Source organism: Streptomyces zagrosensis, assembly GCF_014203645.1.
GTDB lineage: Bacteria > Actinomycetota > Actinomycetes > Streptomycetales > Streptomycetaceae > Streptomyces > Streptomyces zagrosensis.
In genome coordinates this window covers 1-51,883 of the sequence record NZ_JACHJL010000033.1, presented here as the reverse complement: position 1 = coordinate 51,883, position 51,883 = coordinate 1, and the positions used below count along the sequence as shown (strand labels likewise).

General features: G+C 69.2%; 39 protein-coding genes. 26 read left to right on the top strand and 13 right to left on the bottom strand.

Annotated elements, in window-relative coordinates; genetic code table 11:
- Nucleotides 1-33 precede the first annotated feature (33 nt).
- Nucleotides 34-4,893, top strand: coding sequence for a non-ribosomal peptide synthetase (locus FHS42_RS34325; protein ID WP_184579959.1), 4,860 nt, complete (start codon nucleotides 34-36; stop codon nucleotides 4,891-4,893).
- A complete protein-coding gene (locus tag FHS42_RS34320) occupies nucleotides 4,890-7,754 on the top strand; it encodes a non-ribosomal peptide synthetase (protein WP_184579956.1) in 2,865 nt (954 codons plus the stop codon). Before FHS42_RS34325 ends, FHS42_RS34320 begins: the two co-directional genes overlap by 4 nt.
- A gap of 83 nt (nucleotides 7,755-7,837) precedes the next feature.
- On the opposite strand, the gene FHS42_RS34315 is transcribed toward FHS42_RS34320, so the two are convergent.
- The gene (locus tag FHS42_RS34315; protein ID WP_184579954.1) at nucleotides 7,838-9,772 is read right to left on the bottom strand and encodes an AfsR/SARP family transcriptional regulator; all 1,935 of its coding nucleotides are present in this window, start codon (nucleotides 9,770-9,772) and stop codon (nucleotides 7,838-7,840) included.
- A gap of 439 nt (nucleotides 9,773-10,211) precedes the next feature.
- On the opposite strand from FHS42_RS34315, the gene FHS42_RS34310 reads away from it, so the two are divergent.
- Both FHS42_RS34310 and FHS42_RS34305 read left to right on the top strand, forming a co-directional pair.
- Nucleotides 10,212-12,053: an AfsR/SARP family transcriptional regulator gene (locus FHS42_RS34310; protein ID WP_184579952.1), complete on the top strand. Its 1,842-nt coding sequence runs from the start codon at nucleotides 10,212-10,214 to the stop codon at nucleotides 12,051-12,053.
- A gap of 13 nt (nucleotides 12,054-12,066) precedes the next feature.
- The gene (locus FHS42_RS34305) at nucleotides 12,067-12,786 is read left to right on the top strand and encodes a DUF4097 family beta strand repeat-containing protein (protein WP_184579950.1); all 720 of its coding nucleotides are present in this window, start codon (nucleotides 12,067-12,069) and stop codon (nucleotides 12,784-12,786) included.
- A 994-nt stretch (nucleotides 12,787-13,780) separates the two neighbouring features.
- On the opposite strand, the gene FHS42_RS34300 is transcribed toward FHS42_RS34305, so the two are convergent.
- The 3 genes from FHS42_RS34300 to FHS42_RS34290 all read right to left on the bottom strand — a co-directional run bounded on the left by FHS42_RS34300 (nucleotide 13,781) and on the right by FHS42_RS34290 (nucleotide 15,369).
- Nucleotides 13,781-14,203, bottom strand: a complete 423-nt coding sequence (locus FHS42_RS34300) for a hypothetical protein (protein WP_184579948.1) — start codon at nucleotides 14,201-14,203, stop codon at nucleotides 13,781-13,783.
- A 146-nt stretch (nucleotides 14,204-14,349) separates the two neighbouring features.
- A complete protein-coding gene (locus tag FHS42_RS34295) occupies nucleotides 14,350-14,775 on the bottom strand; it encodes a hypothetical protein (protein ID WP_184579946.1) in 426 nt (141 codons plus the stop codon).
- Between the two features lie 147 nt (nucleotides 14,776-14,922).
- Nucleotides 14,923-15,369, bottom strand: a complete 447-nt coding sequence (locus FHS42_RS34290; RefSeq protein ID WP_184579944.1) for a helix-turn-helix domain-containing protein — start codon at nucleotides 15,367-15,369, stop codon at nucleotides 14,923-14,925.
- A gap of 264 nt (nucleotides 15,370-15,633) precedes the next feature.
- Between FHS42_RS34290 and FHS42_RS34285 the strand changes: the two genes are divergently transcribed.
- The 15 genes from FHS42_RS34285 (at nucleotide 15,634) to FHS42_RS34215 (ending at nucleotide 26,371) form a co-directional block, all read left to right on the top strand.
- Entirely contained in the window at nucleotides 15,634-16,371 is a 738-nt protein-coding gene (locus tag FHS42_RS34285; RefSeq protein ID WP_184579942.1) for a hypothetical protein, read from the top strand.
- The gene (locus tag FHS42_RS34280; protein WP_184579939.1) at nucleotides 16,371-16,592 is read left to right on the top strand and encodes a MerR family transcriptional regulator; all 222 of its coding nucleotides are present in this window, start codon (nucleotides 16,371-16,373) and stop codon (nucleotides 16,590-16,592) included. Before FHS42_RS34285 ends, FHS42_RS34280 begins: the two co-directional genes overlap by 1 nt.
- Nucleotides 16,593-16,932: 340 nt before the next feature.
- On the top strand, nucleotides 16,933-17,340 hold the full coding sequence (locus FHS42_RS34275; RefSeq protein WP_184579937.1) for a phage tail termination protein: 408 nt from the start codon (nucleotides 16,933-16,935) through the stop codon (nucleotides 17,338-17,340).
- Nucleotides 17,341-17,428: 88 nt separating this feature from the next.
- Nucleotides 17,429-18,004 (top strand): phage tail tube protein, encoded by a 576-nt coding sequence (locus tag FHS42_RS34270; protein ID WP_184579935.1) that lies wholly within the window; start codon nucleotides 17,429-17,431, stop codon nucleotides 18,002-18,004.
- 96 nt (nucleotides 18,005-18,100) lie between these two features.
- Complete coding sequence (locus tag FHS42_RS34265; protein ID WP_184579933.1) at nucleotides 18,101-18,391, top strand: hypothetical protein; 291 nt, start codon at nucleotides 18,101-18,103, stop codon at nucleotides 18,389-18,391.
- 65 nt (nucleotides 18,392-18,456) lie between these two features.
- The gene (locus FHS42_RS34260) at nucleotides 18,457-18,807 is read left to right on the top strand and encodes a hypothetical protein (RefSeq protein WP_184579931.1); all 351 of its coding nucleotides are present in this window, start codon (nucleotides 18,457-18,459) and stop codon (nucleotides 18,805-18,807) included.
- 327 nt (nucleotides 18,808-19,134) lie between these two features.
- Complete coding sequence (locus FHS42_RS34255) at nucleotides 19,135-19,767, top strand: hypothetical protein (protein WP_184579929.1); 633 nt, start codon at nucleotides 19,135-19,137, stop codon at nucleotides 19,765-19,767.
- 7 nt (nucleotides 19,768-19,774) lie between these two features.
- Nucleotides 19,775-20,893, top strand: coding sequence for a hypothetical protein (locus tag FHS42_RS34250; protein WP_184579928.1), 1,119 nt, complete (start codon nucleotides 19,775-19,777; stop codon nucleotides 20,891-20,893).
- Nucleotides 20,894-20,897: 4 nt separating this feature from the next.
- A complete protein-coding gene (locus FHS42_RS34245; RefSeq protein ID WP_184579926.1) occupies nucleotides 20,898-21,749 on the top strand; it encodes a hypothetical protein in 852 nt (283 codons plus the stop codon).
- Complete coding sequence (locus FHS42_RS34240; RefSeq protein WP_184579924.1) at nucleotides 21,736-24,144, top strand: hypothetical protein; 2,409 nt, start codon at nucleotides 21,736-21,738, stop codon at nucleotides 24,142-24,144. Before FHS42_RS34245 ends, FHS42_RS34240 begins: the two co-directional genes overlap by 14 nt.
- Nucleotides 24,144-24,761, top strand: a complete 618-nt coding sequence (locus tag FHS42_RS34235) for a hypothetical protein (RefSeq protein ID WP_184579922.1) — start codon at nucleotides 24,144-24,146, stop codon at nucleotides 24,759-24,761. The genes FHS42_RS34240 and FHS42_RS34235 overlap by 1 nt, the downstream gene beginning before the upstream one ends.
- 15 nt (nucleotides 24,762-24,776) lie before the next feature.
- Nucleotides 24,777-25,001, top strand: coding sequence for a hypothetical protein (locus tag FHS42_RS34230; protein ID WP_184579920.1), 225 nt, complete (start codon nucleotides 24,777-24,779; stop codon nucleotides 24,999-25,001).
- Between the two features lie 10 nt (nucleotides 25,002-25,011).
- Nucleotides 25,012-25,854: a peptidoglycan-binding protein gene (locus FHS42_RS34225; protein WP_184579918.1), complete on the top strand. Its 843-nt coding sequence runs from the start codon at nucleotides 25,012-25,014 to the stop codon at nucleotides 25,852-25,854.
- A 38-nt stretch (nucleotides 25,855-25,892) separates the two neighbouring features.
- Nucleotides 25,893-26,114: a hypothetical protein gene (locus FHS42_RS34220; RefSeq protein WP_184579916.1), complete on the top strand. Its 222-nt coding sequence runs from the start codon at nucleotides 25,893-25,895 to the stop codon at nucleotides 26,112-26,114.
- Entirely contained in the window at nucleotides 26,111-26,371 is a 261-nt protein-coding gene (locus FHS42_RS34215) for a hypothetical protein (RefSeq protein WP_184579914.1), read from the top strand. Before FHS42_RS34220 ends, FHS42_RS34215 begins: the two co-directional genes overlap by 4 nt.
- 195 nt (nucleotides 26,372-26,566) lie before the next feature.
- Here the strand turns inward: FHS42_RS34215 and FHS42_RS34210 are convergent, their stop codons facing one another.
- The 6 genes from FHS42_RS34210 to FHS42_RS34185 all read right to left on the bottom strand — a co-directional run bounded on the left by FHS42_RS34210 (nucleotide 26,567) and on the right by FHS42_RS34185 (nucleotide 34,427).
- A complete protein-coding gene (locus tag FHS42_RS34210; protein WP_184579963.1) occupies nucleotides 26,567-27,838 on the bottom strand; it encodes an MFS transporter in 1,272 nt (423 codons plus the stop codon).
- A 5-nt stretch (nucleotides 27,839-27,843) separates the two neighbouring features.
- Nucleotides 27,844-28,422, bottom strand: a complete 579-nt coding sequence (locus FHS42_RS34205; RefSeq protein WP_184579913.1) for a GNAT family N-acetyltransferase — start codon at nucleotides 28,420-28,422, stop codon at nucleotides 27,844-27,846.
- Complete coding sequence (locus tag FHS42_RS34200; protein WP_184579911.1) at nucleotides 28,422-29,711, bottom strand: type III PLP-dependent enzyme; 1,290 nt, start codon at nucleotides 29,709-29,711, stop codon at nucleotides 28,422-28,424. The genes FHS42_RS34205 and FHS42_RS34200 overlap by 1 nt, the downstream gene beginning before the upstream one ends.
- Nucleotides 29,712-29,731: 20 nt before the next feature.
- Entirely contained in the window at nucleotides 29,732-31,042 is a 1,311-nt protein-coding gene (locus FHS42_RS34195; RefSeq protein WP_184579909.1) for a DUF6271 family protein, read from the bottom strand.
- A gap of 14 nt (nucleotides 31,043-31,056) precedes the next feature.
- Nucleotides 31,057-32,088, bottom strand: coding sequence for a phytanoyl-CoA dioxygenase family protein (locus FHS42_RS34190; protein WP_184579907.1), 1,032 nt, complete (start codon nucleotides 32,086-32,088; stop codon nucleotides 31,057-31,059).
- 824 nt (nucleotides 32,089-32,912) lie between these two features.
- Nucleotides 32,913-34,427, bottom strand: a complete 1,515-nt coding sequence (locus FHS42_RS34185) for a glycoside hydrolase family 3 protein (RefSeq protein WP_184579905.1) — start codon at nucleotides 34,425-34,427, stop codon at nucleotides 32,913-32,915.
- Between the two features lie 540 nt (nucleotides 34,428-34,967).
- On the opposite strand from FHS42_RS34185, the gene FHS42_RS34180 reads away from it, so the two are divergent.
- From FHS42_RS34180 to FHS42_RS34165, 4 genes are all read left to right on the top strand, one after another.
- Nucleotides 34,968-37,184, top strand: a complete 2,217-nt coding sequence (locus FHS42_RS34180; protein ID WP_184579904.1) for an MMPL family transporter — start codon at nucleotides 34,968-34,970, stop codon at nucleotides 37,182-37,184.
- Nucleotides 37,185-37,188: 4 nt separating this feature from the next.
- Nucleotides 37,189-38,445, top strand: coding sequence for a sensor histidine kinase (locus tag FHS42_RS34175; RefSeq protein WP_184579902.1), 1,257 nt, complete (start codon nucleotides 37,189-37,191; stop codon nucleotides 38,443-38,445).
- A 122-nt stretch (nucleotides 38,446-38,567) separates the two neighbouring features.
- Nucleotides 38,568-39,230, top strand: coding sequence for a response regulator (locus tag FHS42_RS34170; RefSeq protein WP_184579900.1), 663 nt, complete (start codon nucleotides 38,568-38,570; stop codon nucleotides 39,228-39,230).
- A 270-nt stretch (nucleotides 39,231-39,500) separates the two neighbouring features.
- Nucleotides 39,501-42,677 carry a helix-turn-helix transcriptional regulator gene (locus FHS42_RS34165; protein WP_312867159.1) on the top strand — a complete coding sequence of 1,059 codons (3,177 nt, stop codon included), beginning with the start codon at nucleotides 39,501-39,503 and terminating at the stop codon, nucleotides 42,675-42,677.
- Between the two features lie 96 nt (nucleotides 42,678-42,773).
- On the opposite strand, the gene FHS42_RS34150 is transcribed toward FHS42_RS34165, so the two are convergent.
- Complete coding sequence (locus tag FHS42_RS34150; protein WP_184579896.1) at nucleotides 42,774-44,645, bottom strand: serine/threonine-protein kinase; 1,872 nt, start codon at nucleotides 44,643-44,645, stop codon at nucleotides 42,774-42,776.
- A gap of 405 nt (nucleotides 44,646-45,050) precedes the next feature.
- Here FHS42_RS34150 and FHS42_RS34145 point away from each other — a divergent pair, with 405 nt between their 5' ends.
- Complete coding sequence (locus FHS42_RS34145; protein ID WP_184579894.1) at nucleotides 45,051-46,841, top strand: pentapeptide repeat-containing protein; 1,791 nt, start codon at nucleotides 45,051-45,053, stop codon at nucleotides 46,839-46,841.
- Between the two features lie 342 nt (nucleotides 46,842-47,183).
- Nucleotides 47,184-48,590 carry a PP2C family protein-serine/threonine phosphatase gene (locus FHS42_RS38885; RefSeq protein ID WP_184579892.1) on the top strand — a complete coding sequence of 469 codons (1,407 nt, stop codon included), beginning with the start codon at nucleotides 47,184-47,186 and terminating at the stop codon, nucleotides 48,588-48,590.
- 40 nt (nucleotides 48,591-48,630) lie between these two features.
- Here FHS42_RS38885 and FHS42_RS34135 read toward each other — a convergent pair whose 3' ends face one another.
- Nucleotides 48,631-49,038: a winged helix-turn-helix transcriptional regulator gene (locus FHS42_RS34135; RefSeq protein ID WP_184579890.1), complete on the bottom strand. Its 408-nt coding sequence runs from the start codon at nucleotides 49,036-49,038 to the stop codon at nucleotides 48,631-48,633.
- Between the two features lie 66 nt (nucleotides 49,039-49,104).
- Between FHS42_RS34135 and FHS42_RS34130 the strand changes: the two genes are divergently transcribed.
- A complete protein-coding gene (locus FHS42_RS34130) occupies nucleotides 49,105-50,046 on the top strand; it encodes an NADP-dependent oxidoreductase (protein WP_184579888.1) in 942 nt (313 codons plus the stop codon).
- Between the two features lie 486 nt (nucleotides 50,047-50,532).
- On the opposite strand, the gene FHS42_RS34125 is transcribed toward FHS42_RS34130, so the two are convergent.
- Nucleotides 50,533-50,778 carry a hypothetical protein gene (locus FHS42_RS34125; protein ID WP_312867158.1) on the bottom strand — a complete coding sequence of 82 codons (246 nt, stop codon included), beginning with the start codon at nucleotides 50,776-50,778 and terminating at the stop codon, nucleotides 50,533-50,535.
- Between the last annotated feature and the right edge of the window lie 1,105 nt (nucleotides 50,779-51,883).

The window sequence follows — 51,883 nt, the reverse complement described above, 5'->3', positions numbered from 1 at the left end:
AGTGCCTCGTTGCCGCAGTACATGGTGCCGTCGGTGTTTATTGAGGTGGACTCGATTCCGTTGACGGCCAACGGCAAGATCGACCGCCGCGCCCTACCGGACCCGGACGGGTTTGCTGCGGATACCTATGTCGCGCCCCGCACGGTAACCGAGGAGCGTATCGCCGCGGTGTGGGGTCGGGTGCTGGGTGTGGAGCGGGTCGGTGTTGAGGACAACTTCTTCGACCTCGGCGGTCACTCCATCAAGGCCATCGCCCTGGTCGGTGCCCTGCGCGCCGAGGGCTTCGAGGCTGGTGTCCGCGATGTGTTCCAGCACCGCACCATCGCTGGACTCGCCGCCGAACTCGGCGGCGGTGAACCCCTCGCCGAGACCGCCGTCGTCGAACCGTTCGCGCTGCTGGCAGCGGGGGACCTGGCCAAGCTTCCCGAGGGCCTCGTCGATGCCTTCCCGCTGGCGCAGGTGCAGCTCGGAATGCTGGTCGAGATGCTCGCCGACGACGGCCTGAACAAGTACCACAACACCACTGCCTTCCGGATCAAGGACGGCCGTCCGTTCGACGCCGACGCTCTCCGTCGCGCCGGACAGGCCGTGGTGGAACGTCACGAGATGCTGCGCGCCTCCTTTGACCTCGAAGGCTTTGAGGTGCCGCTGCAGCTCATCCACGCTGCCGCCGAGATCCCGGTGACCGTGCACGATCTGCGGGGCCAGGACGATGAGCAGCAGGCCGCGGCGCGTCGGGCGCACATCGTCAGCGAGCGCGCCGAGACCTTCGACCTCTCCCGCGCCCCACTGCTCCGTATCTCCGCACTCGTCGAGTCCGACGAGGCCTGGTGGCTGTCGGTCAGCGTCTGCCACCCCATCACCGAGGGCTGGAGCCACCGCTCGCTGCTCAGCGAGATCGTCGAGGGCTACCTCCGGGTGCGCGACGGCGGTTCACTGCCCGCGGTGGAGATGCCCGAGGTGCGCTACGCGGACTTCGTGGCAGCCGAGCTGGCTTCCGTGGCGTCCGACGAGGACCGGGACTACTGGCGGGATGTCCTGAGCAGCCATGCGAAGTTCGAGCTCCCCGCCGGCTGGGGCGACGGCGCGCCGGGACCGGCGAACGTCGTGCACGTACCGCTCGCCGACCTGACCCCGGCGCTGCGCGCCGCGGCGAGCGGCACCGGCACCTCGCTGAAGGCCGTGCTGCACGCAGCGCACCTGAAGGTGATGAGCCAGCTCACCGCCGAGGATTCCTTCTACACCGGCCTGGTCTCCAGCGGTCGCCCCGAAGTCGTGGGCGCCGAGCGGGTGTACGGCATGTACCTCAACACGGTGCCGTTCGCCCACCAGCGCGGTGCGCGCACCTGGCGCGAGCTAATCCGCCAGGTCTTCGACCAGGAGGGCACGCTCTGGCCGCACCGCCGCTTCCCGATGCCGGTGATGCAGCGGGAGCTGAGCGACGGAACCCGACTGCTCGACGTCCGCTTCAGCTACCTCGACCTGGCGGACGCCCAAGCGGAGACCGACCTCGTCGACACCGAGTCCGGTGACGGTGAGGGCGCCACGGAGTTCGGCCTCGCGGTGGCCGCACGCGGCAGCGGTTTGCTGCTCACGGTGAATCCGTTGGTTCTGGGCCGGGTTGGGGTGGATCGTCTTGCGGCGATGTATCGCTTGGTGTTGGAGTCGATGTCTGGTGATGTGGATGGTGATGCGCGGGTGGTGTTTTTGCCTGGTGGTGAGCGTGAGTGTGTGTTGAGTGGTTGGAATGATACGGCGGTGGTGGTGCCGGAGGTTTCGGTGTCGGATTTGGTGGCTCGTCGGGTTGTTGTGAGTCCGGGTGCGGTGGCTGTTGAGTGTGGTGGTGTGCGGTTGTCGTTTGCGGAGTTGGATGTGCGGGCGAATCGTTTGGCGCATCGGTTGCGTGAGGTGGGTGTGGGTGTGGGTGTGGGTGTGGAGTCGGTGGTTGGGGTGTTGTTGGATCGTTCTGTTGATTTGGTGGTGTCGTTGCTTGCGGTGTGGCGTGCGGGTGGGGGGTTTGTGCCGTTGGATTCGGTGTTGCCGGTGGGGCGTGTGGCGGGGATGGTGGTTGATGCTGGGGTGTCGGTTGTGGTGACGTCGGGTGTGTATGCGGATCGTTTTTCGGGTGTTGAGTTGGTTTTGGTGGGTGAGGATTTGTCGTCGTATCCGGTGTCGGTGCCGGTGGGTTGTGTGGATTTGGATGCTGTGGCGTACACGGTGTTTACGTCGGGTTCGACGGGTCGGCCGAAGGGTGTGCAGGTTTCGCATCGGAGTTTGGTGAATCATGTGGTGTGGGCGGTAGGGGAGTTGGTGTCGTGGGGTTCGGGTGGTGCGCCGGTGTTTTCGTCGGTGGCGTTTGATTTGGTGGTGCCGAATGTGTGGGCTCCGTTGGTTGCGGGTGAGCGGGTGTGGTTGTGGGATGGGGAGTTGGCGGGGTTGGGGGCGGGTTTGGTGGCTGCGGGTCCGTTTTCGTTTATGAAGTTGACTCCGGGTCATTTGGAGGTGTTGTCGGGTCAGTTGTCGGATGAGGAGGTTCGGGGGTTGGCGTCGCGGGTGGTGGTGGCGGGTGAGGCGTTGCCGGGTGGTTTGGTGGAGCGTTGGCGTGTGTTGTTGGGTGGTGGTCGGGTGGTGAATGAGTATGGGCCGACTGAGGCGACGGTGGGTACGTGTGTGTTTGTGTTGGAGGGGGCGGTTGAGGGTGTGGTGCCGATTGGGCGTCCGTTGCCGAATGTGGTGATGCGGGTTCTTGATGGTGGGTTGCGGGTTGTGCCGGTGGGTGTGGTGGGTGAGTTGTTTGTTGGTGGTGTGGGTGTGGCGCGTGGGTATGCGTTTCGTGGGGGTGTGACGGCGGAGAGGTTTGTGCCTGATCCGTATGGTGTGGCTGGTAGTCGGTTGTATCGCACGGGTGATGTGGTGCGGTGGCGTGGTGATGGTGTGGTGGAGTTTTTGGGTCGTGTTGATGATCAGGTCAAGGTTCGTGGTTATCGGGTGGAGTTGGGTGAGATTCGGGCTGCGCTTATTGCTCATGAACGGGTGGTTGACGCGGCGGTGGTGGTGTCGGGGGATCAGCGGTTGTTGGCGTATGTGGTGGGTGGCGTGGAGGGTTTGGCGGATTGGTTGGGTGTCTCGTTGCCGCAGTACATGGTCCCCTCGATGTTCATTGAATTGGACTCGATTCCGCTGACGGCCAACGGCAAGATCGACCGCCGCGCCCTACCGGACCCGGATGGGTTTGCTGTGGATACCTATGTCGCGCCCCGCACGGTGACCGAGGAGCGTATCGCCGCGGTGTGGGGTCGGGTGTTGGGTGTGGAGCGGGTCGGTGTTGAGGACAACTTCTTCGACCTCGGTGGTCACTCCATCAAGGCCATCGCCCTGGTCGGTGCCCTACGCGCCGAGGGCTTCGAGGCTGGCGTCCGCGATGTGTTCCAGCACCGCACCATCGCCGGACTCGCCGCCGAACTCGGGGGTACGGAACCTGGCTCAAGCTTTACCCCCGCCGCACCGTTCTCGCTCATCGCCGCGCCGGTGCGGGAGACCCTCCCCGCCGGGCTGGTCGATGCGTACCCGCTCTCCAGTGTGCAGCTCGGCATGCTCGTGGAAATGCTCGCCGACGACGGCCTGAACAAGTACCACAACACCTCGACGTTCCGGATCAAGGACGGCCGTCCGTTCGACACCGACGCTCTCCGTCGCGCCGGGCAGGCCGTGGTGGAACGCCATGAGATGCTCCGTACGTCCATCGCGCTTGAGGACTTCGACCTACCACTCCAACTGGTCCACGAGAGCGCCGAGATCCCGGTGACCGTGCATGATCTGCGGGGCCAGGACGATGAGCAGCAGGCCGCGGCGCGTCGGGCGCACATCGTCAGCGAGCGCGCCGAGCTGTTCGATCTCTTGCGGGCGCCGTTGCTCCGTATCTCCGCGCTGATCGAGTCCGACGAGGCCTGGCACCTGGGCTTCACCCACTGCCACGCCATCACGGAAGGCTGGAGCCAGCAGTCGCTGCTCCTTGAGGTGCTGAGCCTCTACCGCTCGTACGTGAACGGGGAGGAGCCGGAGCAGCAGGAGCGGCCGGCCGTCCGCTATGCCGACTTCATCGCGGCGGAGCTGGAGGCACTGGAGTCGGATGACGACCGCGGCTACTGGCAGCGGATCGTCGACCACCACGCCATGACCGTGCTCCCACCCGACTGGGGAGACGGCGCCGGCGCACCGCGCGAGGACTTCAAGGTGTCCATCGAGTTCCGCGACATCGAGCCGGAGCTGCGGGCACTGGCCAAGTCCACAGCCACCTCCTTCAAGGCCGTACTCCTGGCCACGCATCTGAAGGTGCTCAGCACGGTCACCAACGAACCGGCCTTCCACACCGGGGTGCTGTACAGCGCACGGCCGGAGGAGCCGGGCGCCGAGCGGGTGTACGGCATGTACCTCAACACCCTGCCGTTCGCGCACGACCGCAGCGCCCGTACCTGGCGCGAGCTGATCCAGCAGGTCTTCGACCGCGAGGCCGAGGTCTACAGCCACCGCCGCTACCCGCTTCCGGCGGTGCAGCGACTGGCCGGCGGGCGAAGGCTGTTCGACATCATGTACCGCTACCAGGACTTCAACCAGGCACTGGATGACGGGCCGGTGGACTGGGAGTCCGGGGCCGGTGACAGCTCCAACGAGTTCACCCTGTCGATCGCCAACGTGCCGGGGCGGCTGGTTCTGCGGGCCGTGAGTACCGGCCTGAACCGGGCGAACGCCGAGCGGCTCGCTGGAATGTACCGGGCGGTGCTGGAGGCCATGGCCGGTGATCCGGACGGCGACGTGAATTCGGCGCTGCTGTCCGCGACGGAGCTTACTCAGGTCCTTGAGGACTGGAACGACACCGAAGTGGAGTGGGGATGAGCAGGTATGTGCACGAGGTGATCGAGGCGACGACCACCTCGACACCCGACGCCATCGCCGTACAGACGGGGGAGGCGACCCTCACCTACCGCGAGCTCGACACCCGGGCCAACCGCATCGCGCACCATCTGCGGGCGGCCGGAGTGGGGCCGGAGTCGGTGGTCGGTGTGCTGCTGAGCCGCGGCCCGGACACCCTGCCCTGCCTGCTCGGCATCTGGAAGGCGGGCGGTTCGCATCTGCCGCTGGACGCCGGACTGCCGGCGGACCGGCTGAACTACATGCTGGAGACGTCCGGCGCCCGCCTGATCGTGACCGAGGGCACGCTGGCCGAGCGGGTGGGCGAGGGGTACGAGGGGGAGTTCATCCATCTCGACCGCGCACGTACGGAGATCGCCGGGCTTCCCGGTACCGCTCCGGACGCTTCGGCCGTACGTGATCCGGCGGATGTGAAGGACGAGGGCCGTAAGCACCGACTCGCGTACACCCTCTTCACCTCCGGCTCGACCGGCCGCCCCAAGGGTGTGCAGATCGGCCAGTACGCCCTGCTGAACCTGCTCTTCTCGATGCGGCAGCACTACGGATGCAAGCCGGAGCACGTCTGGCTCGCCGCCACGCCGCTGTCTTTCGACATCTCGACCGCCGAGATGTATCTGCCGCTGATTTCCGGCGGCCGGGTGGTCCTCGCCGATGACGAGGTGTCGAACGACCCCGCCGATCAGTTGAAGCTGATCGACAACGCCGGGGTGACCCATGTACAGGCCACCCCGGCCGGCTGGAAGCTGCTGCTGGCCGCCGGCCTCGGCCGCCGCCCGCTGGTCGGGGTTACCAGTGGCGAGGAATGCTCGCTGCCGCTGGCCCGGGATCTGCGCAGCCGGCTGGACACGTTGTTCAACCAGTACGGGCCGACCGAGACCACGGTCTGGTCGCACGTCTGGGACGTGGTTCCCGACCCTGAGTCGATAGTGCTCGGGCGTCCGCTGCCCAATTACCGGACGTACGTGCTCGATGCCGCTCAGCAGCCCGTTCCGGTGGGCGTGGCCGGTGAGGTGTACATCGCCGGTGCCGGTACAGCGCGCGGTTATGTGGGCCGGCCCGGGCTGACCGCTGAGCGGTTTGTCCCCGAGCCGTTCGGCGGGCCGCCCGGCTCGCGGATGTACCGCTCCGGTGATCTGGGCCGTTTCCGTTCCGATGGAGATCTGGAGTTTCTGGGCCGGATCGACTTCCAGGTGAAGATCCGCGGCTACCGGATCGAGCTGGGCGAGATCGAGGAACTGCTGCTGACGCACCCCGGGGTGCGTGACGCGGTGGTGGTCGCCCGGGAGGATGCCAACGGTGAGAAGTGGCTCGCCGCCTACGTGGTCTCGGACCGGCCGGACGGCGAAGCGGAGCTCGACCAGGCCGAGTTGCGTGACCACCTGGCCGCCTCGTTGCCGTCGTACATGGTGCCCGCGGCCTTCATGATGCTGGCCGCCATGCCGCTGAGCCCGACAGGCAAACTCGACCGGACGGCGCTGCCCGCACCTGGCCGTACGGCATTGGTCACAGACCGGGAGTACGTCGCGCCGCGGAACAGGACCGAGCAGCTGCTGGTCGACACCTGTGTCGAGGTACTGGGCGTGGCCGAAGTGGGCGTACGAGACCGGCTGACGGACCTGGGCGCCGACTCCATGCGCATCGTCCATGTGATGACGGCCGCCCGGCGGGCCGGACTTGAGCTGACGCTGCGGATGCTGTTGGACAGCGAGACCATCGAGGACCTCGCGGTCGCACTCGATGGCGGAACGCCGAATGAAGGCGACGAGAGCGATGAGGGAGCGACGCCGGTGAAGTTCACCACGGCCTCACGTTCCGCGCTGAGCGCGCCCGAGGTGGCCGAGGCGATGGTGACCCATGGGGTGCCCGGCGCGGTGGTTGCCCTGCTCAGGGACGGCCAGCTAGTCGGTGTGCAGGCCTATGGGACACGGAACGCCGAGACCGGCGCCCCGGTGACCCTGCGGACCCGGTTCCAGGCCGGATCGATCAGCAAGCATGTGACCGCCTTCGCGGTGCTGCGGCTCGTCGACCAAGGTGTGCTCGACCTGGATGCGGACATCGACGGCTATCTGTCTGACCGCAAGGCACCCCGGGCCATCGGCGGGAGCCTGCTGACTTTGCGCCACCTGCTGTCCAACACCGCGGGCCTTTCGCAGACCTCAAGTGCGTGGTGGCGGCCGGACGAGACCATGCCGGAGCTGTCCGCCGTACTGGACGACGTCTGGGCGGAGCACGAACCCGGGGCGTTCTTCCGCAAGGCGGGCAGCCAGTGGGCCATGGTCGAGCAGTTGCTGCTCGATGTGACCGGCCACGAGTTCCAGGAGCTGGCAGCCGAGCTGGTGTTCCGCCCGCTGGGCATGCGGGACAGTACGTTCCTGCCGCCGCCGGTCATGGACCGTTCCGTCCCCCAGGACCTGGCTGTAGGCCATGACCAGCAAGCCCGTGGACTGCTCGGCGGCTACCGGCTGCGGCCGGTGCATGCGGGCAGCGGACTGTGGTCCACTCCCGCCGACCTGGCGCAGCTCGCCGTCGAGATTCGGCAGGCTCACCTCGGCCTGTCGGGGCTGCTCTCCGCGACGTCGGTGGGCGCCATGCTCACGGAGGCCTTCCCGGGCAGCTTCTACGGCCTGGGCACGGTGGTCGACGGCTCGTCGGCGGACCCCGATGTCGGCCATGGCGGACAGACCGCGGGCTATCGCGCGCTGACCTCGATGCAACTGGGCTCGGGCAACGGCTGTGTGGTGATGACCAACTCGGACAACGGAAAGCAGGTCCACAAGGCGGTCGCCGCGCTGCTGGGCCGGGAACTCGAAGTGGCCGCGGACTGACCACAACGGATGAAGGGCCGGCCGGGGCTGCCCCGCCCTGATCAGGACAGGGCAGCCCCGGCCACGGTCCGACGCGGTGTTCTTCAGCCCGGTGTTCCACCCGCGTGGCAGGTCAGTGACGGCCCTGCCACGCCGCGTCCGCGGACCTCGGCCAGCCGCTGCTGGTAGCGCTCCAGCACGGCCCGGCGTTCCTCCGCGCTCTCCTCGGCCTCCGCGCGTTCCCGGGCGAAAATCCGCATCAGATCCTGGAACCGGTAGCGCATGGTGTGAGGGTCCGACCCCGGCCCGACCTCGACCAGGCGGGCATCGACGAGTCTCTCCATGAGGCTCTCGGCATCCACCTGGTCTGTGTCGAGTACGGCGGCGCTGGCCCACGACTCGAAGTCGGACGTGCTCAGCAGACCGAGCCGCCTAAAGAGCCGGCGGCCGGCGGCCGGCAGAGCCCGGTAACTGAGCCCGAACCCGGCCCGTACTCCACCCTGACCTGGGCTTAGTTCGTTCATGCGCCGGGCCGGGTCCACAAGCCGGTTGGTCAGATGCTGTACGGACCAGTGAGGCTTGGAGACGAGCCGGGCACCGGCTATCTGCAGGGCCAGCGGAAGCCGGTCGCAGAGTTCGCCCAGCCGCAGGGCAGCAGCCGGATCGGAACCGATCCGCCCTTCGCCGGCGAGCTTGGCGAGTAACAGCGGTGCTTCCGCGGGAGCCATCGCGTTGAGCCCGATTTGCAGGACGGTGTAGTGGGTGATCAGATCCTCGATGCGCTCACGGTCGGTGATCACCACACAGCAGCGGCCGTTGCCGGGCATCAGCGGACGGATCTGGTGGAACGACCGGACGTTGTCCAGCACGATCAGTACCCGCTTCCCGTCGAGCACACTGCGGAAGAGCGCCGACCGACCGACCAGGTCGGCGGGTATCCGGGACGCGGGCACGCCGAGAGCACGGAGAAACCGGTCGAGTGTGGCGAAGGGCGAGATGAGTGCGTTGCGTTCGTCGAATCCATGCAGGTCGGCGAAGAGTTGCCCGTCCGGAAAGCGCTCGGCGACCCGCTCCGCCCAGTGGATGGCCAGCGCCGTCTTCCCGATCCCGGCGACGCCGCTGATCGCGGCCACGGCCAGCGGGACCCGGCCGGCCCGCTCGTCCAGCATCCGGTTGAGCGCCGCGAGTTCCGCGACCCGGCCGGTGAATGAGGCAGGCGCCGCCGGGAGTTCGGCCGGCACTTGGCCGGGCGGAGTGGCATGGGGATCGGCGGTCGGCCCGCCCAGCTCCGGCGCGTCCTGCAGTACGAGATCGTGCAGTCCCCGTAGCGCGGGCCCCGGTTCGATCCCCAGCTGCCGCACCATCAGGTCGCGGCCCTCGCGGAAGACCTCAAGAGCCTCGGCCCTGCGTCCGGCCCGGTAGTGGGCCAGGATCAGATGGGCTCTGGCCCGTTCCCGCAAGGGGTGTTCCGTCACCAGAGTGGTGAGTTCCGCGATCAGTGGCTGCGGGCCGTACAGCTGGAGCCGCAGTCCCGCGTGCTCCTCGCACACGTCGAGGTGCGTTTCCTCCAGCCGGGTGACCTCCTCTTCGATGCGCTGCCCGGTGACTCCGTCCAGGGCCCGGCCGCGCCACAGCGCTAGTGCCTCGGCGAAGAGGTCGCAGGCCTCAGCGGTCTGCCCCTTGCGGAGGGCCTCCCGCGCCCGGCTCACCAGATTCTCGTAGCCCGTGATGTCGAGGAGGTGTTCGAGGGTATTGATGACGTAGCCGGGGTGTGAGGTGGTGATCAACTCACCTTCCCCTGCCGCGTCCTTGAACAGTTTTCGCAGGCCGGCCACGCAGATGGCGATCTGGTTACGCGCCGTGGCGGGAGCACCGCTCGGCCATACGGCCTCGGTGAGTGCGTCCACCGAGACTGTCTGACCTGGGGTCAGCAGCAGCATGGAAAGAATGGTGCGATGGCGTGGCCCCCCGAGCTTGACCGGCTCCCCGTCGATCCGAACGTCCAGTGGTCCAAGAAGTCTGAAGACAGCCTGTTTCATCGTGCCTAGTCCTTCCCCCGTTGACCAACACATCCCCCGAGTGTTATCGAGGGAGCCTCATTGTGAACCCCTACCGACCGGTAGATCCAGCGTCGAACGTATTGAGGGGAGATGACCATCCAATGCGATTGCCATGCGAATTGCATTGGGGTCGTGGAAGATCTCGGCGGCATGGGTGAACGGGGCTTTTGTGGTTGCTCGATACGGGTTCCATTTCGCCTTGATAATCGAGTGTGACGTGTATCACACGGCGTGGGGCGGCCGTAAGTGCTGCTGGGACTACTGAAGTTGACGTATGGACGCCCCACGTGCCGATCTCCGCCCCCCTTCCCACCAGGGAGCGCGGGCGGGACCGAAATCGAAGTGATAGCCGCACGAAAGGCGGCTCTCCTACCTTCAGGAGCAGCACACATGGTGTGACCACTGAACGGGGCGATGTATGGAATTGCGAATCCTGGGACCAGTCGAGGCGTGGCACGGTGATGACCGGGTCGCGTTGTCCGGTTCGAAAGTGCATACAGTCCTGGCCGCTCTGCTCCTCGCCCGGGGGCGGGTCGTCTCGGACGCGCGGCTCAGCGCGCTGCTTTGGGGCTGGGACCCGCCCGCCACGGCCAACGCGCAGATCTACACCTACATATCCCGGCTGCGTAAGCATCTCGGGGACGAGGTGGAGATCGTCCGGCAGCAGCCGGGCTACCGCTTCGTCGCGAACAGTAGCCGTACCGACCTCCACCGGTTCGAGGAGCTGGCGCAGCAGGGCCGGGACTGCCTACAGCGAAAGGATTTCGAGCGGGCGGGTGAACTGCTGCGCGCGGCCCTGGACCTGTGGCAGGGGCCCGCGCTGGCCAATGCCACCGAGCACCTGCAGGACGTGGAGCGGCAACCGCTCGAAGAGGCACGCACCCGCACCCTGGAGAACCGCATCGACGCGGACCTCGCGCTCGGCAGGCACGAGCAGGTCACCGGCGAACTCACCGCACTGGTCGCCCAGCTACCCACCCACGAACGGCTGCGCGCCCAGCTGATGACCGCGCTCTACCGGTGCGGCCGGCAGGCCGACGCGCTGCTCACCTACCACGAGGGCCGCAAGGTGCTCGCCGAGCAGCTCGGCGTGGACCCGGGCGCCGCCCTCGTCCTCACCTACCAGGCCGTACTCGGCGGCGAACTGGGCCTGGAGTCGCCCGCTCCGATCACCTCGGGACGGTACCCGGAAGTACCGGCGATGCTGCCGCCCGACATCGACGACTTCATCGGCCGCCGCGCCGAACTGGCCGTGCTCACCTCGATGATCGCGCCGACCGGCGACACCAACTCTTGGCGATCGCGGCGGTTTCTCCTCACCGGGATGGCGGGCATCGGCAAGACGGCCCTAGCCGTGCATGCCGCGCACGCCAGTGCCGGATGCTATCCGGACGGCCAGCTGTACGTGGACCTGCGCGGCACCGACGGGGCGCCGAGAGACGCGTGCGATGTCCTCGTCGTGCTGCTGAGGGCACTGGGTGAGCCCGCTCTCGACGGGAGCCGGACGGCCCCGGACGACCTGGAGGAACTGGTCCGCCTCTACCGCACCCGTACGTCGGGCAAGCGTCTGCTGATCGTTCTGGACAATGCTGTCAGCGAGCTTCAGCTGGACCCGCTGTTGCCGGGCAGCGCCGAGGCCGCGGTCCTGGTGACCTGCCACACCCAACTGGCCCGGGTGGCAGGGGCATGCACCATCGCCCTCCCCCCGCTCGACGACGACGATGCGATGGACCTGCTCGCCTCGGCGGCGGACCGGCCCCGTATCGCCGCCGACCGGGATGCCGCCGCCGACCTGGTCGCCTACTGCGCCGGACTGCCCCTCGCGCTGCGAATCGTCGGGGCCCGGCTGGCATCGAGACCCCACTGGCCCGCCGCCTGGCTCGCGCGCCGGCTGGCCGACCCGTGGGACCGGCTGGCCGAACTGAGCTTCGGCGACCTGAGCGTGAGCGAAGTCCTGCTGCGCTCAATGCGGTTGCTCGACCGCGGCGCCCGTTCCATGCTGGCCACTCTCGGCGGGGTCGGCACCGGCCCCTTCTCCGTACTCTGGGCGGCGACTCGGTGCGGTACCTCGGAGGCCGAGGCCGAGGTCGGGCTGGAGAGCCTGGTCGACGCGGCGCTGCTGGAGATCAGCGGCGTCGACCGGGAAGGCCGGCTGCAGTATCACTGCCATGAGCTGGTGCGGCTCTACGCGGCAACCCAAGGCCACCCCAACAACACCACGCCCTCCGTCCCTCGCCTTTGCGCGCACGCGGCGAAGTAACTCAGGAGATCAGTTGAACCCCTTACCCCTGACCCGATCCTGCTTCGCGACCGTGGCGGCGGCCGTCCTGAGCGGCGCGCTACTGACCGGCTGCGAGGGCGGAGCGGCGAGCAACCAGGAGACCGACACCCGCTCGTTCACCGTCTCCGACAAGGTGACCGCGCTCTCCATCGAGGCTTCCGGCGGTGACATGGAGGTGACCGGCGACTCGGGCACCACCGTGCGCGTCACCGAGACGATCACGTATACGGGGGACAGGCCGAAGACCGGCCGTCAGGTATCCGACGGGAGGCTGTCGCTCTCCGCGGGCCCCGACTGCGGCCCCATCGACGATTCCGACTGCGATATGACCTACCAGGTGAAGGTGCCCAGCACGCTGTTGTCGGTGCGGCTGGTGGAACGCGGAGGGAGCATCAAGCTGAAGAACCTGGCCGGTGCCGTCGAGGCGCACACCACGGGCGGTTCCCTGCGGGCCGACAAACTCGCGGGGAAGAGCCTGGTGGCCAAGGTCTCCGGTGGTGAGATGACAGGGAACTTCACCAAGGCACCCGGCAAGGTCGACGTGGACACCAACGGCGGCAATGTGTCGGTCATCGTGCCCTCCACAGCCTCCTACGCCGTGGACGCGAAGTCGGCGGGAGGCAAGAGCAAGGTGTCGGTGACCACCGACCCCGGCTCTGCCCGCACCATCAAGCTGCGCGCGGTGGGTGGCAACGTGTCGCTCACGTCGTGACGCGAGCGGGGCCAGGCGCTCGCCCGCGGGCCCGGCCCCGCTCGCCCCGGCCCCGCTCGCCCCGGCCCCGCTCGCCCCGGCCCCGCTTGCCCCGGCCCCGCTTGCCCCGGCCCCGCTTGCCCCGGCCCCGCTTGCCCCGGGCCCGTCGCTCCGCTGGCGGGCCCGGTGCGCAGGGTGGCGAAGGAGGCGAGGGTGAAGGTGGGTCGGCGTTCCACTCGCCGCCGTCCTCGGTCTCGTGGGCCAAGTCGAGCAGCGGGTGCCCTTTCCTGGTCCGGCAGGTCAAGGTGTCCTCCGCGCAGTACGGTTCGGGGCCGAGGGCGGGCAGCAGCGTGGTGTGCAGGTGCAACATCAGGCGCCGTGAGCCCTAGTTGGCGAAGTGCAAGTGGGCGTCGTAGATGAGTACGCCGATCCCCAGTGCCGCGGCAGCGGTGTGCACAGGTGGGGCTGGTGTCCGCGAGTGCATTTCCTCCGAGCCTGGGGAGTGGGAGGAGGCGGGGAACCAAGCGGAGAAGACTGGTGGGGGCCCGGGATATGGGGCGGGGACCGCAGGCATCACCCCGAGTGGCCAACTACCTGTGCGTCAGAGAGCCGGCCGACCAAAGGGAGGGTTTAGGTGCGCGTCCGCAACGGATCGCCCGATTACGGAGCTTGGCTGAAATGGTGCTCCGAGCCGGAGCCCTGCCGTGTTATGTCGTCGTTCGACATCCCCGCCCAGAGGAAGGCCACGTGCTGGACAACGACCGGAACCGGCTGCCCGTGTCGCCGTCGGGCGCTCTTTCGACCTGTCGCCGTGGAGTCGGCCATCGACGGTAGTTGGGCTACACCCCTCGAGCCCGTGCCGTACGGGCCGTCCCCCAACGGCCGGCACCTTCGTTGACCTACGTGGCTAGCGCAGCGTGCCGCGGCACCGCCTTCTGTGCGCTGCCGAATGGGTGGGCGGTAGGCCCTTGTCAGCTGGGTGGACGGCCTACTGCCGGCCCGGCGAGACTATTCGTCAGGCGGTGTACGGATGGCCGCGGCGTTGCCGGGAGTGGAGGAAGCGGATGACCTTGGCGCCCGACGCCGCCTCCTCGGATTTTTCCGCGTAGTCATGCGTGACGGGCGTGAACTGGTCGTGCAGCCCGTGAAAGGGCGGAAGCCGGCTCTCCTCGCGTTCCCGGGCCGAGGATTCCGCACGGTGCGCGACGCTGTCCCGCCAGCCCTGGGCGTAAGCGCGGGCCTGGATGGCCTCGATCTCTGACCGCGAAGCCATCAGCAGGCCCTCCGGGATGGAAGCCCGCACGAGCTCGTCGACCTCGCGCCGGACGTTCGCCTTCCGCAGAGGCTGCGGGGCTGCCGTACCGTCCGACGAGGCGGGCTGGCCCTGGCCTTCGTTTCTCTGTTCCGGAGTGTGTGCCGCCTCACTGCGTACTGTCATGCCGTCCCCCACCCCCCGCACCTTTCGCATCGGATCTCTGGTATCGATGACCATAGGGGGTGCCACTGACATGGGTACGCGTAGCGTCTTCCGGCGGTCGTGGCCCTGCCACTGGCCGACAGGCGCCGACGGCATACGCCGCGCGTTCAGCGCGAGTCTTCGGCGGGTAGTCCGGCAGGCGGTCCGGCGCCGGACTGCTGAGGGGGCCGCGGTGTCGGAACTTCCCGCTCCGCACGGGCCGAGCGCCTGAGCCGATGGGGCATCAGCAGGCCCTGCCTCGCGGTGTCGGCGGCGGCCACCAGGGGTAATGGCTGGGGAAACGAGAAGACGGCGGCGTCCGGGGGCTTCGCCTTCTCCACGGCGGACGGGGGCTGCGCCGGTGGTTCGGCCGGAGACTCTCGCCGCATGCCGTCCTGCCAACCGTGCGCGTAGGCGCGTAATTTCATCGCCTCGATCTCTGACTGGGTGACTACCATCAGATCATCCGGAAGCGTCGCCTGCACGAGGCTCATGACGAGGTTCTGGACCTGCTGCGCCGGCAGGGCCTGGAGAGCGGAGCCGCCATCGGACATGCCGGGGTCGAGCCCCGGCGGGCGCGGGGACCGGCAATCCGGCGAGCTCCCATCATTTTCACCTCGCCGGGTACCTCCCTCGTGGTCGTCCTTCGGGCTGTCGTCACTTGCCAAGGCCCCTGCCCTCCAAGCCACGGCACCGGTAGCTCAGCCCGTGGCGCGTATGTCTAACCCCTTGTCCTCCGGCTGTCGCGGCGTGAACTGTTCCGCCACCCGGACGAACACCTCCCGCATTTCTGCCGGGACCCCCATGGCATCGGCCGCCTGCTCGGCGGACATCCGATGTCCGGTGGAAGCACCCTCAGCAGCGTACCCAGGCAGACTCGGTAGATCGTCTTCGGTGAGTCTCCCTGACCGGATCAGGACCTCCCTCACCGGTACCCGCAGCGCCTTGGACAGGCCGCGCATGGTGTCGAGGTCGGGCATGCTCTGCCGTTGGAGCAGCCTGGTGACGGCCGCCCTGTGGACGCCGGCGTCCACGGCGAGCCTGGACTTCCCGCCTCCCCGCGGGCTGTCGATGTCGTAACCCTGCTCGCGCATGAGTCCCTCGACCCAGGCAGCGAAGGTCTCGATGTGTTCTGCGTCGCTGTGCATAAGCGGATTCCCTCCATTCGCGAGCACAAGATACCGCGCGCTCGCGCACGAAATGAGCACTCACGCGCGCGCAATCGTGGAGGGTCTCGTATGGGCGTCAGTTGACCGTTGGTGAAGTGACTCGGGAAGCCTGAGTGACTAGTGATACACCCAAAGTGGTTGCGCGCGAGTGCGCAACAAAGCACGATGTGCGAGCGCGCACCGTCAGAGCGTGCGGCAAAAGACCTGCTTCCTCATCGCGCGGCCCCGGATCGGAAGGTGCTCATGACCACAGACCTCGCCACCCAGCACGCAGCCCGCGCCACCTTGTGGATCGACGTCCTCCGGCGCCAGTTCCCGGAATTGCTGGAGGAGCTCGTCCCCGGCCGTCCCTCCACGGCCACCAGGCCCAGCGCGCCCAGGAGCCCTGCCGCCCGCCAGGCACGCGCCGACCGTGACCGCGCGGACCGCGCCGACATCCTGTGGAACGAACAGCACGGCCTATCGCCCATCGGTGGTGGCGCGGCCCCGATCAACCTGCGCGTCTCCGACGCCATCCGGGACATCACCGACGGCGTCGTCGAACTCGAAGAAGCCGTACGGGACAAGCTGCGTCTCGGCCGCCCGCCCCGAGCCGCGGTCCCGGACCGGCTGCGCCGCCTCACCCGGCTCCTCGACCAGGTCGCCCAACACCCCGCCCTGGCTCAGCACGTACTCGACGAGTCCCGCCGCATGGCGCGGCGCTGTGGAGCCGCCCTGGGCGATGCGGAAGCGCTGGTACGGGTTACCGGCCGCTGCCCCTGGTGCGACTCGGTCTCACTGCGGGCGTTCCCGGCCTGGCGGGCGGTGCTCTGCGTCAACCCCGGCTGCCGCTGCACCGAGCAGGACTGCCCCTGCGCCACGAACCCCGGACACCGTCACTCGTGGGCGGAGACCGCCTGGGCGCGACTCGCCGCCGTGTCCGGCGCCGACGCGGCTTCGATAGCCGCCCTCGTCAACGACGCCGAAGCGGGTGACGCCTGATGTCGCTCCCGATGGCTCTCCCGGCATGCCCGGCCCTGGTGACCGGCGTGATCGCCGCCAACGAAGCGGGTGTGGTGCCCGCGACCATCCGCAAGTGGGTCCAACTTGGCCGCCTCACCGCGGCGGGCCGTCTGGGCACGAAACACCTGTTCCGCCTGGAGGACGTCTTCGCCGCCGAACGTGCGGCATTCCGCGGCGATCGATCCCCGGTGAACACCTGACCTCTACGCCGGTCTCTCCCACGTTGGCCCGTGCACCTTCGGTGCACGGGCCAACGTGCATGTTCCGCCGCAGTGGGACGCCGGGATCACCACGCCCAGCGCGAGGGCCTTCTGGCTCGCACCAGAGAACAGGTTGCGCTCGCGGTCGCAACCTGTCACAGTTGGTGCAGCGGCGGAGCTGTGCCCCACACCAGGGGAACGGCCTCGCCGTTTCCTGTGGGGCGGCCCCCGCCGCCGACCGTGCGCACGGCCAACACCTCCATTCGCACGGAGGCCGTGCGCACGGTACGGCGGAGCCGCTTCTCCGCTACTGCTCGCTTCTGCGTGAACGGAGCCCGCCTTGGCCGACCCGCCGATCACCTTCCCCGATGTCGAACGACTCGTCGTCAACTTCCTCGACGCCCGGCCCGAACTGGACGCCGCCACCGTCGATAACGTCCCGCCGGCCGGTTTCACCGGCACGCAGCCCGTCATCCTGGTCTCCCGAGCCGGTGGCGCCTGGGTCGACGACCTACGCCTCGACCAGCCCCTGGTCGATCTGGAGGTCTACGGTCCGACCAAGACCGCCGCCCACGGCCTGGCACTCGCGGCCCGGTCCGCCCTCGTCGCGCTGCGCGGCACCACCTACGGCACGGCTTACGTCTCCGACGTGGTCGAGGCAGACGGCCCGCGCTGGCTGCCCGACTGGAACCGGTCGGCCGCCAACCGCTACCTCTCCACGGTGCGGCTGCACATCCGCCCCATCTGAGCCGCCTTCCACGCGCGCTCGCCCTTGCTCAGGCCCTGCCGCCCGGCGGGGCCTTCGTCATGTCCACGCACACATCACAGGAGTTCACATGGCAGGCACCAATGCTTCCGAGATCCGCGTCGCCGGGACCGGCCGAATCCTCGTCGCCCCGGTCGGCACCGTCGCGCCGGCCGACACCTCCGCCGCCTGGGCGGCTGGTTGGAAGGATCTCGGCTTCACCTCGCAGGACGGCATCAAGCTCTCCAAGAAGGACAAGCTGGACCCGGTCGAGACCTGGCAGTCGGTCAGCCCGGCCCGGTTCATCTACTCCGACCGCGACCTGACCGTGAAGTTCCAGCTGCTCCAGCTGAACGAGGACACGCTCCCCTTCTTCATGGGTGGCGACACCCTCGCGGAGACGGCGACCAGCTCGGGCATCTACAAGTACGAACTGGCCGCCGACCCCAAGTTCAACGAGAAGGCGCTGGGCATCGAGTTCAGCGACGGCAAGGACATCACCTACCGCTTCGTCATCTCGCGCGGCCAGGTCACCGAGACCGAGGAGCTGTCGCTCACCCGTACCGCCTCGATCAAGCTCGGTGTCACCTTCACCGCGCTGGCGGTGGACAACACCAAGCCGCTGGCGACCTTCCTGATGAAGGACCCGTCGTACAGCGCCGTCTGATCACCCCGGGGCCGGGAGCGCCCAGCTGCCGGCCCCGGGCCTTTCCCGCACCCCGCACCCCACGCTGCACCGCACACCTCAGGAGATGGAATCGCCATGGCTAGTTTCGACGTCGGCGCCGCCCGCGCCCAGCGCCTGGAGGCGCTCGGCCGTTCCTGGACCTTCACCCTCGACAAAGATGTTTTCGAACTCCCCACCGAGCTCACCCGCGCCGCCGCCCGTAACCTGCGCGACCTGGACGACAACGACGTCGACGGCCTGCTGCGGCTGCTGCTCGGCAAGCGGCAGTTCGACCGCTTCGACCGCCACGAGGTGACGATGCAGGACATCGCGGCGATCTTGGAGGCTTACGGCAAGGAGACCGGGCTCGCCTTGGGGGAAGGCTGAGCCTCGGCGCGTTCATCGACGAACACGCCGAGGCCCTTGAGGCGGACCTGCTCCGCCACTACGGCGTGGATCTGCTCGACTGGCACCGCGGCCGGCTCACCTCCCGCCGGCTCGCGGTGCTGGTCAAGCACCTGCCACGCGACAGCGCGACCCTGCATGAGATCCACGGCGACGCGGCGGGCTGGTCCGTGACGGACTACCTTCTTGCCGCCGCGGTCGACCACCTGGCCGAGTCCAACTGGATGTTCGCCACCGTCAACCGTGACGAGGACTCCGAACCGCTGGACTACCCCCAGCCCACTCCCCGCCCCGGCGACGAATCCGCTGCGGCCGAAGCGCCTCCTGCCGAAACGCCGGTTGCCGAAACGGCCTCGCAGAACCCCAGCACCGTCCAACTCACCCGCTTTTTCTCCTGAGGAGGCGAAAGCCGCGACGTGAGCCGCATCGTGTCGGTGATGCATGGCCGATTTCCTCGCACACCGTGAGGAATGCGAAGGGAGCGTGGTACGGAATGTCGCTGGGGTAGTAGGAGCGACAAATTTATGCGGCTTTATGTCAGTTACGCGAAGGTGGTGTTCCAACGCCAGCGGACAGATTCCGAACCATGCGAGTAATGGTGTGGAAATAATCGGCACGACTGTACCCACCCACCTGAGATCCGTCATGGGGATGGCTTGGGCTAATCCATTAACCCAAGCAGTGTCAGAAGCGCAAGTAGCAGATTGAGAAAGGGGCGAAAAGTCGTGGCTGCGAAGGATGATGACGTTCTATATCTATGGAAAGGTGAGCAGTATGACGCACACAAGAAAAAACTGAACGGGATTTCCACCACCGTTGAGGGCCTGAAAATCGGGCTGGCGATTGTGAGTACTGGCCTCACTGTTCTCAAGGCAGATCTAGCAATAGTCAAGGTCGACGAGAAGGGCGTGACGTTTCTCGGTAAGCAATGGTGGACGTGGCCTCACGCACGGAATACCGGAGAGAAGGAGGCTGCTGCGGAAAAGGAATTCCTTAAGCGTGTAAAAAAGGTTCAAGATACCGCCAATGAAGCGACTCGAAGCGTCAAAATCGTGAAGCGCCGACAGGAACAGCTCGCCAGTTCCGCACGTCATTCCGGCAGCCTGTATTCCGAACATAATCTCGCAACCGCCAAGGCGCAGGCGGAGCGTGACCTCCGGTCGGCGTCGAAGGCCCGGGAGAAAGCTCAGAGAAACTATGACAAAATCCTCTCGTTGAAGTTCAATGCCGACCGAGATGCGAAAGCTGTGGAAAAGGCGCACAGCGAGAGCAAGGAATCGTTCGTGGATCTTAGCCTCAAATTGGATGCTCTCAACGGTGAAGCGCGGGAGCTGGCCATGACGATTGGACTGGGGTGACCAACCCATGAGTTTGAAACAGGCTCTCAGCAATGCCACCGCAAGCCTGAAACCTTTCCGTCTCGCGATAGGCCAGACAGCGACCGCTGTAGGGCGGTTGCGTAAGTCGTCCGGGGACGCGTCCGGCGCGGTAGGGAAGGTCAAAACGTCCGCCGGGCAGGTTGCTCCGGCGCTGAAGAAGATGAAGGGCGACGCGGACAAGCTGCACGCCTCGCTCGGGAAGTTGAAGACCTCTGCCACGCAGAGCGGCGGCGGCCTGGACAAGGTGAAGACGGCAGCACGGAACGCCGATGGGGGGATCGGGAAGGCACGCGGCGGGGCGGACAGGCTGACGAAGTCGCTGGACAAGCTGAAGGGCGCGGCGCACCGGGCCAAGGGCGAGCTCCAGAACGTCAAGCGGCAGGCCGACGCCGTCGAGAGGTCGGTCGGCAAGGCCGGCAAGGGGGCCGACCGTACCGGGAAGTCCATGGGTGGCCTCGGCAAGGGTCTGAAGGGGGCCAACCTGGCGCAAAAGGCACTCAACCTGACGATGGCGGCCAGCCCGTTCGGGCTCGTCATGGCGCTCTTGGCGCCGCTCATCGCGCAGTTCATCAACATGGACAAGGTCGTCGCGGTGGCCAAAAGGGGCTTCTCGGCCGCGATGAAGGCTATCTCCAGCGCCACCTCAAGCATGATCAACTTCATCAAGCCGCTCCTCAAGATGGCGGTGAACCTCTACACCACGCCCATCAGAGGCATGATCATCGCCCTCAATGGCGCCATCGGCGGTCTCAACGGGATCAAGGTCAGCATCCCGGACTGGGTTCCGAAGTATGGCGGCAGGAGCTTCGGGCTCGACATCCCCAAGTTGCCCAACATCCCCGCCCTCGCCCAGGGCGGCCTCGTCGAGGCACGCACCGGCGGCACGTTGGCGCTCATCGGCGAGGCCGGCGAGGCCGAGGCCGTCCTGCCGCTGAGCAAGTTGGAGCGGATGTTCGGCCAGGGCGGTCCCGCCTCCGGCGCCGCCCTCCACCGCCTCGTCCAGGCCGTGGAACGACTCGCGGAGCGCCCCGTACACGTCCAGGTCGATTCCCAGACCATCGCCCGCGCCGTCCTCGTCGGACAGCGCCAGCTCGCACGGAGGTGAGCGCGTGACCAGAAACCTGTGGATCGGAACCCCCGGAAGCGGCCTGCGTGAGATCACGCAGGCCGCTCGTTCGTGGGACCGCACCGCCGACCTCGGGATGAGTGAATTCCGGTCCCTCGACGGGACCGTCACTCTGTCCCGCACCCGCTACACCCCTCGCCGGGCCAAGCTCTCCTGGGAGTGGCTGACCCTCGAAGACGCCCGCCACCTCGATGGGCTGGCCCGCCGCATCACCAGTTACGGGCCCTGGAGCCCGGACGCCGACTCCCCCGGGCCGATCGCCTTCATCGACCCCGCCGCCGGCAATCTGCTCGGCGCTTTGCAGTCCACCGGCCGCTGTGGTCCCAGGGACGCCGAGCAGGGGTGGTTCACGGTGTCCGGAACGGCGGCGTACGAGCGCCACCACGACAGCGTCGGCGCCACCGCCAGTACCGCCGAGACCGTTCTCGGCTGGCGGCACGGCACCTGGCCGGGTTGGCCCGTCAAGTCCGGGATGAATGTGTCCTGGCTGCTGCCGTCGTACTGGGAGCACCTCGGCACCGCGGTCGCCCAACTGGACTGGAAGGACGCGTCCGGTGAATACCTTTCCAGCAGCACCAGCGCCGGCCCGACCGTCACCGGCACCGCGCCGGGCGGGGCGGTATTCGTCACTCCCGCCGGTAAGCCCGGAGTCGCGAAGACGCTGGTGGACTTCATCGGCGCGTGCCTGACGATCGGCGAGCCCGCCCGCCGGGACATGCCAGGTGACGGATGCCCCGCCATGGCGGTCACCTCCTACACCGACACACCGGCGCCCCGCCTGCCGTACCGGAACATGTCGGTCGATCTGGTGGAGGTGAACGGTGCAGTCCGGTAACGACGACCTCGCCAGGACACTGGCTGGGGGCGACCGCACCCCCAGCCACACCACCCGCCTCGGCGGCATGACCATCGGCGACGAGTTCTTCACCGAGGCCACCGTGGGAAGCCGCCTCCAGTCGTGGACCCTGGAGCGCTCCTACAACACGGATCTGCCCAACGCCATGCGGGCCTTCGCGGGTAGTGCCTCGGCCCAGTTGGAGCTGGAGATCTCCGGCACGGACGCCCTGAGCGCACCGCAGCTCTACTCCCCCTGGGCCAACCGCTGGCCCGGCGACGCCCTGCGCCCGGGGCAGACGGTGGTCCACACCGCAGGTGTGAACGGCATCGACCTGCCTGCCTTCCGCGGCACGCTGCGGTCCCGGTCCGCGCTCTCCGGTAGCGACACCGTCAAGGTAAGCGCACTGGACGGGGCCGAGCGGCTGCGTGGCCCCGCCGCGCTGAACAACCCGTACAGCGGGTCCGTGGGAAACCAGCAGATCGCCTCCGCCACCTGGTGTGTGGACGAGCTTTTGCGTCAGGGCGGGGTGCACAGCTGTCCACCGCCCCGCGCCCCCAACGCGGATGAGATCGACAAGATCACCGGCCGCGGGGACTACGACCCGTTCACCATCTTCTACGCCTCACTGCATGGCGGGCTGAATTCCACGTACGGCCACCCGCACCTTGTACCGGCTACGGACCAGTACACCTATGTGCGCGAGGGCGCTCCCCACGCCATGGCGCTGGTGCCGAAAGAGCGCGGGTTGACCGCCTCGTGGATGCCACGCAGCCGGGTGATCGTCCCCAGCGACGACCGGCTGCTCGTCGAGGCCCACGTCAACAGCGGCCTCGGCCCGGGGGACACGGTCGACCTCACCCTGGTCCTGGATGAAATGGGCGAGGGGTCGAGCTTTATCACACTCTACGTCGACTTCGCGGCAGGAGTGGTCTTCATCGGCTCCGGCGACAGCGACGATAACAGGTGGTTCGCCTGGAAGTGGCCGCTGCTCGCCGCGCTCAAGGGCGCCTGGCACATCGGCATGCTGATCGATGTCTCGGGGACCGGTTACCAGATTCTGCCGAAGGTCAAACCGTTCCTTGTGGCCCCGGACGGCACTCGACTCGCCGGCGCCGTGGCCGAGTACACCGACCTGGTCGCGAGCCTGTGGAACAGTGAGTTGCTTCAGCTCGATCTGAAGACCAGCGTCGCCGTCGAGGCCCTCCAGGTCACCACCCGGGTGTCGCCTGGGATGACGAAGGAGGACTTCGACCGGACCGGTACCTGGGTCAAGTCCGTGGAGCTGGACGATCCTGTCCTGCCGCTCTACGCCATCCCCAAGGTGTCCGGTTCCCAGTGGGACGCGATCAGCTCCATCGCCAAGGCCAGCATGTCCACCGCGGAGTTCGATGAGCGGGGCGTGTTCCGGTGGCGCAATGCGAACCGCTTCCAGACCCAGCCGACCACGCCCGACCTGACCGTCTCATCGCGCCGGGAGATCGCCGCCCTCACCGTATCGGAGGAGATCGACGCCTGCCGCAACTACTGCGAGCAGCCCTACCAGGACTGGGCCGGCCGGGGCTTCGACTTCAGCGAGGAGGCCAAGGACACCGCCGTCCGGCGGATCGATCCGGGACGCAGCCTGGAAGTCGGCTACACCGTGGCGGAGGACGAGTTCGACGTCGGGCCGCCGGTGATCTACGACTTCGGAGATATCCCCGGCGGTAGCCGCGTCCGCTTCGGCGACGGCTACGTGGAGGGCGTCAGCGGCGGCGCATCCGTGAAGGGCACGGTCGTGGTCACCGCCCGCCGCGAGGGCGGGATGTACATCCTGCGCTTCACCAACCAGGGCAAAAAGACCGTCTGGACCACCACCAAGGACGGCAAGCCGTCGGTGGTGATCGCACCGGTCAGGCCCAAAGGCGAGCCGGTGCAGCGCCACAAGGCCAGCTGGAACGCCGACAGTCGGCGGTACTACGGACTCCAGCAGTACGACGCCGAAGCCAGCGAATGGGTGCAGTCCGCGACCGTCGCCCAGGCACTCGCCGACACGATGCTCGCCGCGGGGCGCAATCCGGTGCCGGTGCTCAGCGATGTTGAGGTGCTCTACGACCCGCGCATCCAACTCGGGGACGTGGTGCGCGTCATCGACCAGGCCGGCGCCAGCTTCGAAGCCCTCGCCTGGGTGATCGGCATCCGTACCAGCTGCGCGGCCGGGGGCTCGGTGCAGCAGACCCTCACCCTGCGCGGCACCGAACACAACGGCTCGCCAATGGGCTACTGGCTGGACACCGACCCGCCGACCGACCCGGAGTACTGGCGCCTGCGCACCTACGCGGAGGTGGCCGCCGCCCACACCACGCTCGCCGCCCTCGCCACGATCACCTACGCCACCTTGAAGGACCACAGCTGATGCTCACCACACCCCTGGGTGCGCTGCCCTACCCGCAACCCACCGACACCGCCGATATCCCAGCCCATCTACGGTCCCTGGCCCAGGCCGTGGACGGCCGCACCGTGCTGCGCTTCGACGACGACGCCGACCGCACGGCCAAGGTGACCTCACCACAGGCCGGCATGGTCGCCTGGCTGGCCAAGCCCGGTCTGCTCACCCTCCACAACGGGTCCGGGTGGGTCAGCGTCCACTCACCGACCGACACCGGCTGGCTGCCCCTCACCCCGGCGTCCGGGTACGTGACCGGGATCACCGGGTCGGCCGCCCACCCCCCGGCGCAGTACCGGAAGATCGACAACCGGGTCCATCTGCGCGGCTGGATCTCCCACGGCACGGCCGCCACGGTCATCCCCCGCAACACCACGCTGCTGACCCTCCCGGCCGGGTGCCGCCCCGCCTCGGCGGCCAGCTTCGCCGCGGTCTGCCAGGAGGCCACGACCGCCAACTACAACGAGCACGGCACCACCCGACTGGAGATCACCACCGGCGGGCTGGTGAAGAACCTCGGGCAGCACACCGTGGCCGGCTACACCCACATCGGCCTGCCCGACAACGCCTTCTTCTTCCTCGACTGATCCAAAGGACCCGTGATGAGCGAGACCACTTCCGAGCCGCTACCGACACCCGTCGTCCTCACCCCGGAGCAGCTGACGCAGCTCGCGGACACCTTGGCCCGGCACCTGGCCACACACCTGGCGCGCCGCGACCCCGAGCCGGTGGGCGTCGCCGGCCCGATCAGCTCGAGCGGGGACCGCAACAGCAGTTCCATCCCCCTGTTGGTCCCGGCTGCGGCTGCGTACGGCCCCGACCGGTGAGGAGTTTCCGATGACTGCTCCCACGAGTGCGCAGAGATTTCTCGACGCACTGCTTGGCGAAGGGGTCCGCGTCGTCGAACACAACGGCTGGCGCACCCACAACCGCAACCACAAAGGCCCGTGGGGCCCGGTCGATGGTGTGCTGCTGCATCACACCGCCGGGTCCGCCAGCGTCGGCTTCTGCCGCGCCGGCACCGCCGATCTCCCTGGCCCGCTGTGTATCGGCGTCATCGCCAAAGATGGCACCGTCCACCTGGTCGGCTACGGCCGCACCAACCATGCCGGAAACGGCTCCCGCGCCGTTTACGACGCCGTGCGCGGCGGCACCGCGCTGCCCGCCCGGCCCGGCCCGGACGCGGTCGACGGCAACGCCCGTTTCTACGGCTTCGAGATCGAAAACCTCGGCAACGGCCGCGACCCTTACCCCGACGCGCAGCTCGCGGCGGTCGAGCGGCTGGCCGCCGCCCTGTGCCGAACGCACGGCTGGGGTGCCGGCCATGTCATCGGCCACAAGGAGTGGACCACGCGGAAGATCGACCCGAGTTTCTCGATGCCGGGCATGCGCGCCCGGATCGCCACTCGGCTCGGCGCTGCCAGGCCCATCTCGTACGAGCCGTTCCCTGGCGCCGCGTACTTCACCGCCGGCCGACGCAGCGCGGTCATCACCGCCATGGGCAAGCGGCTCGTCGCTCAGGGCTGTGGTCGGTACGAGGCAGGCCCCGGGCCGGCCTGGACCACCGCAGACCAACGCTCGTACGCCGCCTGGCAACGCAAGCTCGGCTTCACCGACACGGAAGCCGACGGCATCCCCGGCCGCACCAGCTGGGACAAGCTCCGTGTGCCCCGCGCCTGACCGGAGGGCACGCGCTCGGACCGCGAGGAGACACCAAGATGACCGACGCCAACCGCCGTACGATCCGCACTCTCGTCCAGACCGGCCTCGCGCTGGCCGCTGCCCTACCGCTGCTCGTTGAGGCGGCGGTGCCCGGAGCTGCCGCCGCACTCGCGGTGGCCACCCTCTTCACCAAGGTGATGTCGCTGGGCGCCGTGGACGCGCTGCTACCTGCCTGGCTCCGCCGCTCGGCGGCTGGCGAGGAGGAGGCCGCCGGGTGACGACCGACTCCCAAGGCGGGCTGGGCGTGGCTCTCGAACTGGAGCGCCTGCGCCGCTCGGTCGACGTGGGCTTCGCCACCACCCGCGGCGACCTCGCGCTGCTCCTGCAACGCGCCGACCAGACCGACAAGATCCTGAGCGAACACGAGAACCGCATCGATGCCTTGGAACGCTTCCGCTGGCCGCTGCCTTCGGTTGCCGCTCTGACGGGGCTGCTGGCCCTGGCGATCGCTGTCTACGGCACGTTGGGCGGCTGATGCCTCGAGGAAGAGGCCCGAGCCGTTTTTGACGACATGTTGTTGGTTTATTTTGAGCCCGTGCATGGCGGCGGCTCCCAAGACCTGATGGTGGTCTTGGGAGCCGCTGTTGTCGTTGGGGGACGATCGCCCGGGCTCAGCAGGCGTAGACCCTGGCCAGGCGAGAGGGCCGTGACGGCTCACCGTCAGCTCAGCTCAGACCTCCTCTGCGCTGCGCTCCTTCGAGGTAGCCGCCTCCCCCTCCCCATGCCCCTCCTCCAAGCTGGGCCAGCGAATTTGGGTGGCGCAGACGGCGACCAGGGCTGCTGAGGCTGCTACCGCGCCCATGCCCCAGGTCAGGCTGCTGCCGCCGGCGATGAAGCCGATGACGGGTGGGCCGGCCAGCAGGCCCGTGGTGCCGGTGGCGGCGACCAGGGCCAGGGCTTGGGGGCCTTGGCGGGCCGCGGCTACGTAGATGCAGGGGGTGACCGCCGCTATGCCCAGGCCCACGCAGGCGAAGCCGATCAGGGCGGGGACGACGCCGCCGGTGAGCAGGGCGATGGCCAGGCCCGTGCCGGCCAGGATGCTTCCGGTGCGTACGACGCGGGCGTCGCCCCAGCGGGCGCGCCAGCCGTCGGCGAAGAGGCGGGCCAGCACCATCATGACCGAGACCACGGCGATGCCAAGCGGTGCGATCTGCGAGGAAGCGTGGGTTACGTCCTTGAGGTAGAGCGCCGACCAGTCGTTCATGGCGCCCTCGGTCACTGTGCCGAACGCCATGGCGCACCCCATCCACAGCGTCAGCCGGGATGGCAGGGACATGCCGCGGGGCTTTTTCTGGGTTTCTTGTTGTGGGTGATCCGCGTCTTGGGGGGTGTGGTGGTCCTCGACCACGAGCGATGTGTCCTGGTCCGCGGGGTGTTCCTCCGGTAGGAGGCCCGGTTGGGCTGCGGCGACCAGCAGGATGATGAGGGCGGTGCCCGCGGCGAAGTGTGCTGTGACGGATGAGGTCAGCGCGTTCATGCCGGAGGCCAGGAGCGCGGCGCCCAGGGAGCCGGCGCTGAAGACGGCGTGCAGCTTGGCCATGGCGGTGCGTTGGTAGCGCGATTCCAGGGCCGCGCCTTGTGCGTTCATGGCGACGTTCAGGCAGCCGACCGCCAGGCCGTCGCAGCACATGACGGCAAGGGCGATGGGGTAGTTGGGAGCGGCGGCCAGGCCAAGGAGGACCAGGGCCAAGAACAGGGCCGAGAAGATCGCTAGGCGCTTGGAGCCCAGGCGCCGGGTCAGGACGGCGACCAGCGGGAAGGACGCCGCCGCGCCGACGCCCGCGGCCATCAGGAGCAGGCCCAGTTGGGCCTCGGTCAGGTCGAGGTCCGCCTTGATTGCGGGGAGCCGCGAGGCCCAGGTGGCGTACTGGAAGCCCAGCACGCAAAACAGCGCTGCGATCGCCAGCAGGGTTCTACGGAAGTCGTCGCGGGCACCCACCATGCTCATCAGTTCACGTCGTCTTTCAGGGGTGGCCCGGCGAGCGGGGTAGGGGGCGGCTTGTCGGTCTCGGAGCGCCCTGCCGGCACCGGAGCGGTCATGTAGACGGCGTCCGTTCCGTAGCCGTGGGGGACTGCTATCTCCGGGTGTGGGCGGTAGCCGTGGGCGGTCCAGAACGCCTGGCTGCCCGCGACGGAGACGAGCGAGAACTGTTCGTAGCCCGTCGCTCGTGCCGTCGCGGTGAGGTGGCGCAGCAGTCGCCGGGCCAGGCCACGGCCGCGCAGGGCCGGGGCGATGACCAGGTCGTGTAGGTGCAGGTTGGGGGATGGGGCGGCGGTCTTTGGTGCGTGCTCCGGGTGGCTCAAGTCCGGGGCGCTGAACGGCGGGTAGGGCAGGGCCAGGCAGTAGCCGACGACGTGGCCGCCCTGGTCGAGGACCGTGCAGGTGCTGGGGGAGACCTGCGCCCGCGAGCGCAGGGTGGCCTCGTCCTCGGACAGCCCGATGGCGGCGTAGGCGGCGGCTTCCAGTGCGATGATGCCGCTCCAGTCGCCTTCGGCGAGGTGTCGGATGCGTACGTCAGCGTGCATTACGCCAGGCCCCCCGCTATGGCCGCGGCATCGAGTTGCTGCGCCGGTGGCTGTGCTGGTGCCGGTGCCGGTGCCGGTGGCTGTGCTGCTGGCTGCGCCGTGAGTGGTGCGCCGCCGCGGCCGGTGCGGTCGCCGTCTATCCAGGTGTACGGAAGGGGGCTGAAGCCGTTGAAGCCCTGGGTGGTGTAGCTGGTGGCGTAGGCGCCGCAGGACATGATCCACACCGGGTCTCCCGATGCGGCGGCCTCCGGCACGAGGACCAGGCCGGGGCCGTAGGCGTCGTCGCTGTCGCAGGTGGGGCCCGCGATGACGGCCGGTATGTAGTGCGCGCCGCTGTGTGTGGGGAAGACCAGCGGGTATTGCAGCCCGTCCATTTCGTACAGACCGTTGAACTTGCCGCAACTGAGGTAGAGCCAGTGCGCGCGTTCGCCGCCCAGTTGCTCACGGGCGGAGAGTCGGGCGACGTGGGCGCGGATCGCGCCGTGGTCGGCGACCAGATGGCGCCCGGGCTCCATGAGGAAGTCCAGCGGCGTGCCCGCGATGGCCCGCAACTGCTGCATGCCCTCGCGGATGACGGCGAAGATCTTGTCCAGCGGCGGGTTGAGGCGCCGGCCGTACCGGTCTAGGCAGCCGAGCGCGGGCAGCCCGCCGCCGAGGTTGATGTGGTCGAGCCGGATGCCCCGCCGGCCCAGCGCGGTCAGCACGCCAGCGAGGCGGTCGATGGCGCTGCGCCAGGCTTCGGCCGTCATCTGCTGGGAGCCGACGTGGAAGGACAGGCCCGCTGGGGTGAGGCCGGCCGCCCGTGCCGCCGCCATGATGCGTACGGCGTCCGATGGGGTGCAGCCGAACTTGCGGCTCAGGCCCCACAGGGCGCCTTCGCCATCGGTGGCAAGGCGGCAGAACACCCGGGCGCCGGGGGCGTGGCGGGCGATGGCCCGTACGTCCTCCATGCTGTCGGTGGCGAAGTCCCGTACGCCGAGGCGGTACGCGTCGGCGATGTGCTGGTCGGACTTGATGGTGTTGCCGAAGTGGATGGTGTCGATGGGCGCGCCGGCGCTGATGGCCTGCGCGATTTCGGCGGGGCTCGCGGCGTCGAAGCCGGCGCCCTGTTGGGCGAGGGTGCAGAGCACCTCGTCCACGGGGCAGGCCTTCATGGCGAACCGTACGGATAAGCCGGGCAGTTCGCGCAGCAGCGTGGCGTGCCGCTCCGCTATGCCTGCGAGGTCGAAGACGATCTGGTCTTCGGTCGCTGCGGCCAAAGCTGTGCGCAGTGCGGTGGTGACGTACATGGTGGATGCCCCGGGTCCGGCTACCGGTGTAGCGGTTGGATGCGCATGGACTGGCTCGCTTGCATCAGCGGCCCCCATGCTTCGATGAGCCGCCCGAAGTCCTCCATGTCCTGCCGGGCTTCGTCCAGCAACTGGTGCCGGCGCGGTGCGAGAGTGTCGGCGAATGCCGCGTACCGGCCGCCGAGCCGCCGGTATGAGCGCTCCACAATGTCCAGCCGTTCTACGTTTTCGGCCGGGTCAAGGCGGGCGCTTTCCCATACGAGGTCGCTGACGCGTGCGGCACGCACCTGGTGTGCGTCGTTGAGTAGCGCTGGGCCGGCCTTGGCCATGGCGTCGTAGACGGCGTTGAAGTACAGCATCGACAGGAAGAACTTGATGAACCGCAGTTGGTAGGCCATGAAGCCGGCGTCGGTTCTTCTTTCCTGCGTGTAGAAGTTCACGATGTTGCGGTTGTGCAGCACGCCGGGCAGGGCGGCGTCGTACACCAGGTGCATCAGGAAGTAGTCGCTGCCAATGGTGTTGGTCGCGGGTGGCAGCGGTATGTGCTCGTGGACCTGGTGGAAGCTGATGTTGCACATGTCCAGGCGCATGGGGTCCACGAGGGTCAGCAGCGCGTGGTCGCCGGTGAACGGTTCGGTGCCGGCGCCCGTGAAGGACTCGTCCACCAGCTCCCGCTTCTGCTGCTGCGAGAAGGTGGTGGGCGCCCACAGGCTGACGATGTCGTAATAGACCTCGGGGTCGAGCTGCCGTATCTCGCTGATGTCCACGGACAGTTCGCCGACGAAGGAGCTGCCCACCAGGACGACCGGCTTGTCGCCGTGTACGGGATCGAGTGTGACCTCGGTGACGTGGGCGGCGGCATCGGCCGCGCGCTCGCCGAGCGAGGTGAGCTCGTGGTGGATGGGGTAGACGGGCTCGCCGTCCCATGTCTGGTAGCTGCTGTCGGAGTCGCGGCGGTGGACGGAGGTGCAGCCCAGTGCGCGGCCGATGAGGAAGGCCCGATTGGTGCAGGCGCCGTACGAGACGTCGGCGGGGAGCATCAGCTCAAGCAGCAACTCGGGCTTGGCGAGGCCGGCGCGGTGGATGATCTCCTTGAGGTGAGTGCGCTGCGCGTCCTCGCCCAGGTGGTGCACGCGGACCTGCGGCGTTGCGGGTTGCGCGCGCAGGGCTCGGGCGTGCTCGGCGAAGGCGTCGGGGGCGGCGGAGTCCAGGATCAGTACGTGCACCTCGACGTCGAAGTGGTGGGCCGCGTAGGCCGCCTCTTGGCAGATGGCCGCGACCATGGGCGCGGAGGCCCTGTTGGTGGGCAGGGTCAGACAGATGCTGCGCATTGCGGTTCTCCGGTTCACCGAGGGGCTGCTGTCCCGTGCCAGGACGTGTGGCCGAGGAGGCGTTCGCCCAGGTCGTTGAGCGTGGCCGTCTCGTAACGGAGAGATTCGTGCCGCGTGGCGTCACCGACCAGCGTCGCGTTCCAGTCCGGCGTGCTCAGGTGGCGCCAGGAATCGACGCGGGAGGTGCGTAGCTCGTGGTGCTCTTCGAGCGCGGGCATCATCGACAGGTACTGGACCGAGCGGACGCCGTCCTTCGACGAGTTGGGCGCGACGCCGTGCGCCAGCATGCCGTTCCACAACAGCAAGTCACCGGCCGACAGTTCGGGCCTGACCACGGGGAACTCGGCTCGGTCGGCCGTGGGCCGGATCGGGTCCCGGTCCGCGGGCTGGGTGACCTTCCACTGGTCGAACTGGCGGAACAGCTCGGGCGAGCATTGGAAGCCGCCCAGTTCCGGCTGGGTGTCGTGGAGGGCGATGATGCCTTGGACCCGCTGCGGCAGCACGCTGAGCGTGGAGTCCACGTCCCAATGGAGTTCGATGTCGAACCCCTCTTCGGTGGGGGCGATCAGGGCGCGGTCGCGGTTGCGTACGTTCGGCGGGTTGAGGTTGAGCCGGTCCAACGTCACCCACAGCTCTTGGCAGTCCCACACGTCCACGAAGGCGTCATAGACCCGCTGGGTCTGCCGGCTGTCCCAGATCAACTGGTGGTGGTACGCCTCCACGAAACCGTAGATGTACAGGTCGCGTTCCAGGTCCGTGGGAAAGGTGCGCTCGGTGTACCAGGTGTCCGGGCGGCCCGGGTCGAGCCCTTGGAAATCCCAGGCGAAGTCCAGCAGGCGCTGCGCGGCGGCGGCGGGGATCGCCTCTTTGACCACGACGTATCCGTACGTCTGCCAAAAGGCGAGGTCGTCCTTGGACAGCACGCGCAGTGGCTGTGTCTTGTCGATGTCCCTCAGCGGTGTCTGCGCCAGATACGTATCGCCGTCCGCACTGAAGTAGGGCCTTTCCGAAGCGGCTCGGTAGAGATATCCGTCGGGCGTGGGCATGCAATGTCTCCAGAGCGTGGGTGTGCTGGGAGGGTCGGCTGAGCCCTCGCGGTACAGGCACGTCGGTGCCGTGCGCGGAGGTGGCGTGAGGGGGCGCCGGCGGTTTCGTCGCCGGCTGTGAACGTCGCTGTTCAGCGGCCAGGCGTGGGGCCGGTGTGACACTCGCTAGGGGATGTGTTCAGCCAGGTGAGCGCGGGCTCGTCGGGGGTGCGCCGGGCTGTGATCCGATCCGGAGCGGGGAGCTACGGACGGGGGGTGCTGGTCGTACCGCGACGGTGCGCTGTGAGGGGAACGCCCAGGGAGAGACCGGGGGGCAGGCTGCGGAGCCGCGCGCGAGTTCGTACGGGCAATGGAGGTGTCATTGCCTGCGGGTTGTGGCGACGGATCGCGGTGCGTGGGTCATGAACCGTGATCCTTGCGTCGTGGAATCCGCGGCGGAACGTCGCGAGAAGTGGGGGACTCGGCAGGCGGCCAGGGTGCAAGTACGGTGCCGCGCATGATGGTCGTGGAGGTCGTTGTTCGCCGTGACGTCAGGGCCGAGTCTCCTTACCTCTCACTTCGTCGCACTCGGCGCCCGCCCCAGGTGAGCGAGAACCCGCGGTGGGCGTGGCGTGCCGGCCAGTTGGCGCGCTGTTCCGGCGCGGAGCCATGCCGGCTTGTCCACTGTGCCGAATGCGCTGTCCCCTTAAGATGGACTAGACCAACTTTGGGTGTCAACCCCCGTCTTGCGGCGGGCACATGCCGTACCGCGGACCGGATTGCGGCCCGCGGTACGGCGCTGGGGCGTGGGCGAATGGCGGCCCGTAGCCGGCCGCCCCGGCCGCTCAGGCCACTCCGGTGAGCACCTCGGCGACGGCGATCCCGGAGACGCGGGTGGCGCCGTAGGTGGTCAAGTGGACCGCCCCGATGTGGTCGCCCGCAGGGACGCCCATCTCGACCACCAGCGCGTCCGGGCGGCGGCGCACCAGGCCGGCCAGCGCCTGCGACATCCAGCCGTGCCGGGCCGCGTCGCGCACGACGATGACCAACTCCTTGCCGGCCGCCGGCGCGAGCGCCGCCCGGTCAAGGAGATCGCTCGCGGCAGCGAGTTCGGACTCGGTGATACGAACCGAGGTGGTCTTCGGGCGAAGCGCGCGCAGCGGGTCGGCCACGCCCCAGGGCGTCGTGCCGTCTATCGCCAGGCTCATCGTCGGGGACAGCTCGACGACGTGCGGGGCGCCCACCAGCGGAAGTTCGGCGGCGGCGCCCGGCTGCCTGCGTACCCGTACCGCGCGGCGGGCCGCGATCAACCCGATGTCGGGCGCGTCCGTCTCGGTGCCGGCCTGCCGTGCCAACTCACTCGACCAGGCGGCGAACGCCTGGACCCGCGAGGCGGCGTCGGCCAACCGCTCCTCGGGCAGGGTGCCATCGAGCACCGCGTTCACCAGGGCGGATGCGAGGTCATCGGTGGTGGACTCCTTGGCGCTCTCACCGCCGACGCACACCGCGTCGGCGCCCGCGGCGACCGCTCTCACGGTGGCGCCGGTGATGCCGTACAGGTCGGATACGGCGCCCATCTCGATGCCGTCCGTGACCACCAGGCCGGTGAAGCCGAGCGTGTCGCGGAGCACGTCCTGAATGATCCGCGGGCTGAGCGTCGCGGGTAGTTCGCTGTCGTAGGCCGGGATGAGCATGTGGGCGGTCATGACCGTACGCACGCCTGCCTCGATGGCGGCGGTGAACGGCGGCAGGGACACCCGCGCGATCGTTTCTGCATCGGCGGTGACCTGGGGCAGGCCGTGGTGTGAGTCGATATTGGTGTCGCCATGGCCGGGGAAGTGCTTGGCGCACGCGGCGACGCCGGCGGACTGGAGGCCGCGTACCCAGGCGGCGGTGTGACGGGAAACGAGGTCGGTGTGCGCGCCGAAGGAGCGCACGCCGATGACGGGGTTCATCGGGTTGGAGTTCACATCGGCGCTGGGCGCGTAGTCCAGCGAGACGCCGATGTCGCGCAGCGCGCGGCCGATGTCGCGCGCCACCTGTTCGGTGAGGTCGGTGTCATCGATGGTGCCGAGCGCGAGGTTGCCGGGCCAGGAGGCTCCGCTGCGCACATCGATGCGGGTGACATCGCCGGCCTCCTCGTCGATGGCGACGATCAGCTCGGGGTTCTCGGCGCGCAGCGAAGCGGTGAGGGTGGCGACCTGCTCGGGGTGGTCGATGTTGCGGCCGAACAGCACGACGGAGGCGAGCCCATCGGCGATCCGGCGGCGCACCCAGTCCGGCGCGGTGGTACCGACGAACCCCGGCTGAAGCACGGAGTTGGCCAGCGCGGTGAGTTTCGGATGGCTGCTGCTTGCCATGAAGAGACCTCCGAGGGGCGGGTGCGGGCCGACGGTTTCGGACGGCCGTGGCGACGTAGAGCAGACGAGACGGATATTGGCCTGTACCAATCAGGGGTGTCAAGGAACGGGTGTGCGGGGGTTTGCTGGGAAATGGGAGGTCAGGGTGGGGGCTTGGGGCGGGGGAGCGCACGCGGTGAGGCGGGGGCGGATGCCAGGGTGATGGGGGTGGTGGGGGTGGCGGGCGTGGTGCCCGGGGGTGATGCGGGTGGGGTGGGGCAGCCATGCGTCGCCGTCCGACCGGACCGGTGGGGTGAGGGGCCGCCGTGTGCTGCCCCGCCGGGCCCTCTGGGTGGGGTCGCCGCGCGCCACCGTTCGGCCGGGCCGTCGAGTGAGGGGCCGCCGTGCGTCGCCGTCCGACCGGACCGGTGGGGGTGAGGGGCCGCCGTGCGTCACCGCCCCGCAGGACCGTCGCGCGGGCGGGGTCCACCAAGTGGTGGACCCCAGGTTCAACTGATCGAGGCTGTTGGCGCTGGTGGCCCTGCGACCAGCATGGATGCCATGAAGAATCTTCCCGTACGGATGGCTCGTTGGAGCGCCGGGCACCCTTGGCGCGCGATGGTTGGTTGGTTCGTTTTTGTGGCGCTGTGCCTCGGCGCCGGGATAGGCATCGGCGGAAATCCGGCCGTCGCGGAGGATTTCCATATCGGGGAGGCGGGCCGGGGCGAGAAGATAGCCGCCGATGGTGGACTCCAACAGCGGCCTTTGGAGCGGGTGCTGATCACCGCCAAGCCCGGGGCGGGCCGCCTTGACCCAGCCGCTGCCGATGCCGCCGCCCGCGATGCGGCGACGCGGATGCGGAAGCTGCCCGAGGTGCGCTCGGTTGCCGACCCGGTACGCGCCGGCGACGGCACGGCCGTCCGGGTGGACGTCACCATGAACGGGCCCGAACTCGACGGCAAGAAGCACGTTGATCCGCTCCTCGCCGTGACCGCCGCGGTGCAGCAGGCACACCCCGAGCTGAGGGTCGAGGAGACCGGTTCTCCGTCCATCAGCAAGGGCGTTGACAAGCTACGGGGCGATGATCTGGCCCGTACCGAGGTGATCGCCCTGCCGGTCACCCTGATCACCCTGCTGCTGGTGTTCAGCTCGGTGGCGATGGCCTTGGTGCCGCTGCTGCTCGCCCTGTCGTCCATCGCGGCGTCCATCGGCTTGTCGATGCTGGCCTCCCACGCCTTCCCGGACGCGGGCGTCGGCACCAGTGTGATTCTGTTGATCGGGCTGGCCGTTGGCGTGGACTACACGCTCTTCTACCTCAAGCGCGAGCGTGAGGAGCGGGCCAAGTCCGGCGGTGCGCTCTCCTCGCAGGCCCTGGTGGAAGTGGCCGCCGCCACCTCGGGGCGAGCCGTCGTGCTCTCCGGCCTTGCCGTCGCCGTCTCCAGTGCGACGCTCTTCCTCGTAGACGACGTCATCTTCTCCTCGATCGCCACCGGGGCCATCGTCGTCACCTTGGTCGCCGTGGCCAGCTCGCTGACCGTACTGCCCGCACTGCTGGCCAAGCTCGGCCAGCGCGCGGAACGTCGAACCGAGCGCAAGGCGGCCCGTGCGCTGCGCCTTGGCAAGCCCGCACGGCCCGCGAAGCTACCGAAGGCCGACACCGGTCGGATCACCGCGGCCGTGCTGCGGCCTGTCAGCAAGCGGCCTGCCGCTGTGCTGGCCGTCACCGTTTTGGCCATGCTCGCCCTGGCCGCCCCGGCACTGAACCTGAAGCTGACCGATATGGGTCGCGAGACGCACTCGCGCTCGGTTGGCGCGATGCAGACGTGGGACCGCCTCAACACCTCGTTCCCCGAGCTCATGGCCATGCACCAGGTAGTTGTACGGGCCGAAGCCGACCGCTCAGCCGAGGTGGCCGGCGCGCTGCGCGAGCTGGCCAAGGAGGTGCAGGGCGACCCGCGGCTGTCCGGCGACGGAGTGCTGTCCACCTCGCAGGACAAGCGGATCAGCATGCTCCAACTCCAGGTCCCGCACTATGTCAGCAGCGAAGCGGCCCAGTCGTCCCTGCGGTCGATCCGTAACGAGCAGGTGCCCGACACCATCGGCAAGATCGCTGAGACCGAGGTCGCGGTGACGGGCGATGTGGCCCGCTACGCGGACTACCCCGAGCACCAGAAGCAGAAGCTGCCGCTGATCATCGTGGCGCTGCTCGTGGTCACCTTCGCCATGACGGTGTGGGCATTCCGCTCGGTGGTCCTCGGCCTGGTGGGCATCGCGCTGAACCTGCTGTCCGTCGGTGCCTCGCTCGGCATCCTCGTGCTGACCTTCCAAAACACCTGGGCTGAGGGCGTACTCGACTTCACCTCCACCGATTCCATCGGCTCCCGGGTTCCGCTGTTCCTGCTCGTCATCCTCTTCGGCCTGTCGATGGACTACCAGGTGTTCGTGATCAGCCGGATCAGGGAAGCGGCGCTGAACGGCGTGCCCACCCGGCAGGCCGTGCTCGACGGCATCGGCCGCTCGGCCGGCGTGGTCACCAGCGCGGCCGTCGTCATGGTGACGGTGTTCGCCAGCTTCGCCGCCCTGCACCTGATCGAGATGAAGCAGATCGGCTTCGTCCTCGCGGTCGCCGTACTGCTCGACGCCTTCATCATCCGCATGCTGATCCTGCCGGCCCTCATGTTGCTGCTCGGGCAGGCCAACTGGTGGCCTTCGCGTGGCATGCGCCGAGCTCAGGCGCCTGCGATCGCTGCTGCGCCGGCACCCGAAAAAGTAAGCTGACCCCATGGTCCCGCCGCTGCCACAGCCCTACGATCGGTTCACCGCAGCCAGGCTCCACCTCTGGTACGGCCTTGCCTGGGCCGTGGTCGGGGTGGCGCCGACCGGACTGGCCGTGCGGGAGGAGCCCCCGGCAACGGCGTACACCATGGCAGGACTGCTGGCGCTGCTGACCATCGGTTACGGGTTGGTGTCCTTCCTGCCGCGCAACCCGGCGCTCCGCCCCCAGATCTATTTGGTCGTGCTCGGCCTTGGGCTGGGGGCGGTGTCGTACCTGCTGGCAGGGGCCGCCGCGTTGTACGTGGTCTCGCTCCCGCAGTTCTGGGTCTTCGCCGACACCACGCGATCCGCGCTCAGGCTGAGCGGTTTCGCCGCGGCGACCACGGCGCTCGGCGGTCTGCTGCCGCAGGGCTGGAGCCCACATCTGCTCACCGGCAACACCATCGCCACCCTCATCGCCTACGCGGCGAGCGTGGCGGTCGGGCTGTGGGCCTACCGTTTCATCGGGTTGAACCAGGCAAGGGCCGACGCGCTCGCCGCCGAACTGGCCGAAGCGCAAAAGGAGTTGGTGCAGGCGCACCAGCGCCAGGGCGCGGCGGACGAGCGCGAGCGGCTGGCCCGCGAGATCCACGACACCCTCGCCCAGGGCTTCGCCTCCATCATCGTGCTGGCGGAGGCGGCCCGCTCCGGCGTGCACAGCGACCCCGCCAAGAGTGCCCAGCAGTTGCTGTCGATCGAGCAGACGGCCCGCGAGAACCTCACCGAGGCGCGCGTCCTCGTCGGCTCAGCGCCGCAGAGCGGCGTCGCGCCGGGCTCGGTCGCCCAGGCGCTGCGCCGGACGCTGGATCGGTTCGTCCAGGACACCGGGCTGATCGTGGAAGCGGAGCTGGGGGACGTCGTGTGCGACCAGCGGACTCGCATCGCGCTGTTGCGCTGCACTCAGGAGTCGCTCGCCAACGTACGCAAACACGCCGCCGCCTCCACGGTGGGCGTCGTACTCGCCCGGCTTCCCTACGGAGTCGAGTTGGAAATAACCGACGACGGCCGCGGGTTCGTAGTCGATGACTCTTACGGGTTCGGCCTCGACGGCATGCGCAAGCGGCTGGCCGAGCTCGACGGGGAACTGTCGGTCACCAGCTCGCTCGGAGACGGCACCCGCATCCTCGCCACCATCCCGCTGGCCGATGACGAGCGGCCAGGGACCGCAGCCGATCACGAACAGCCGATGACAACTAGCCGATCACGAGCAGGCGATGACAACTAGCCGATCGCGAACAGGCGATGACAACTAGCCGATCGCGAACAGGCGATGACAACTAGCCGATCACGACCAGCCGACCATGAGCAGTCAGGTCCCTTGGCCGATCACGAGCAGTCAGGAATGACATGACGCACAACACCATTCGCGTGATCGTGGCGGACGATCACACGGTGATGCGCGCGGGAGTCCTCGCCCTCATGGCCCCGGAGACCAGCGTGGTCATCGTCGGCGAGGCGGGCAACGGCAAGGAGGCCGTCGAGCTCGTACAGGCGCTCACCCCGGACGTGGCCCTCCTTGACCTGCGGATGCCGGTCATGGACGGGGTCGAGGCCACCGCGCAGATCGTCGCCAGTGGGGCGCCCACCCGGGTGCTGATCCTCACCACGTACGACACGGACGTCGAGATCGAGCGCGCGGTCGAGGCCGGGGCCGTGGGCTACCTGCTCAAGGACACCTCGCGCGAACAACTCGTGGAGGCGATCCGCTCCGCGTCCCGTGGCGAAACCGTGTTGGCACCCAAGGTCGCCCAACGCCTGGTGGCCCGGATGCGCAGGCCGACCCCCGTCGCCCTGACCGCGCGGGAGCTCGATGTGCTGAACGCGGTGGCCGATGGTCTGTCCAACGCCGACATCGGCAGGCGGCTGATCATCGGTGAGGCCACGGTCAAGACCCATCTGCTACGCGTCTTCGCCAAGCTCGATGTGAGCGACCGCACCCATGCGGTGGTCGTGGCCCTCGATCGGGGGCTGCTGGTGCGGCCCGACCGCGACGCACCCACCGCAATCTGACGGGCTCACCCCGGTCGGTTGGCCATGAGCGTGCGGTAGAACGGGAGGGGGCCAACACCCGAAGCGCCGCCGTCGCGCCGGCACGCCGTCATCGGGCCGTCATCGGGCTACCACCGGACCGTCATCGGACTGCCATCGGACCGTCTCGGTCTGACATCGGACTGCCAACGGACCGACACTGGACTGCCAACGGATTGCCGACGGACCGCGATGATGACCAGGCGGCGGCTCGTTCGGCCGTGCGGGTGGGTGAGGGTTGAGGGGGCTGAGGTGGCTGAGCCGGACGAGAGCTGGCCGGGGCGCGTGGACCGGTTGCCGTTCGTGGGCAGGGCGGCCGAGCTGGATCGGCTCGACGCGGCCTTGGACCATCTGGAGCGCCGAGGCGACGGCGGGCCCGCCGTCGTCGATGTCACCGGCGATGCCGGCATCGGCAAGAGCCGGCTCTTGACGGAGTTCGCCGCGCGGGCGCGCGGCCGGGGGATGACCGTGCTGCGCGGCCTGGCCGCCGAGCGCGAAGGGTACGGCCCGTTCCAGCCGTTCGCCGATGCCTTCGCCGACCTCGACCAGCGGGCGCTGCGCGCCTTTCCGGCACTGGCCGAGTTGCCCACTGCCGTACGCGGCGGAGCCGATGGAGCGGGCGCACCGGTGCCGCGGGACCGGCGCGCTGTGGTGCGGGCCACCGCCGCGGTGCTGCGCGGGGTGGTCGAGGCGGGGGCGGACCGCGGATGTGGTGATGCGTACGCCCGCGCCGCTGGGCGCGTGCCCGCTCCCGGGCTGGTCGTGCTCCTCGATGACCTGCACTGGGCGGACGCGGCGTCGCTGGAGCTGCTCGACCATCTGGTGCGGCACCCCGTACCGGCCCCGTTCCTGCTCGCCGTCTCCCGGCGCGCCCGGCAGTCGCCGCCCGCGCTGGTCTCCGCGCTGGCCCGCGGCATCGACACCGGCGCGGTGCTGCGGATCACCCTGGGGCCGCTCGGCAGCAGCGAGTGCGTCGGGGAGTTGACTGGCGAGCTGCCGCCCGAACGGGCCGCAGCGCTCTACGCGGCCTGCGAGGGCAACCCGCGTTACCTCCTCGCACTCCTCCAGGCCCACCGCACCGGCCCGGGCACCGCCCCGCCGCTCGATGAACTGGCGGCGCTCAGCGCGCTGGAGCGCGGCGTGGTGGAGGCGGTAGCGGTGCTTGGCGACCAGGTGACTACGGACCTGGTCGGCGCGGTCACCGGGGCCACGGAGGCCGACCTCGTGGCGGCCCTGCGCCAGCTCGTACGCCGCGACCTGCTGCGCCCGCAGGAGAGCGGCCGGCGGTTGGCGCTGCGCCACCGGCCGCTGCAAACGCTGATCCGCGCCGGCGTGGACCCCTGGCGGCGCCGGGAGCTGCACCGCCGGGCCGCGGCCGAACGCGCCGAGGCCGGCGCCCCGCTGGCCGAGCAGGCCCACCATGTCGAGCAGTCACTGACCCGTTGGGACCCCGAGGCGGCGAACGTCCTACGTCGGGCCGCCGATCAGGCCGCGGTCACCGCGCCGGCCGCCGCCGCACGCTGGCTCGCGGTCGTCCTCGGCGTCTTGCCGGACACCTCCGAACACCGGGACGCGCGCAACGAGTTGATGCTCGCACGCGCCCAGGCACTCGGCATGATCGGCGCGGTACGCGAGAGCCGTGACCTGCTCCACGAGCTGATCGGCCGCTGCGGCCCGGGCGCCGGTGGCGGTGACACCAGCGACGCCAGTGACACCAGCGACACCAGCAATGCCAGGAGAGCTAGTGATGCCAGCGATGGTGGCCTGCGTACGGCCGCGCTGGTGCAGTGCGCTTTTATGGAGCGGCATTTGGGGCGCTATGTGGAGGCCGGTGCGCTGCTCCGCCGCGAACTCGACCGGCGCCCCGGGCCCCCGCCGTCCCAGCGCGCCGGGATCGTCGTCGAATGGGGCTGCCGCGCCCTGTTCGCCACCCGCTTCCCCGAGGTGCGCGAGGAACTCGCCCGTACGCTGGCCGACGCCCGCGCCCGCGGGGACGAGCGGGACGAGGCGGAGGCGCTGACGCTGGCCGCCATGGGCGAGGCCTACGAGGGCGATACGGCGGCGGCCCGCGGCTATGCCGAGGCCGCCGCAGCGCTCGCCGACGTGCTGACGGACGTTGACCTCGCCGGGCAGTGCGAGTCCCTGGTGCGACTGGGCTGGAGCGAGGTGTTCTTGGAGAACTACGCCGACGCCGAACGGCACGCCCAACGCGGGGTGGCCATCGCCCGGCGCAGCGGCCGGCCCTTCGCGCTCTCGCAGTCGCTGCTGTGCGCGGGCTACGCCCAGTTCGTGACGGGTCGGGTGACGGCGGCCCTCGGGCTCGTGGATGAGTCGCTGGCCGTTGCCCACACCCTGGGCGGTGGCGAACTACTCGGCTTCATCCAGGCGATCCGGGCCGCGATCCTGCTGCATGCCCGGCCGCCGGGCGATCCGGAGGTGCTGGCGGCGGCCGATGCGGCGGTGGCCACCGTGGGCGGGATGAACGGCTGGTGGGCGACGACGTCCCGCTGTCTGCTGGCGTACGCCGCGTTGGCGGCGGGTGATCCGCACCGGGTACGGGACGTACTGCTGCATGCCGGCGGAGGCGAGGAACTGCCCCAGTTGCAGCCATCCGTACGGCCGAACTTCCTTGAGCTGCTTGCCACCGCCGCGCTGGCCACCGGCGACACGGTGGAGGCGGCGCACTGGTCCGAGCGTGCGACCAAGGAAGCGGAACGGCTCGCCTTGCCGTCCCAGCGGGGATCGGCGCTGCGGGCAAGCGGCCAGTTGGCGGCGCAGCGCGGCGATGTGGCAGCGGCGGCGCGGGCGTTCACCGAGGCCGCACGCGAGAGTGCGCGGTCCGGGGCGGCGCTGCGGGAGGCGCACAGCTTGTTGCTGGGCGCCCCGCACGTGCGGGCCGCCGGCGACGGCTCGCGGGCCTTCGCCATGTGGCGTAGGGGCCGCCGCCTGGCCGCCGATGGGGGCGCGCTGTTGCTGGTCGAGTTGGCCGACCGAATCGCCCCCGCGCTACGCGAGGCGCCGCCGCTCGGCCCGCCCGGCGCGGTGCTTTCTGAGGCTGCGCCGTCCGGTGTTTCGTCTGGTGGTACGGCGTTTCCTGGTGCGGCGTTTCCCGGTAGGGCGTTTCCCGGTTCGGCGGGTTCGGCGGGTTCGGCGGGTACGACGGGTTCGGCGGGTACGGGCCCGGCCTCGGGTGCCGGGGCCGACACGGTGGACGGAGCCGGCCTCGCCTTGCTCACGCCGCGCGAGCGGGAGATCTCCGCGTTGGTGGCCGAGGGCCTGACCAACCAGGCCGTGGCTGACCGGCTGTGCCTCAGTCCGCGTACGGTCGAAAGCCATGTCGCACGGGTCTACCGCAAGACGGGCATCTCCTCGCGCGCCGCGCTGGCCTCCTTGATGGCCCGCGGCGCGGGACCGAGCCCGCCGGAGTGAGCAGCGCCGGAGTGAGCCCGCCGGAGTGAGCAGCGCCGGACCGAGCCCACCGGAGTGCGCAGCGCAGGCGCGGCCGTAGCTGTCGGTTGGTCGGCTTCACTTCTCCTGCGGATGCGTGGCGATCACCTTGCCGCTGGGGTCGGCCTTGAGGTACCCGGAGCCGTATCCATCGGACAGGTAGATGCTCATGCTGGGCCCGCTGTTGAAGACGGTGGAGGCCGTGCTGACGACGAGGTAGCGGCTGGTGGGCTTTTCGACGCCCAGCACCCGATCGGCCTTGCTCAGGAGCGCGGGCAGGGCGTCCCAGTCGAAGCTGGCGAGGTCCACCGGCACGGTGCCTGACATGGTCGTGCCGCCCGCCCCTTGCCGGCTGGCCACGTCGCCGCCTCGGTAGGTGAACCGGTCGTAGCGCTTGGTGCTGCCCTTGACGAGCGCCTCGGCGGACACGTGTTCCGGGTACACCACGAAGCCGGTGACTCGGCTGCCGCCCATGATCGGCCGCAGCTTCCCGACCGCCTTTCGTATCCCCTCCGGGGTCAACAGGTTGGTCTCCGTCATCTCTTCGGCCTCCGGCACCGAGGCAGGTGACGGGATGAGCGTGTCGTTCGGCGGGTCGGATGCGTCGGGTGCGCCGGATGTGTTGGATGCGCCGGGCGTGGTGGCGGGGCGGTGGGCACCGGAGTTGGTGGCTCCGCCGGTGAGCTTGCCCTCTGACGTGGGCATCAGCGTCCACAACAGGACTCCGACGAGGGCGGCCCCGGTGAGGGTCACGGTGCCTGCCGCGATACGCGTCCGCAGCGCGCTGCGCCGCGCTCTACCGGCCGGCCCGGGCGCACCATCGGCCAACCCGAATGCCCCGCCGCCTCCCGTGGACGGCGGCACCGCATCGGCGGGCTCCCCGGGCCCGGCGGCCCCCACGCCGCGCCGCGCGTCGTGCGCGTCGCTGGGGTGTGCGGTGTTGGGGTGTGCGGTGTCGGAGTGCCCCGGGCCGGGGGCTTCCGGTGTACGCGATGGCTGCGCGCCTGGTGGCGCCAGCCGGAACGAGGTGGTCTCGGGCCCCTGGGCCTGCCTGGATTCAGCGCGTGCGGGGGCGTGCTGGGCGCTGGTCGCGCCCTGGGTGCTCGCCGCCGTGAGCATGCGGTCCAGGGTTCCGGCGTCCGGGCGCGCGCCGGCGTCCCGTACCAGCAACAGGCTCAGCACCTCGGTGAGCGGGCCGGCCCGCAGCGGCGGTGGTACGTCGTCGTTGAGGACGGCCGCCAGGGTCGCGAGGGTGTTCTCCCGGCGCAGCGGGTGGTAGCCCTCCACGGCGACGTACAGCAGCATGCCGAGCGACCAGAAGTCCGCGGCGGGCCCGCCGGCCTGGCCGCGCACGCGCTCGGGGGCCATGTAGTCGGGCGAGCCGATCACGGAGCCCGTGGCCGTCAGGCTGGTGGACTCGCGGATCGCCGCGATGCCGAAGTCCGTGAGGACCGGACGGCCGTCCGGGCGCAACAACACGTTGGCGGGCTTCACATCGCGGTGCTCGATGCCGACCGCGTGGGTGGCGCGCAGTGCCGCAAGGATTCCGCTGCCGAGCCGCGCGGCCTCGGTGGGCGTCATCGGGCCCTGATCGAGGCGGCCTTGGAGCGAGCCACCGGTGACCAGCTCCATGACGATCCAGGGGTACCCGTCCTCGCCGCTGTCCACGATGTGGTGGATGGTGACCACGTTGGGGTGGTCGATGCGGGCGAGGGCGCGCGCCTCGCGCAGCACGCGGGCGCGCAGCGTGCGGGCCGCCTCCGGGTCGTACTCGGCGAGCGCCGGATCGGGCGGGCGCACCTCTTTCAACGCCACGTCGCGATGCAGGGCCATGTCACGGGCCCGCCACACCAGGCCCATGCCGCCGCCACCGAGCCGTCCCGCCAGCTCGAAGCGATCGTCGATCACTCGTCTCACGAATTCCCCCGGTTGTTCCAGAGCGCCCGACATGTCTGGATGCTCATGCCATGGCGTTCACGCCATGCCGTAATGCCATGGGCATGCCATACGCGCCTGGGGAGGCCGATCCGTCACCTGCCGCGCTGCGAAGGACGATCCCGGCATGCCAAGCCGTGGTCGCACTCCACGCGTCAGCGCGTACACCGCTTGTGCCGGGACGAGCCTGTCAAAGTCGCCGCGCGACGGCATCCGTAGAACTACGGAATCGCCTACGCAAATTCGCTGGCCTGCGATCTTCTCCGCCGGCCCACGCTCAGCTGTCGGACCGCACGGAAGATTCCAGTAGCGCACGACTCTTTCCGATGCGGCCTTCAGCAGCGCACCGGGTTCGCTGCCCCGCTGCCCCGCTGCAACCTGGCCCGGCAACTGTCAGGTGCACCGGTACGTCTTTGAGGCATGACTACTGCTGCACCTGCGCCGCCGTCCAGCACGCCGCCGATCTGGCCGCACTGCCGCCACGGCGCGACCGCGGCCGATCCGGTCGGCTGCCGCGGCATCCGCGTCGGTGTCCATACCGGCTGCCTGGCCCACCTGGCCGACACCGACCGCGACGCCTACCTGAACGGCCTGACCCCCGGCGCCGACATCGACCACCGCGGCACCCCCATCACCGAAGACCTGCTGGACCGGTTACTCACCGCCCTGCACGACCCCACTACCCGCAGGCCCCACATCGGCACCGCCTGGTTCGACGGGGCGACCTTCATCGGCACCGCATGGTTCGCCGGGGCGGCCTTCACCGGCGACGCCCAGTTCGGCGGGGTGACCTTCACCGGCGAGGCCTGGTTCGGCGGGGCGGCCTTCAGCGGCGACGCCGGATTCGCCAGGGCGGCCTTCACCGGCGACGCCTGGTTCGGCGGGGCGGCCTTCAGCGGCGACGCCGGGTTCGCCAGGGCGGCCTTCACCGGCACCGCCTGGTTCGACGAGGTGACCTTCGCCGGTGCCGCCCAGTTCGGCGGGGCGACCTTTACCGGTACCGCCAGGTTCGCCTGGGTGACCTTCACCGGCGACGCCCAGTTCGGCGGCGTGACCTTCACCAAGGACGCCAGGTTCGACGGGGCGCGGTTCGAGACGGCGTCGCGTCTGGGGCCGCTGGTGTGCGGTGCGAAGGTGGTGCTGGACCGTGTGGTGTTCGATCAGCCGGTGACGGTGGAGATGGCCGCTCGCGAGGTGAGCTGTGTGCGGACGCGGTGGGCCTCGACGGCCACGCTGCACCTGCGTTACGCCGAGGTGGATTTGAGGGACGCGGTTTTGGAGTACCCCGTGGTGGTCGCCGCCCGCCCGGACCCCTTCCCCTCCCTCTCCCTCTACTCCTATGACCCGCTGTCGGAGGTGGAGCTGTCCGGCCGGGAGCCCGGTGTGCGTCTGACGTCGGTGGGTGGGGTGGACGCCGCGCACCTCGCGCTGTACACCATCGACCTGAGCGGGTGCCGGTTCGCAGGTGCCATCCACCTCGACCAGCTGAGGGTTGACGGCTGGTGCACCTTCGCCACCGCCCCCGCCGACCGGGGCCGGCGCTTTCCCTGGCGGTGGAGTCGGCGCAACACTCTGGCCGAAGAGCACCACTGGCGGGTGCGTACCGCCCGCCACGCCACCCCGGGCTGGACCGCCCCGCCCCAGGGCGCCCCCGAACTGCCGCCGGCCGCGGTGGCCGCGCTGTACCGGCAGGTACGCAAGTCGCTGGAAGACGGCAAGAACGAACCGGACGCCGCCGACTTCTACTACGGCGAGTGCGAGATGCGCCGCCACGACACCACCCGCCCCCAAGGCGAGCGGGTGCTGCTGACCGCCTACTGGGCCCTGTCCGGGTACGGGCTGCGTGCCACCCGAGCACTGGCCTGGCTGGGGGTGGCCATGGCTGTCACGATCGCGGTGATGGTGCTGTGGGGCCTGCCCGCCGATGACCCGAAGCCGACCACCACCGGCCGTCAGGTAACCATCGGACACAAGATCGTCCTCACCACCGACACCCCCAATTCGGTCAACCCCACCGGCCCGCCGGCCGAACGCGTCACCACCGAACGGCTGGAGAAGGGTCTGCGGGTGGTGATCAACTCAGTCATCTTCCGCTCCTCCGGACAAGACCTCACCACCACGGGCACCTACACCGAGATGGCCTCCCGCCTTGCCGAACCCGTCCTCCTTGGCCTGGCCGTCCTCGCCATCCGCAGCCGCGTCAAACGCTGACCACTACCCACACACGGCACAGGAGACAACGCGGCGCCCCACCGGGCACTGAGATGACCGGTGCCTCGCACCACTCCAAGGCGCCGTACGGAAGATTCCAGTTTCCAGGCCACAGCCCCGCCCACTGACATCTCTTGTGCGGCCCGACACCCGCACCGGTGAGCTGTGCGGCGGTCGCAGGCCGCGGCGTGGTCCCGCCGGGCGGAGGGTGGCACCCGAGACTTCCGGCCCGTCGCTCAGCTCGCGTCACAGAAAGTAAGAAAATGACTACACGTGACCCCGCCGTCTGCGAGGGTGTAAAAGATTCGGCCCCTCCCTGGGGGCCCATCGCGGAGGTGTGCGGTGCGCTCACACTGGGGCTGGTTGCTGTCAGCGGTGCTGGCCGAGGCAGCCATCGCGACTGCCGACGCGCTCGTTGGCGGTGTCTCGCTCGGCGGTCTGCTGATCGTCGGGCCGCTGCTCGCGGCGTACCGGCTGCCCACGGTTCCCACCGCCGCGGTCAGCGCCTTGGCGGTGCTGCTCGCGTTACTCGCGCCCCTGTTCGGTGGCGGTGAGGCGATAGCGCCCATCGAGGCGGAGCACATCATCGGCGTGCTGGCGGTGAGCACCGGCGGGGTGTGGGCGACGGCCACGGCGCACGCCCGCACGCGCTGCCAGCGTGCGCAGGACCGCATCCGGCGCGGGTACGCCCGCATGCGCCGGGCGCACGCTCGAACGCGTAGTGCGTACGCCTGTACGCGGGAGGCGTACGCCACGACGCGAGGTGCGCTCCTGCGTACGCGCCGCGCCCTCGCCCACATCCAGCGCGTCCACGCGCGGACCAACGACGCCTGCGCGGCGGCCCAACGCGCCCACCAGGACGCGCGACGAGCCTTGGAGCGCATGACCCGGATCGCCCAGGTGAGCCAGCAGGCGATCGTGTGCCCGCTGCCATCGGAGATCGGCGATCTCACGCTGGCCGTGCGGACCCACTCCGCCACCGAGAACGCCCTGATCGGCGGCGACCTGCACGACGCGATCCTCACCACCACCGGCCCACGCCTGATAGTCGGTGACGCCAAAGGGCACGGGCTGGACGCGGTGCGGCTCAGCGCGGCCGTACTGGCGGCCTTTCGGCAGACGGCAGCCGCCGAGCCCGATCTCACCCAGCTCGCCCGCATCCTCGACACCCGGATAGCGAGCGAGTTGGGCGCCGAGGACTTCGTCACGCTGGTGCTGGCGGACTTCGCGCCCGGTGAGGTACGGCTGGTCAACTGCGGCCATCCGCCACCGCTGCGTACGGGTCGGCACCTGGAGGTGCTGGAATCGCCCGCACCCTCGCCCCCATTGGGTTTGACCCCGGAACCGATCCTTCAGCGGATCATGCTGGCGCCGGGCCAGCGACTGCTGCTGTACACCGATGGCCTCGCCGAGGCGCGCGACGCCAAGGGCGAGATGTTCCCACTCGATCACCAGGTGCTCGCCGCGCTGAACGGCCCCACCCTTGACGCGTCGCTGTCCCAGTTACTCGACCTGCTCCACGCGCACGCCGGTACGGCCAGGGCCGACGACCTGACCCTCATCTTGGCCGAACCGGCCGCCGCCACCGCGCCCCTCATCGACTCACAGCCCAGCGGGCCCACCTCCGCCCCTGCGCCCGTCGCCGCCCCCGCTATCGTCCCTGTCTCCGCTCCCGCTCCCGTAAGCCTGCCGGCACCCTGGCCGCCTCACGCGAAGGCGGGGGAACGGCAGCACCGGCTGCCGGACTAGTCACCGGCCCTGGTCCGGCCACCGGCCCAGCCCGGGCGCCTCACACCGGTTCGGGTGCGCGCGCCGCTCGCTCGTCGTACTCCCCTTGCGCCACCTGGATATCGGACATATGAGACTCCGACCAGATGCGGATGGCGTCCGTCAGCCCCGCCAGGCTCTGGCCGAGGTCCGTAAGCCGGTACTCGACGCGAGGCGGAACGGTCGGGTAGACGGTGCGCAGCACCAGGCCGTTGCGCTCGCAGTCGCGCAGGCTCTGGGTCAGCATCTTCTGGGTGATGCCGTCGAGGCGGCGGCGCAACTCGCTGAAGCGCATGGTGCCGGGGCGCAGCGCGCCGATGGTCAGGCACACCCACTTGCTGGAGAGGAAGTCCAGCACCTCCCGGGAGGCACAGTTTCGTAGATACGCATCGGCGCCACCGTAAGAACGCAGGTCAGGGATGGTTTCCATAAGGTACCTAGATACCATTGAGGTGCCTACTTCACAAGGGAAACCACTTAGCGGAGCCTTGATGACATGACAGAGAACATGCGCATCATTCGCCAGGAGACCCTGGGCGGCCCGGACGTCCTTCGGCTGACCGAGGTCGAGCGCCCCACCCCGCAGGCGACTGAGATTTTGGTTGCGGTGCGGGCGGCCGGAGTGAACCCCGCGGACTGGAAGGTGCGCCAGAACGGTTACTGGCTCACCCCGCCGTTCGGCGTTGGATGGGACGTATCGGGCGTAGTGGCCGAAGTGCCGCCGGGCGAGAGCCGGTTCGTGGTCGGCGACGAGGTGTACGGGATGCCGCGCTTTCCGGCCGAGGCGGGCGCGTACGCCGAGTACGTTGCCGCGCCGTCGCGGCACTTCGCCCGAAAGCCGAAGAGCCTGGACCATGTGGCCGCGGCAGCACTCCCGTTGGCCGCGCTCACCGCGTGGCAGGGCCTGGTGGAGGTCGCGCAGATACGCGAGGGCCAGCGGGTGCTGATCCATGCCGCCGCGGGGGGCGTCGGTCACCTGGCGGTGCAGATCGCCAAGGCCCATGGCGCGTACGTCATCGGAACCGCCCGCGCGGCAAAGCACGAGCTGCTGCGCGACTTGGGGGCCGACGAGTTGATCGACTACACGGAAGCGGACTTCGCCGACGCGGTACGGGACGTGGACGTCGTACTCGACCTGGTCGGCGGCGCGTACGAGGAGCGCTCGTTGCGCACCCTGCGCCGCGGCGGCATTCTCGTCACCGTTCCCAACCCGCTGGCGATCGCGGAGGCGGTGGCCAAGGCCGCGGCGGTCGGCGCCCGCGCCGCCACCGTGCAGGTCGCCCCGGACCACACTGTCCTTGAGCACCTGGCCACCCTCGTGGACGAGGGCACACTGCGGCCCCTGGTCGCCCAGACGTTCCCGCTGGCGGAGGCGGCGAAGGCACACGAGTTGGGGGAGGCGAACCGCACCACGGGGAAGATCGTCCTGACGGTCTGAGGCGTTGGCGGGCTGCGGGGATTGCGAAGACTGCGGTCTGCGGGGCTGCGGGCTGCGGCCCGGTGGTCTGGCGGTCTGGCGGCTTGAGGGGCGCGGGGGAGGCCGGCAGCAGCCATCTGCGCTGTGGGGGGTGTACGCCACGGGGAGCAGCGGCGGTTGGGCGTTACTCCCGGGGCCGTACGAGCGGGGTCGGTCTCAGGGGGGAAGCGGCCCCGGCGGTCCGGCTCGTAGCCTGATGGTCCCCGCGGTCTTCTCAGGGCGGGTGATGGGCCTGGTGTGCCCGCCACGCACCGAGTCCGTCGTTCCCTCCGGCCGATGGGGGCAGGGGCCACGTCGTCCCCTGCTCGGCCGGGCGCGTTGAGGGTCCTGGCACGCCACCGGGGCCCTCATCGCTGGGGCCCCGCACGCGCTGCCACCCGACCGAACGATGCCCCGCATCGGCAGTACCGAAAACGGCGCACGGACGATGCGTCGGTCAGTTGCGCCCTACTCGCGTTTTTGGAGGCGATCCGACTCAGGGAACCGGAGTTCGTCGGCGTCGGCCGTCCACTCGATGCCTCCGCCTTCCGGCCGCATAAAGGCAATACGTTTTCCGTCGACCTGCGGATCGAACAGGAGATCTTCCACGCTATGGACCGACTGGAGCACCCCCACCTGTCCGGTGTACGGGTCGTAGGCACGCTCGCCCGGTCGTGGTCCGTGATATCCGGAGTCGCTCATTCTGACGTTCACGCGTCCCCTTTCGTTTTCTCTTCGCAGTCGGAAGGCCGTTCGAGTTCGGTCTCGTATCGGGGTCGGCATGTCGTCTCTATTCCCCCTCGGAGACAACTTCCCTCTAACGCCTGCTGAATTGCGAGGTGAAACCGCAGGAGCAGAAACGCTTCTTGTACGGCGACGCCGCTTTCGACCGCTTCCGCGTGCAGCCGTCTGCTATGCGCGCTGACCAGCCGCATCGGCCAGGACACGCGGCCCGTCATGTACCACCAGCTCTCCCACCGCAGCGCCGCTCCATGCCGCCACGTACCGAACGGACTCACCGCCGTTGCTTTCGCGCGAGGTGTGCTCGCACTTGTTCGCCCAAGGCATCGACCAGCCGCCACAACTCACTGAGCGGAAGCCGTTGTTCGCTACTGGGGGGTAGTTTTTCTTGCGCGGCCCGGGGGGTTTGGCCGCGTTCTGCATTCGCCATGGGGGACTTTCTGAACTTGGTGACGCCCGACGCGGACGCGCATTACCGTGTGTATCTCAAATGTCGCTCTGGGGCGTGCAGTTCGGTAGATTTGAGGCGACGCCACGGCTCCTGGAGTGAACGAGAGGCACGCCATGGAGAGTGAGAACGCCCGCAAACGGCCAGTGTTGTTCCGGTGCGGGACAGCAAGAACCGGGGGACCGTCGTTGGTGTCCCCCGCCAGAACGTGGTCGCCGTTCACGGCTGCGATGTGGCGCGCAGAGCTCCCGGCCGGCTGAGGCCCCCCCGCCCCGCACCCGGCCCCGCCTCGCCCCGCACAGCACCGCTCCGATCCGCGTCACGTCGTGGCGCGAGGTGGCGTGAGGATCTCACCCGTTGGCCACGTGCTCAGCCCGCTGCACCTCGCTTGGCGGGGCGTCTCTATGCGACAACGCGCATAGTCGCGACGACGCGTGGACGAGCCCGGACGGTGCCCCGTACGGTCGTGCTCGAAGGCCCAACCGGGTTCGCAGACCAGGGGGTTTCACATGGCACGCGAGGAACTTACCCGACTCACTGAGCCTTTTCCATCATCGGTCTGAGCTGGCCAGATGCAGGGCGAGGACGGCCTGGATGAGGGCGGTGATCCGGGTGGTGGAGCACCGGAGT

What these genes read in the sequence shown, in the direction of transcription:
- FHS42_RS34145 (WP_184579894.1), top strand. Translation starts at nt 45,051, where the DNA reads ATGACTACTGCTGCACCTGCGCCGCCGTCCAGCACGCCGCCGATCTGG.
- FHS42_RS34205 (WP_184579913.1), bottom strand. Translation starts at nt 28,422, where the DNA reads ATGCACGCTGACGTACGCATCCGACACCTCGCCGAAGGCGACTGGAGC.
- FHS42_RS34195 (WP_184579909.1), bottom strand. Translation starts at nt 31,042, where the DNA reads ATGCGCAGCATCTGTCTGACCCTGCCCACCAACAGGGCCTCCGCGCCC.
- FHS42_RS34290 (WP_184579944.1), bottom strand. Translation starts at nt 15,369, where the DNA reads ATGCACAGCGACGCAGAACACATCGAGACCTTCGCTGCCTGGGTCGAG.
- FHS42_RS34200 (WP_184579911.1), bottom strand. Translation starts at nt 29,711, where the DNA reads ATGTACGTCACCACCGCACTGCGCACAGCTTTGGCCGCAGCGACCGAA.
- FHS42_RS34285 (WP_184579942.1), top strand. Translation starts at nt 15,634, where the DNA reads ATGACCACAGACCTCGCCACCCAGCACGCAGCCCGCGCCACCTTGTGG.
- FHS42_RS34310 (WP_184579952.1), top strand. Translation starts at nt 10,212, where the DNA reads ATGGAATTGCGAATCCTGGGACCAGTCGAGGCGTGGCACGGTGATGAC.
- FHS42_RS34230 (WP_184579920.1), top strand. Translation starts at nt 24,777, where the DNA reads ATGAGCGAGACCACTTCCGAGCCGCTACCGACACCCGTCGTCCTCACC.
- FHS42_RS34150 (WP_184579896.1), bottom strand. Translation starts at nt 44,645, where the DNA reads ATGTCGGGCGCTCTGGAACAACCGGGGGAATTCGTGAGACGAGTGATC.
- FHS42_RS34250 (WP_184579928.1), top strand. Translation starts at nt 19,775, where the DNA reads ATGAGTTTGAAACAGGCTCTCAGCAATGCCACCGCAAGCCTGAAACCT.
- FHS42_RS34185 (WP_184579905.1), bottom strand. Translation starts at nt 34,427, where the DNA reads ATGGCAAGCAGCAGCCATCCGAAACTCACCGCGCTGGCCAACTCCGTG.
- FHS42_RS34300 (WP_184579948.1), bottom strand. Translation starts at nt 14,203, where the DNA reads ATGACAGTACGCAGTGAGGCGGCACACACTCCGGAACAGAGAAACGAA.
- FHS42_RS34280 (WP_184579939.1), top strand. Translation starts at nt 16,371, where the DNA reads ATGTCGCTCCCGATGGCTCTCCCGGCATGCCCGGCCCTGGTGACCGGC.
- FHS42_RS34175 (WP_184579902.1), top strand. Translation starts at nt 37,189, where the DNA reads ATGGTCCCGCCGCTGCCACAGCCCTACGATCGGTTCACCGCAGCCAGG.
- FHS42_RS34295 (WP_184579946.1), bottom strand. Translation starts at nt 14,775, where the DNA reads ATGTCCGATGGCGGCTCCGCTCTCCAGGCCCTGCCGGCGCAGCAGGTC.
- FHS42_RS34135 (WP_184579890.1), bottom strand. Translation starts at nt 49,038, where the DNA reads ATGGAAACCATCCCTGACCTGCGTTCTTACGGTGGCGCCGATGCGTAT.
- FHS42_RS34180 (WP_184579904.1), top strand. Translation starts at nt 34,968, where the DNA reads ATGAAGAATCTTCCCGTACGGATGGCTCGTTGGAGCGCCGGGCACCCT.
- FHS42_RS34220 (WP_184579916.1), top strand. Translation starts at nt 25,893, where the DNA reads ATGACCGACGCCAACCGCCGTACGATCCGCACTCTCGTCCAGACCGGC.
- FHS42_RS34225 (WP_184579918.1), top strand. Translation starts at nt 25,012, where the DNA reads ATGACTGCTCCCACGAGTGCGCAGAGATTTCTCGACGCACTGCTTGGC.
- FHS42_RS34190 (WP_184579907.1), bottom strand. Translation starts at nt 32,088, where the DNA reads ATGCCCACGCCCGACGGATATCTCTACCGAGCCGCTTCGGAAAGGCCC.
- FHS42_RS34210 (WP_184579963.1), bottom strand. Translation starts at nt 27,838, where the DNA reads ATGGTGGGTGCCCGCGACGACTTCCGTAGAACCCTGCTGGCGATCGCA.
- FHS42_RS34270 (WP_184579935.1), top strand. Translation starts at nt 17,429, where the DNA reads ATGGCAGGCACCAATGCTTCCGAGATCCGCGTCGCCGGGACCGGCCGA.
- FHS42_RS34170 (WP_184579900.1), top strand. Translation starts at nt 38,568, where the DNA reads ATGACGCACAACACCATTCGCGTGATCGTGGCGGACGATCACACGGTG.
- FHS42_RS34235 (WP_184579922.1), top strand. Translation starts at nt 24,144, where the DNA reads ATGCTCACCACACCCCTGGGTGCGCTGCCCTACCCGCAACCCACCGAC.
- FHS42_RS34315 (WP_184579954.1), bottom strand. Translation starts at nt 9,772, where the DNA reads ATGAAACAGGCTGTCTTCAGACTTCTTGGACCACTGGACGTTCGGATC.
- FHS42_RS34320 (WP_184579956.1), top strand. Translation starts at nt 4,890, where the DNA reads ATGAGCAGGTATGTGCACGAGGTGATCGAGGCGACGACCACCTCGACA.
- FHS42_RS34265 (WP_184579933.1), top strand. Translation starts at nt 18,101, where the DNA reads ATGGCTAGTTTCGACGTCGGCGCCGCCCGCGCCCAGCGCCTGGAGGCG.
- FHS42_RS34130 (WP_184579888.1), top strand. Translation starts at nt 49,105, where the DNA reads ATGACAGAGAACATGCGCATCATTCGCCAGGAGACCCTGGGCGGCCCG.